The following is a 50,982-nucleotide window of genomic DNA, read 5'->3' as shown; positions in this document are numbered from 1 at the left end:
GAGCGGCAGGCGGGCGCCGGCCACGGCCTCGCCGGTCACGGTGACGGTCTGCGAGATCGGCTTGGTGACGGAGACGAGCACCTGCGGCTGGATGGCCTTGCCGGCGAGTTCGTTCTCGATGAGCGCCTGCACGTCCTGCGGCCGGCGGCCGGCGACGGCGATGCGGCCGGCATAGGGAACCGAGATGGAGCCGTCGCGCCCGACTGGCTGCTCGGGGATGAGGGCGGACTTCGAGCCGGCGGAGAAGCGGTCGGCGACGAGGGGCCCGGAGAACAGCCCGCCGGACCCGGCCTCCCAGACGGAGACGGCGACCATGTCGCCGATGCCGATGAGGGGTTCGGCGGAGGGGCGGTGATCGCCGAAGGAGGCGAGCAGGCTGTCGAGGGGCCGTCCGCGCAGGGCCTCGATGGTTGCGGGGTTGATGTCGATGATCTCGTAGCGGGCGAGCAGGCCGCCCCCGGACTCTGGCACCTCGGCGCCGGCCTGGATCGCCGTGGCCGTCGGCCCCGCCGCTGGCAGCAGCGTGCAGCCCGACATCGCCAGCGTGGCGAGCAGAAGGATCGGGGTTGTACGCATCCGGACGCTGTCCATGGGCCTGGCCGGTATCGTGCCTACCCCATGGGCAGCGGCGAGTCCGTAGCGGACCGGCCACACTGGCGCTCGCACGGCCCGGGCAGCCGTTTCATCCTCGCAACCCCCGGTATCCAGAGGGCATCGGAGGACGAGGCGCTCAGTTCGCCTGCCCGATGGTGCTGCCGATCTGCAGATAGACGCTGTCGAGCTTCGCTCCGTAGAGCTTGAGGGATCCGGCGATGACGGCGAAGATCAAGCCGCCGATCATCCCATACTCGATGGCCGTCGCCCCGCTCGCGTCGCGCAGGAAGCGGCCATAGAGGGAGGAGGGAATCGCCTGTCCTGTCCGCTCGCTCATCGTTCCGAAACCGTCAGCACCCCCGTCCTCCGGTCGATCGGGGACGGGGGGCGGACCTCAGAGATACCGGACGCGACTTGCCGCCGGCTTAACGTGATCGTCCACGCTCAGGCGTGGCCGGCCTTGTGCCGCAGGGAGTCGATGCGCTTCGAGGCCTCGGCCTTGTCGATGGAATCGTCGAACGCGTCCGGCTCCTTGGCCTCCTCCGAGAGGGTCTTGAGGTAAGACGCCTGCGCGCCGGTCATCGGCTCGCCGCCGGTGGTCCACTGGTCCGGATCCTTGATCTGGTTCGACACGTCCTTCGGATCGGTCTTCGGGTTCTCCGAGTGGGCGGTGTCCTTGGTGATCGACTTGGACATGTGATTTACCCGTTCATGAAATGTTCTGGCCAACGTCCCGACGGGGCCGGGGTTCCGTGCCGGGGCGGGGTGCGGCGGCGTTGTCCCCACCCTAGAATGGGCCTGCAGCGGGCGAGAGCGAGGGACGCATGGACGGTGGGCAGGTCCTCGTGGTGATGGGGGTGTCGGGCTCGGGCAAGAGCACCGTCGCGGCCCTCGTGGCGGAGCGGCTGGGCTGGATGTTCGTGGACGGCGACAGTTTCCACACGCCGGAGCACATCGCGAAGATGCATGCCGGCTTCGCCCTAGACGACGAGGACCGCGCGCCCTGGCTCGCGCGGATCGCCGTCTGGATCCGCCAGCGCCTGGAGGCGGGCGAATCTGGCGTCATCGTGTGCTCGGCCCTGCGCCGGGCCTACCGCGACGTCCTCGTGGGCGGCAGCCGCCGGGTGCGCATCGTCTATCTGGAGGGCGACAGGACGCTGATCGCGGCGCGCCTCGCGCAGCGCCACGGCCACTTCATGCCGCCGGGCCTCCTCGAAACCCAGTTCGCGGTGCTCGAACCCCCCGGCCCCGACGAGCACCCCCTCGTCGCGAGCATCGCCGAATCGCCCGGCGCCATCGCGGATGCCATCGTCGCCCGCCTTGCGGACGGGGCGTGACGACGGACCGGCGCAAACCTGTGGCAGGCCGAACACAGGGCCGGGCGGCCGGGCGATAAGGCGGGAGAGCACCCGGCCCGTCCCCCTTCCGCCGTCACTCCGCCGGCTCCGGGCCGTTTTCCGGCCTCATTTCCCGGTGACCTAGCTTGACCATAGAACAAGCAGCACCCGGGTCTCGGAATGCACCGCCTTTTCCTTGCTGCCGCCATCGCGGTCGCGCCAGCGGCCGCCATCGCACAGACGGCGCGCGACAACATCGACGCGCTGATCGAGCAGCAGGCAAAGGCCAACGGAGTGCCGGCGAGCTTCGTGCACGCCGTCGTCAAGCGCGAGAGCAACTACAATCCCAACGCCAGGGGCGGCAGCGCGCTCGGCCTCATGCAGATCAAGCACGTCACGGCGCGCTCCCTGGGCTACACGGGCGATCCGTCCGGCCTCTACGATCCCGAGACCAACCTCCGCTACGGCGTGGCCTATCTCGCGGGGGCCTACCGCACCGCGCAGGGCAACCTCCACCAAGCCTACCAGTATTATAACCGCGGCTATTATTACGCCGCCAAGCGCCAGGGCATCCCCACCGTCGTCGCCTCGACCGTGGCCCCCGTCGCCGCCTCGGCCAGCGCCCTGGCGAGCCTCTTCACCGGCCGGCCGCCCGCCGAGATGGCCCCAACCTCCGTCGCCCTGGCCTATGCCGCCGCCGAGCCGGCGCCGGTCCAGGCCGTGGAGGTGCCGCTGCCGCCGCGCCGGCCCGCCGCCCTCGCCGGCGACGCCTCCGTGCAATACGCCAGCCTGACCACCGAGGCGCCGCAGGCCGTGGCCGCCACGGTGGACGTGCCCTTGCCGCCCCGCCGCCCGGACGCGCTCGCCGGCACGGTGCAGGTCGCCGCCGCGACGCCCGCCGCCCTCACCGAGCTTCGCCTGTCGCCCACCGCCCCGGCCGAGGCCGCCCCCGCGACGGCGACCGTCGCGGAGGCCGTCGCCGTGCCGCTGCCGCCCCGCCGCCCGGCGCCGAAGCTCCTGGCGTTCGCCGCGCCGCGTCCGGCCGCCCCGGCGCCCGTGCAGCAGGAAGCGGCGGCCCTGCCATCGCAATAAGGATACGCACCGTTGCCCATACGGCATCGGTCGCGAGGCTTGACCATCGGGACGTTCCGCAACACATACGCAACACGCTGTGCTTGGCGCCGAACAGGTGCCCATGCGCCCATGAGAGGCGTCGGCGTCAATATCAGATTCATTGGGGTAGGGTACGCTGGTCTTCGCACGGATGCTCCGTGGCGGGCCTGCCCACCCCTGTCGGGAGGCTTGGCTGCCGCGGCTGTCCGGGCGGAACGGCGTCCCGTAACGGCAGGAAAGCGAACGGCGCCATGGCCGGCGTGATCGAACAGGAGACACTCTTTCTCGCGGATCTCGGCCGCCGGGTGCGCCATGCGCGCACGGTGCGGGGCCTCTCGCGAAAAGTGCTGTCCCAGCTCTCGGGCCTGTCCGAGCGGTACATCGCCCAGCTCGAGGGCGGGCAGGGCAACGTCTCCATCATCCTGCTGCGGCGGGTCGCCAACGCCATGGGCGTGCGCCTCGACGACCTGATCACCGGGGACGACAGCAGCCCCGACTGGCCCGTCATCCGCGATCTCCTCTCCCACGCGAATCCCAGCCAGATCGCGGCGGCCAAGGACATCCTGTCCGGCGGCAACCGCAACGAGGCCTCCGGGGCGGCGCGGGTGGCGCTGATCGGCCTGCGCGGCGCGGGCAAGTCGACCCTGGGCAAGCTCGTCGCCGACCGGCTCGGCTGGACCTTCGTCGAGCTGAACGCCGAGATCGAGCGCGAGAACGCCCTCTCGGTGCGGGAGATCTTCGCGATCTACGGCCAGGAGGGGTATCGCCGCCTGGAGCAGGCCGCCCTGCGGCGGCTCACCGAGCATCCCGGCCCGCTCATCCTCGCGACCAGCGGCGGCATCGTCGCCGAGCCGCTGACCTACGATCTGCTGTTGCAGGCGTTCTACACGGTCTGGCTGCGCGCCCGGCCGGAGGAGCACATGAACCGCGTGCGCGAGCAGGGGCACCTGCCGACCACCGGCGACCATGCCTCGGCGATGCAGGAGTTGCGGGCCGTGCTCGCGAGCCGCGAGCCGCTCTATGCGCGGGCCGCCGCCCAGGTCGACACCTCGGACATCCCCGTGCCGGTGATGCTCGACCGGCTGACGGCCGCCATCGAGACCCGGTTCGGCCTCGTCCGCGCCGGGTGACAGGCGCCCGGCGCGGACCAGACCTGACGCGGTCCCGGTCTTGATCGGGGCGGGGTGGGGCACCACGCTGTAGGCGGAGCGATAGGGCAGGGCGCTGCCCTGCACCCGCGAAAGGGCTCGCCCTTTCGAACCCCTGACCATCCAGCACGGGCGCGGAGCATGAGCGCAAGTCCAGCCTTCACCAAGACGGACCTCGCCGTCTGCGACCCCGTCTGGTCGCGGGTGCGGGACGAGGCCGAAGAGGTGCTGCGCACCGAGCCACAGCTCGCCTCCCTGATGGTGGCGACGATCCTCAACCATCCGACCCTGGAGGGAGCCGTCGCGCACCGCGTCGCCGCCCGGCTCGGGCATCCGTCCCTGCCGGCGGAGCTGATCGCCCACGCCTTCCACGAGGCGATCCAGGCGGATCCCTCCATCGGGTCGGCCTTCCGGGCGGATATCGGAGCGGTGATCGACCGCGACCCGGCGACCCTGCGGGCCCTGGAGCCGGTGCTGTACTTCAAGGGCTTCCACGCCCTGCAGGCCCACCGCCTCGCCCACCATGTGTGGACGCGGGGGCGGCGCGACCTCGCCCTCTACCTCCAGAGCCGGGTCTCGGAGGTGTTCCAGTGCGACATCCACCCCGCCGCGCGGATCGGCCGGGGCGTGTTCCTCGACCATGCCACCGGCCTCGTGGTCGGCTCCACGGCGGTGATCGAGGACGACGTGTCGATCCTGCACGCGGTGACGCTGGGCGGCACCGGCAAGCAGCGGGGCGACCGCCATCCGAAGATCCGCCGGGGCGTGATGATCGGGGCCGGCGCCAAGATCCTCGGCAACATCGAGGTCGGCGCCTGCGCCCGCGTGGCCGCCGGCTCCGTGGTGCTGCGGCCCGTGCCCGCGAACACGACCGTGGTGGGCGTGCCCGCCCGCGTCGTCGGCACGGCGGGCTGCGACGACCCGGCCCGGGCGATGGACCAGCTCGTCGCCCTCGACGCCTTCATCCACGTGGGCGAGGGCATCTAGGGCACGGGGGTCCGGTCACGCTTGCGGTGGGGCATCGGGCGTGGCAATCGCTGCGCCTTGCTCCACGCCGCCAGCGGAGAACAGACAGCGTGACCAAATCCGAGATCGCGAAGCTGCAAGCCTACATGCGCCGCACCTTCGCGAACACCAACATCCGCATCCAGGCCATGAAGACCGGCGACACGGCCGAAGTGTTCATCGGCGAGGAGTCGATCGGCGTGGTCGCGGACGACAAGGAGGACGGCGACGATTCCTTCGTGTTCCGCATGGCGATCCTCGACATCGACCTCGAGGACGTCTGAACGCCTGTGCAGCGGTTAACGCTAAGTAAACTCTCTGCTTAACGTTCGGTAAACGATCAGTCAGATTGCGCGGGCCATTCCGGGACCGCGCTCCATGACCCTCAGCCCCGCCGCCGTCGATTCCCTGCGCACCCTGTGCATCGGCCTCGCCTTGTCGGGGCTGCTCGCCAGCGCCTTCGAACTCTTCGCCGCGAAGCGGGCGAGCTTCAACCTGCTGGAGCGGGGCGGCCTCCTGGCGGTGGCGGCCCTGCCGCTCCTGGCCTTCTCGGCGCCCTTCATCATCCTGCGCAACACCGTGCGCGGACGCCGCATCGAGGGCCGCCCCTTCCCCTTCGTGATGCTGGCGACGATGATCGCCTGCGGCTGGGGCCTCGTCTCGGGCCGGGTCGCCCTCGATCTCGCGGCGATGATCGTCGGGGTCTGACCGTCCCTACGGCTCGGCGGTCGCGACCCGCGCGCCCTCCGCCCGTCCCCCGCCGGCATCCTCCTCCAGCGACACCCAGGCCGCGCTCTCCTGGCCCGCCCGCTTGATGAAGGCGTAGGGCACGCTCTTCCACGGGCGGATCTCGTCGGTCTTGTTGTCGAGGATGAAGTCGCCCCGGTCGGTGCGCACCGTCAGCACCGCGTGGCCCTCGTTGATCTCGTCGATCACCACCGTCATCAGCAGCGCCCGCCGGGGCAGGCCGCGCTCGGCGAGCATCCGCCGCTTGAGCAGCTGGTAATCCTCGCAATCGCCGAACCCGTCATCCGGGAAGTCCCAGCGGTCGGTGACGCCCCAATGGGCTTGGTCCGTCATCGGCTTGATGCGGGCGTTCACCCGCGCGTTGACACTGCGCAGCGTCCGCCAGACCGCGAGCGTCAGGGGAATCACCTTCGGCTGGGTCGGGTCGATGTGGCACTCGTCCGGCATCCGGCGGCAGAAATCCGCCCAGCCGGCGATGCTGCGGGTCGGCCCCCCGCCGGCCTCCGTCGCGCTGTCGGGAAGGTCCACGCCGCGATGGGCGTGGGTCGTCGCGCTGCCGAGGGTGAGGATCAGCCCGGTGATGGCGAGGCTCGCCCCCTGGCGGACCCGGCGGAGGAGGATGCCGACGCGCCATCGCCCGGCTGCCCAGTCGCCGAAGGGAAAGCCCGGAACTGCCGCTCCTTCGCCCATGCTCATCCCGCGTCGCGTGATGAGGGGAGGCTGGCACGCTGCAGTTGCACACACAACTGAAAAATTAAGGCATAATAACCCGCGAGGTCCTGCCGAGGTTCCGTCTGGAATCACGTTTTTGCGCGCAGGGCTGAGGCTCTACACATGCGCTCAGAGCATACCGGGCCTGCGAACGACCCGGTCACCGCCTCGGACTCTTGCTTTTCCCACCCTTTGCCGGCTTGAAAGGCGCCTTCCGCAACGGCCGGTTGCGGTGATCCATCGACCATCGTTGCAAGAATGCGGCCACGGAACGGCACCGTGACCCTTTGGGATCCGAGGACAACTCCATGCAGCCCGCCATCCAGCAGGTCATCCGCGCCCTCGCCGAGGATGGACGGGCCGGGGCCCTCGGCATCGCGGAGCACGCGGTGAACGCCTATCTCGACGGCTCCCCCACCGCCGGCGACCGCGCCCTGTCGCTCGACATCCTCTCGCGCGATCTCGCGTCCCTGCGGGGCATCGCGCCCCATCTCGCCGCCTTCATCGGCCGGGTCGAGACCTACGTCGCCGGGCTCGCCCGAACGGACCTGCCGCGCGCGGCCTGATCAGCGGTTGGCGGTGGTCGCCGGAGAGGTGGCACCGCCCAGCGACACCCACGCCACGGCGTCCTGGCTCTCGCGCTTGATGAACACGTAGCCGGTGCGGTGCCACGGCAGGACCGTGTCGGTCTTGTTGTCGAGCACCAGATCGCCCCGGTCGGTCAGCAGGGTCAGCACGGCGTGGCCCTCGCCCTTCTCGTCGATCACAACCGTCATCCGCATGGCCCGGCGCGGCAGCCCGGACAGGGCGAGCAGGTGGCGCTTCAGAAGCTGGTAATCCTCGCAATCGCCGTACCCGTCCTCCGCGAGGTCCCAGTGGTCGGCGACGTGCAGGTGCTCCATGTCGGTCATCGGCTCGACCGCCTTGTTGATGCGGCGGTTGATGGTGACGATGCTGGTCCAGACGGCCGGCGTCAGGGCGATCCGCGCCGGCTCGTTGCGGTCCACGGCGCACTCGTCCGCATAGGCCTCGCAGAACGTCACCCAGGCGGCGATCGGTTTGGCCTCGGCCTTCGGAACGAGGCCCGGCTCGGTCGGCAGGCTCGCCAGCACCTGCGCCTGGGCGGCCGTGGCCACCCCCGCGAGCGCCAGCGCGGCGACCACCACCCCCCGCACCGCCTTGAGAAATCCCGCGCGCATCGCGTGCAATCCCGTGTCTCTATAGACCTAGGATTGCAGCGAGCAGCCTCCTTCGCGCTGAAGCGAATGCCGACAATTTTACGCATCGGCCGCCCGGCCTCGGCCGGCACGGGGCAAGGTCGATGCGACCCTCGCCGGATCCGCTAAATGCTTCCGATGGCGGCAGGGGCCGGTTAACCGTGAGGGCGCCCCTCACCCGGCCGTCTGGTCGGGCTTCTTCTCGGCCTCGCCCTTTAATTCGGGGAAGTCGGCCTGCGTGAAGGCGGTGCCCCGGTACGGGTCGTCGGTGACGCCGTCGTGCTCCAGCCGGCGCAATTGCACCCGGCGGATCTTCCCGGAGATGGTCTTCGGCAACTCGTCCACGAATTCCAGGGCGCGCAGACGCTTGAAGCTCGCGAGCTTGGCATTGGTGAAGCGGAAGATGTCGAGCGCCGCCTCCGGCCCGGCCTTGGCCGAGGCGGTGAGGAGCACATAGGCCTTGGGGATCGTGTAGCGCAGCGGGTCGGGCACCGGCACCACCGCCGCCTCGGCGACGAGGGGGTGTTCGATCAGCACGCTCTCCAGTTCGAACGGGCTGATCCGGTAGCCGGAGGATTTGAACACGTCGTCCGCCCGGCCGACGAAGGTGTAGCAGCCCTGCGCGTCCACGAAGGCGACGTCGCCCGTGCGGTAGACCTCGCCCTCGGCCCCGGTCAGGCGCCCGCGCCCGTCGTCATAGCCCTGCATCAGCCCGGCGGGGCGGTGGGCGCCGAGTTCGAGGCAGACTTCGCCCTCGCTCGCCGGCTCGTCGTCGGCATCGAGCACCCGAACCCGGTAGCCGGGGAGCGGCCGCCCGAGGGCGCCGGGCACCACCGGCTGGCCGGGGGTGTTGGCCATCAGCGCCGTGGTCTCGGTCTGCCCGTAGCCGTCGCGGATGGTGAGGCCCCAGGCCGCCTTCACCCGCTCGATCACCTCCGGGTTCAGGGGCTCGCCCGCCGCGCAGACCTCGCGCAGGCGGAGGTCGCGGCCGTCGAGCGTCTCCTGGATCACCATGCGCCAGACGGTCGGCGGCGCACAGAGGGTGGTGGCCCCGGTCTTCTCCAACTGGTCCAGCAGGATGCGCGCGTTGAACGGCGCCTGGTTGATCACGAGGATCGTCGCCCCCGCGTTCCAGGGGGCGAAGAACGACGACCACGCGTGTTTGGCCCAGCCGGGGGAGGAGACGTTGCAATGCTGGTCGCCGGGCTGGAGCCCGAGCCAGTACATGGTCGACAGGGCGCCCACCGGATAGGAGCGGTGGCTGTGGCGCACCAGCTTCGGCTTCGCCGTGGTGCCGGAGGTGAAATAGAGGATCAGCGGATCGTCCGCCCCGGTCGGCCGGTCGGGCGCGAAGCGTTCGGATTCCGTGTACGCCGCGTCATAGGCGCGCCAGCCCTCCGTCGCCGGCCCGGTGACGATGCGGATGACGTTGCCCGTGTCGAGTGTGGCGAAGCGCGGCAATTGCTCCGGCCCGGCGACGATGGCCCTGGCCCGGCCGCGTTCCAGCCGGTCGGCCAGTTCCTCGGCGGTGAGCAGGGTGGTGGCGGGGATCACCACCACGCCGAGCTTCATCGCGGCGAGGAACGTCTCCCACAGGGCCGGCACGTTGCCGAGCAGCAGGAGCAGGTGGTCGCCCCGCTTCAGGCCGAGGCCGGCGAGATGGTTCGCCACCTGGTTCGAGCGGCGGCTCAACGCGGCGAAGGTGAGCGATTGCTCGGCCCCCGTCGCGGCCTCCACGATGCGCAAGCCCGGCCGGTCGGGATACTCGGCGGCGAGCCCGGCATCGAACCAGTCGAGCGCCCAGTTGAACGGCACCGCCTCGGGCCACGTGAACTGCGCGACGGCGGCAGCGTAATCCGTGCGATGGGCCAGCAGCAGGTCGCGGGCCTCCCGGAAGCTCGGCATGGTGTCTTCCCCTTGGGACGTCGTCTCCCCCTTGGCGGGGGTAGCGTGTTCTTAGCGGTGCGAAAACGTCGCCGGGCGCTTCTCCACGAAGGCGGCCATACCCTCCTTCTGGTCGTCCGTGGCGAACATGGCGTGGAACACCCGCCGCTCGAACCGCAGGCCCTCGGTGAGGGTGGTCTCGTAGGCGCGGTTCACCGCCTCCTTGGTCATCATCGCGCTGGGCTTCGACATGCCCGCGATGGTCTGCCCGGTCTTCACCGCCTCCTCCACGAGGTCGGCGGCGGGCACGATCCGCGAGACGAGGCCGCAGCGCTCGGCCTCGGCGGCGTCCATCATCCGGCCGGTGAGGCACATCTCCATCGCCTTGGCCTTGCCGACATAACGGGCGAGGCGCTGGCTGCCGCCCATGCCGGGCATCACGCCGAGCTTGATCTCCGGCTGGCCGAACTGGGCCGTGTCGGCGGCGAGGATGAAGTCGCACATCATCGCCAGCTCGCAGCCGCCGCCGAGCGCGTAGCCCGCCACCGCCGCGATGATCGGCGTGCGCACGGCGTTGAACCGGTCCCAGTCGGAGAAGCGGTCCTTCCCGTAGACCTCGGCGTAGGAGAGGTGCTGCATCTCCTTGATGTCGGCGCCGGCCGCGAAGGCGCGCTCGGAGCCGGTGAGGACGATGCAGCCGATCCCCTCGTCGGCATCGGCGGCGGAGGCGGCAGCGATCACCTCGGCGGTGAGCTGCGCGTTGATCGCGTTCAGCGCCTTCGGCCGGTTGAGGGTGATGAGGAGCACCCGCCCCCGGGTCTCGGTGAGAATCGTCTCGTAGTCCATCACGCCTCTCCTGCGTCCCCACGGAGCATACGGATGATGGCGGAAAAGTCCTCACCCCCGTGGCCGAGGCCGTCGAACAACCCGTAGATCTGTGCGGCCTCGGCGCCCAGCGGCGTCGCGGCGCCCGCCGCCAGGGCGGCGGCCTGGGCGAGGCGCAGGTCCTTCAGCATCAGGGCGGCGGCGAAGCCCGGCTTGTAGCCGTTGTTGGCGGGGGAGGCCGGCACGGGGCCCGGCACCGGGCAGTAGCTCGTCAGCGACCAGCACTGGCCGGAGGAGACCGAGGCGACGTCGTAGAGCGCCTCGTGCGACAGGCCAAGCTTCTCGCCCAGCGCAAAGGCCTCGCAGACGCCGATCATCGAGATGCCGAGGATCATGTTGTTGCAGATCTTGGCCGCCTGCCCGGCGCCGGCCTGCCCGCAATGGAACACGTTCTTGCCCATGGCCTTCAGCAGGGGCTCGGCTACGGCGAAGGCGGCGTCTGCGCCGCCGGCCATGAAGGTGAGCGTGCCGGCCTTGGCCCCGCCCGTGCCGCCGGAAACCGGCGCATCGACGGAGAGGCAACCCCGCGCTTGCGCCAGGGCATGCGCCTTGCGGGCACTCTCGACGTCGACGGTGGAGGAATCGATCAGCAGCGTGCTGGCGGGGACGGCGTCCGCGAGCTGCGTCCAGACCTCGACGACGTGCCGGCCGGCGGGGAGCATGGTGATCACCACCTCGGCCCCCTCGGCGGCCTCCAGCGCCGACCCGACCACCGCGACGCCGGCCTCGCGGGCGAGGTCGAGGGAGGCGGGCACGAGGTCGAAGCCGCGCACGGTATGCCCCGCCTTCACGAGGTTGGCCGCCATCGGCCCGCCCATGTTGCCGAGCCCGATGAAGCCGATCGTGCGTGCCATGGTGGTGTCCTCCCGTTTGTTATTCTTGGCCCTATACCGGCCCCGTGCGGTCCTTCGCGAAGACCGGCGCGGCCCGCGTCTCCAGCCATCGCGCGATCCGGGCGGGATCGACCTCATCGAGGCGCGGCGGGTTCCAGCGGGGCGACTTGTCCTTGTCGATCACCGCCGCGCGGATGCCCTCGCGGAAATCGCCCTCGTCCAGAAGCGCCAGCGAGGCGTGGAACTCCCGCTCCAGGCAGGCCTCGAGGTTCGGCGCCGCCCGGCCGAGCCGCAGCAGGCACAGCGTCAGCACGAGGCTCGACGGCGCCTTGGTGAGGAGCACCGCCTTCGTCTCGGCCGCGAAATCCGACCCGTCCGCGTCGAGGGCGGCAAAGATCTCGTCAACCCCATCGAAGGCGAAGCAACGGTCGATCAGGTCGCGGTGGGCGGCGAGCGGCGCCGGGCCGGGGTCTTTCGCGATGCGGGCGAGGATGGCGTCCACCGCCTCGCCCGAGCCAAGCGCCGCGATCAGCTCCGGCAGCGCGGTGGAAGGGACGAACGCATCGGCCATGCCGCAGAGGAGGGCGTCCGGGGCGCCGATCTGCGCGCCGGTCAGGCCGAGATAGGTGCCGAGTTCGCCGGGCGCGCGCGGCAGGAGCCATGTCCCGCCGACATCAGGCAGGTAGCCGATGCCCGTCTCCGGCATGGCGATGCGGGAGCGCTCGGTGACGATCCGGTGCGCGGCATGGCCCGACAGCCCGACACCGCCGCCCATGGTGATGCCGTCCATCACCGCGACGAACGGCTTCTCGTAGCGGCTGATGCGCGAATCGAGGCGGTACTCGTCCCGCCAGAACGGCTCGGCGGCGGCCGTCTCGTTCTCGTAGAGGGAGCGCAGGTCGCCCCCCGCGCAGAGGCCGCGCTCGCCCTCGCCGGTCAGCAGCACCGCATTCACGGCCTCGTCGGCGGCAAACCGGTCCAGCGCCCGGTCGATCAGCCCGACCATCTCGTGGTTCAGGGCGTTCAGGGCCTTCGGCCGGTTGAGGCGGAGGCGCCCCAGGCGGCCTGCGGTCTCGACGATCACCGCGTCCATCAGCGGCCCCCGATCAGGGCGCGGGCGACGATCACCCGCATGATCTCGTTCGTGCCTTCCAGGATCTGATGCACCCGCAGGTCGCGGACGATCTTCTCGACCCCGTATTCGGCGAGGTAGCCGTAGCCGCCGTGCAGTTGCAGCGCTTGGTTAGCCACCTCGAAGGCGGCGTCGGTGACGTGGCGCTTGGCCATGGCGCAGAGCTGCGTCGCCTCGGGGGATTTCGCGTCGAGCGCCCGCGCGGCGTGGTGCAGGAAGGTCCGCGAGACGGTCAGGGCCGTCTGCATGTCGGCGAGCCGGAATTGCAGCGCCTGGAAATCGGTGAGCTTCGCGCCGAAGGCCCGGCGGTCGCCCATATAGGCCAGCGCCTTGTCGAGCGCCGATTGCGCGCCGCCCAGCGAGCAGGCGGCGATGTTGATGCGGCCCCCGTCGAGCCCGCTCATGGCGATGCGAAATCCCTCGCCCTCGGCGCCGAGACGGTTGGCGACGGGCACGCGGCAGCCGTCGAAGCGCACGGCGCGGGTGGGCTGGGCGTTCCAGCCCATCTTGCGCTCGTTGGCGCCGAAGGAGAGACCGGGCGTGTCACCCTCGACCAGCACGGTGGAAATGCCCTTCGGCCCCGCCTCGCCGGTGCGGACCATGCAGACGTAGAGGTCGGCGGCGCCGGCGCCGGAGATGAACTGCTTCTCCCCGTGGAGCACGTAATGGTCGCCGTCCCGCTCGGCGCGGGTGCGCAAAGCCGCCGCGTCGGAGCCGGAGCCCGGCTCGGTGAGGCAGTAGCTCGCGATGGTGTCCATCGTCGTGAGGCCGGGGAGGAAGCGCGCCCGCTGCTCATCCGAGCCGTAGGCGTCCACCATCCAGGCGCACATGTTGTGGATCGACAGGAAGGCCGCCACCGTCGGGCAACCTATCGCCAGCGCCTCGAAGATCAGCGCCGCCTCGATCCGCCCCATCCCGGTGCCGCCGGATTCCTCGCGGACATAGATGCCCGCCATGCCGAGCCCGGCCGCCTCGCGCAGGGTCGCGACGGGGAAGGTTTTGGTCTCGTCCCATTCCAGGGCGTGGGGGGCGATGTGGTCGGCCGCGAAGGCGGCGGCCATGTCGCGGATCGCGGTCTGGTCCTCGTCGAGGCCGAATTGCATGGGTGATCCTCCCCGGTCTCGATACCCCTCCCCCGCGTGGCGGGGGAGGGCCATGCGATCTTACCGCATGGTCGGGATCGAGAACTCCGCGCCGCTCTTGATGCCGGAGGGCCAGCGCTGCGTCACGGTCTTGGTCTTCGTGTAGAAGCGGATCGAGTCCGGCCCGTGCTGGTTCAGGTCGCCGAAGCCGGAGCGCTTCCAGCCGCCGAAAGTGTGGTAGGCGATCGGAACCGGGATCGGCACGTTGACGCCGACCATGCCGGTGTTCACGCGGGTGGTGAAGTCGCGGGCGGCATCGCCGTCCTGGGTGAAGATCGCGACGCCGTTGCCGTACTGGTGCGTCGAGGGCAGCGCCAGCGCCTCCTCGTAATTCTTGGCCCGCACCACCGAGAGCACCGGCCCGAAGATCTCTTCCTTGTAGATCGTCATGTCCGGGGTCACGCGGTCGAACAGCGAGCCGCCGAGGTAGAAGCCGTTCTCGTAGCCCTGGAGCTTGAAGCCGCGCCCATCGACGGCGAGCTGCGCGCCCTCGCGCACCCCGGTCTCGATGTAGCCGCGCACCTTCTCCACCGCGTCGCGGGTGACGAGGGGGCCGTAATCCGCCGCCTCGTCGTGCGACGGGCCGATCTTCAGCGCCTCGACGCGGGGGATCAGCCGCTCCATCAGGCGGTCGGCGGTCTGCTCGCCCACCGGCACGGCCACTGAGATCGCCATGCAGCGCTCGCCCGCCGAGCCGTAGCCGGCCCCGATCAGGGCATCGACCGCTTGGTCCATGTTGGCGTCGGGCATGACGATCATGTGGTTCTTGGCGCCGCCGAAGCACTGGGCGCGCTTCCCCGTCTGCGCGGCGCGGACGTAGATGTATTCCGCGATGGAGGAGGAGCCGACGAAGCCCACCGCCGCGATGTCCTCGTCGTCGAGGATGGCGTCCACGGCCTCCTTGTCGCCGTTCACGACGTTCAGGATGCCCGGCGGGAGGCCGGCTTCCAGGAAGATCTCGGCGATGCGGAGCGGCACGCCGGGGTCGCGCTCGGACGGCTTGAGGATGAAGGCGTTGCCGCAGGCGATGGCCGGGGCACACTTCCACAGGGGGATCATCGCCGGGAAGTTGAACGGCGTGATGCCGGCGACCACGCCGAGCGGCTGGCGCAGGGAATAGACGTCGATGCCGGTGCCGGCCGATTCGGTGAACTCGCCCTTCAGCAGGTGCGGGATGCCGCAGGCGAACTCCACCACTTCGACGCCGCGCTGGATGTCGCCCTTGGCGTCCGGCACCGTCTTGCCGTGCTCGGAGGCCAGCAGCTCGGCGAGCTCCTGGTTGTAGCCGCGCATCAGTTCGAGGAAGCGCATCATCACGCGGGCGCGCTTCTGCGGGTTGGTCGCCGCCCAGGCCGGCTGGGCCGCCTTGGCGTTCTCCACCGCCGCGCGCATCTCCGCCTTGCTGGCGAGAGCGACCTTGGCCTGGACCTCGCCGGTCGAGGGGTGGAACACGTCCGCCGTGCGGCCGCTCTCGCCGTTCACGATCCGGCCGCCGATGAAATGTCCGACGTTGCGCATAACGCACCTCCCTCTGATTTCAGCCGAATCCGGCTTTTACCGGAACTGTAGCAGCCTCGACTGAACGATAAAGCTGGACTGGCTCGCAGCCATCGTGCATCGATGCACGGCGTTTGTCATGCGGCGGGTCGGGTCATGGTCGCGCGGAAGATCGCGGGAAGCTGGGACGACCTGCGCTTCTTCCTGGCCGTCGCGCGGACGGGCACGCTCAGCGCCGCCGCGCTCCAGACCGACACGGAGCACACCACGGTCGGCCGCCGCATCCGCGCCCTGGAGGGCGTGCTCGACGCGCGCCTGTTCCACCGCAGCAATCTCGGCTACGCGCTGACCGAGGCCGGCGAGAACCTGCTCGCCGCCGCCGAGGGCATGGAGAGCGCCTTCCTGTCGGCCAGCGCGGCGGCGGAGGCCGCGCACACCGTCTCCGGCACGGTGCGGATCGGCGCGCCGGACGGGTTCGGCAGCGTCTTCCTGGCACCCCGGATGCACCGGCTGACGGGCCGGCATCCGGGGCTGGAAGTCGAGATCATGGCCACCGCCCGGATCTTCAGCCTGTCGAAGCGCGAGGCCGACATCGTGGTGAGCCTGTCGCCGCCGCAGCAGGCCCGGCTGGTGGCGCGCCGCCTCACCGATTACCGGCTCTTCGTCTACGGCGCCGAGAGCTATCTGGCGCAACACCCGCCGATCCGCGCGGCCGGCGACCTCGAAGCCCATCCCTTCGTCGGCTACATCGAGGATATGCTGTTCACCCGCGAGCTGAACTATCTCGGCGTTCTCGGGCCTTCGGTCTCGGCGCGGCTGCGCTCCACGAACCTCCTCGCGCAGGTCCACGCGACGCTCGCCGGGGCGGGCCTGTGCATCCTGCCGGCCTTCATCGCCGCCGCCCATCCGGGGCTGAGAGCGGTGCTGCCGGAGGCCGTCTCGCTGACCCGCGCCTTCCACATGCACATCCACGAGGACCACCGGCAGGCGGCGCCGATCCGGGCGGTGGCCGCCTTCATCGCCAGCGAGGTCGAGGCGGCGCGGGAGCTGTTCGCGGGCGCGTAAGTCCGTCGCGCGCAAGTCACAGGCCGGTCAAATCGCCCCGCCAAGCTCGACATCGCCGCAGGGATGGGACATGAGGCAGGCTGAACGGGCTCGCGCCGGGTTGACTTGATTCCGTCCCGCGCCGTTCGCAGCTAAGACGCTGGATAGATCAGTCTTCGCGCCATGCGGCCCCGGATCGTCCGAATCGATCCCCTCGGCCGCCCTCCTGCCCCCGTGGCGGGCTAGGGGGCGCAGGTGGAAGTCTAAGGAAGCGAACATCATGGAAGCCGGCAGCGACAGCGAGAACCTCTTCACCGGTGGCTCCCTCGCCGGTCTCGGCCCGGAGATCGCCGGCCCCGCCCCGCGCCACCGCACGGTCGGCGTCACGGTGGGCGAGGGCGAGGGCGCCGTCACGGTGGGCGGCGGCGCGCCGATCGTCGTGCAGTCCATGACCAACACCGACACGGCCGACATCGACGGCACCGTGGCGCAGGTCTCGCAGCTCGCCCGGGCCGGCTCGGAGCTGGTGCGCATCACCGTCGACCGCGACGAGGCCGCCGCCGCCGTGCCGAAGATCCGCGAGCGCCTGGACCGGATCGGCGTCCACGTCCCGCTGGTCGGCGACTTCCACTATATCGGCCACAAGCTCCTGTCCGACCATCCGGCCTGCGCCGAGGCGCTGGCCAAGTACCGGATCAACCCGGGCAACGTCGGCTTCAAGGAGAAGAAGGACACCCAGTTCTCGACCATCATCGAGCAGGCGATCCGGTACGGGAAGACCGTGCGGATCGGCGCCAACTGGGGCTCGCTCGACGGCGAACTCCTCACCCACCTGATGGACGAGAACGCGAAGGCCGCCCGCCCGATCGACGCCCGCGCCGTCATGCGTGAGGCGATGGTCCGTTCGGCGCTGGGCTCCGCCAAGCGCGCCGAGGAACTCGGGCTGGCTAAAGACAAGATCATCCTGTCGGCCAAGGTCTCGGCGGTGCAGGACCTGATCGCAGTCTACCGCGAGGTCGCCCGCCGCTCGGATTACGCCATCCATCTCGGCCTCACCGAGGCGGGCATGGGCTCGAAGGGCATCGTCGCCGCCTCCGCCGCCATCGGCGTCCTGCTGCAGGAAGGCATCGGCGACACGATCCGCTACTCGCTGACCCCCGAGCCGGGCGGCGACCGCACGGTCGAGGTGAAGGTCGCGCAGGAACTGCTGCAGACCATGGGCTTCCGCACCTTCGTGCCGCTGGTCGCGGCCTGCCCCGGCTGCGGGCGCACCACCTCGACCACGTTCCAGGAGCTGGCCCGCGACATCCAGAACTGGATCACCACCTCCATGCCAGAGTGGAAGAAGACCTATCCGGGCGTCGAGGGGCTGAACGTGGCCGTGATGGGCTGCATCGTGAACGGGCCGGGCGAATCGAAGCACGCCGACATCGGCATCTCCCTGCCGGGCACGGGCGAGACCCCGACCGCCCCGGTCTTCATCGACGGCAAGAAGGCGATGACGCTCCGCGGTGCGACGCTCGCCAAGGATTTCGAGACCATCGTCATCGACTACATCGAGCGCCGCTTCGGCCAGGGTAACCGCAACGCCGCCGAGTGAGCCGCCGGATCCGCCCTCTTCCCGCCCGCGGGGGAGGGGCATCTCGCCCGGCTGCGTCGCGATCGCAACCGTACATGGTTCCCGCCCGCCCGAGGGCGTGATAGTCAGGCGCCACGAACCCGAATGCCGGCCAGCCCGGCGGTTGCTTCGCGCCCCGATGGCCCCATGATCCGGACCGCGAAGAGCCGCGATGCGAGCCGCCGGCCGAGCGGACACACCCGACATCCCACATGAGCCAGACCGTCGTATCGGGCGCTTCCGCCCAGCCTGACGCAGCGCCCACGGACACGGACGGTCCCGCGCCGTCCGGTGCCCTGGATGCTCCCGAACGGGCCGAGACCCGCCACGGCCATGCCGGGTTCTGGACGCTGCTCGTCGGCTCGATCGGCGTCGTCTACGGCGACATCGGCACGAGCCCGCTCTATGCCTTCCGCGAGGCCCTGGCCCCCGCCCGGGCCGACAGCATCCTGCTGCCGGAGGAGGTGCTGGGCACCGTCTCGCTGATTCTCTGGGCGTTGTTCCTGATCGTGACCGTGAAATACGTCGCGATCCTGCTGCGCATGGACAACAACGGCGAGGGTGGCATCCTTTCGCTCATGGCTTTGGCCCGCAAGGCACTCGGCGGCTCCCGGGTGGTGTTCATGCTCGGGCTGATGGGCGCGGCGCTGTTCTACGGCGACGCCGTGATCACGCCGGCCATCTCCGTCCTCTCGGCGGTGGAGGGGCTGAAGCTCGTCACGCCCGCCTTCGACGATTACGTCCTGCCGATCACGGTGGCGATCATCCTGGCCCTGTTCCTCGTGCAGAACCGGGGTACGGCCAAGGTCGCGTCCTTCTTCGGGCCGATGACCGTCGTCTGGTTCCTGGCCATGGCGGCGGCGGCGCTGCCGCACATCACCCTGCACCCGGAGGTGTTCCGGGCCGCCAACCCCTGGCACGCAGTGAACTATCTCCTCGGCCACGGCACCGGGGCGCTGGTGGCGCTCGGCGCCGTGTTCCTCGCCGTGACCGGGGCGGAGGCGCTGTTCGCCGATCTCGGCCATTTCGGGCGCAGGCCGATCCAGATCGCCTGGATCGGTCTCGTCTTCCCCTCGCTCGCCCTCAATTACCTCGGCCAGGCCGCCCTGGTGCTGGAGAAGCCCGACACCTCCGATCCGTTCTTCCAGATGCTGCCGGCCTGGGGCCTGCTCCCCATGGTGATCCTCGCTACCCTGGCCACGGTGGTGGCGAGCCAGGCGGTGATCACCGGCGCGTTCTCGCTGTCGCGGCAGGCGATCCAGCTCGGCCTGCTGCCGCGCCTGGAGATCCGCCACACCTCCGAATCGCATGCGGGGCAGATCTACCTGCCGCAGATCAACACGCTGCTGATGGTCGGCGTCGTGCTGCTGGCGATCCTGTTCAAGACCTCCTCGTCGCTGGCCTCGGCCTACGGCATCGCCGTGACGGGCACGATGCTGCTCACCGCCTCCATGACCTACCTCGTGATGTGGCGGATGTGGGGGTGGTCGCCCATCGCGGCGGCGGCGGCGATGCTGCCCTTCATCGTGGTGGAGTTCCTGTTCCTGCTCTCGAACCTCATCAAGGTGGTCGAGGGCGGCTACGTGCCCCTGCTGCTCGCCGGGGCCCTCGTCATCCTGATGTGGACCTGGGTGCGGGGCGTGACGATTCTGTTCAACAAGACCCGCAAGACCGACGTGCCGCTCACCGAGCTCGTGGCGATGCTGGAGAAGAGCCCGCCTCACCACGTGCGCGGCACCGCCGTGTTCCTGACGAGCGACCCCGAGATCGCCCCGGCGGCCCTCCTGCACAACCTGAAGCACAACAAGGTGCTGCACGAGAAGAACGTGGTGCTCACCGTCGAGACGGTGGACACGCCGCGCTCGAACGAGGCGGACAAGGTGCGCATCGACCCCGTGGGCCCGCATTTCTACCGGGTGGTGATGAAGTTCGGCTACATGGAGACGCCGAACATCCCGAAGACGCTGACGCTGCTGCGCCGCCAGGGCTTCAAGTTCGACATCATGGCGACGTCGTTCTTCCTGTCCCGCCGCTCGATCCGCCCGGCCGCCCATTCGGGCATGCCGCTGTGGCAGGACCGCATCTTCATCACGCTCGCCAAGAACGCCAACGACGCGACGGACTTCTTCCAGATCCCCACCGGACGGGTGGTCGAGGTGGGGACGCAGGTCACGGTGTAGGGAAGGCGCTGGTGTAGACCGTTGCAGCGGATTATCTACATCCTTGATCGAGGAAGTCCGCATGCCGATCAACGTCAACAACGCCGAGGCCGATGCCCTCACGCGCCGCTTCGCCGCGATGGCCCGGGTGGGCATCACAGAGGCGATCGTCATCGCCATGCGCGAGGCGATCGAGCGCCGGCAAAGTCAGGAAACGCCGCAGGAGACCGCCGCCCGGCTGCGTGCGCAGCATGGGATCCGGCTCAGCGAGACGGCCCGCCAGCCACTTCCCGCCGAAGTCTACGACGAGATGTGGGAAGGCCGCTGATGTTCGTCGACGCCTCTGCGATCGTCGCCCTCCTTGCGGACGAGCCGGAGGCCGGGCGGATCGCGGCGGCACTTGCATCTGCCAGCCGATGCATGACCTCACCCGTGGCGGTGCTGGAAGCGGTGCTGGCGCTCGCCCGACCCGATAAGTTCAATGTGACGGTTGAGGCCGCTCAGCCGATCGTCCTGGAATTCCTTGCCGCCCGCCGGATCGACATCCGCGACCTGCCGCCGGCCGAGGAGACGACGGCCCTGGCCCTCTCCGCCGCTCATCGTTTCCGCGCGGGCCGCCATGGGCTCAATCTCGGCGATTGCCTGCACTATGCCGCCGCGCGTTCGTTCGGCGTGCCGATCCTCGCCACGGCGGACGAGTTCCGCAGGACCGACCTCGACACGGTCCCCTAGGCGCACCGAATCTCACAGCTCCGCTTACGTGTGCCAGCGCACATGCACGGACGGTTCGGATTGCGAGTGAACCGCCGCCTCCTTACACCCATTCCAATTGAGTGCATTCGCTGCATTCCGCCTTTCGGACGGTGTGCCTCAGGCCGCCCTCCCTTGGACCGCTCCGGGTGCGGTCGACACGCGAGGACTTCTCATGATCAAGCTCACCGTGAACGGGGCTGCCCGCAGCTTCGACGGCGACCCCGATATGCCGCTCCTTTGGTACCTGCGCGACGAGGTCGGGCTCACCGGTTCGAAGTTCGGCTGCGGCGCGGCGCTCTGCGGCGCCTGCACCATCCACCTTGGCGGCACCGCCGTGCGCTCCTGCGTCACCCCGGTCTCGGAGGCCGAGGGCAAGGAGGTCGTCACGATCGAGGGCCTGTCGCCGGATGGCAACCACTCGGTCCAGGTGGCGTGGCGCGACCAGAACGTCGCCCAGTGCGGCTACTGCCAGGGCGGCCAGATCATGCAGGCCGCGTCCCTGCTGAAGGACACGCCCAAGCCCACCGACGCGCAGATCGACGACGCCATGAGCGGCAACCTCTGCCGCTGCGGCACCTATCCGCGCATCCGCGCCGCCATCCATCAGGCCGCGGGCCAGACTGCCGCCCCGAAGGGAGAGCGCCTGTGATCCACGAACTCAAGCTGATGGCCGAACAGGCTTCCCAAGAATCCGCGACCCAGCCTGCGACCCGTCCGGTGCTCGCCAATGTCAGCCGCCGGGGCATCCTCGGCGGCGCGGGCGCGCTGGTGCTCGCCCTGTCGCTGCGCTCCCCGGCCCAGGCCGACGAGACCCAGACCAAGGAGCAGAAGGAGCACAAGTACGGCGCCGACGGCATGCCGCATGGCTGGCGCGACGACCCGAAGGTCTTCATCGCGATCGCCCCGGACGGCACCGTGACGGTGACGAACCACCGCTCCGAGATGGGCCAGGGCGTGCGTACCTCCGTGGCGCTCACCGTCGCGGACGAGCTGGAGGCCGATTGGCCGAAGGTGAAGGTGGTCCAGGCCTGGGGTGACGAGCAGCGCTTCGGCAACCAGGACACGGACGGCTCGCGTTCGCTGCGCCACTTCTTCCAGCACTTCCGCCACGCCGGCGCGGCGATGCGCGCGATGCTGGTCGAGGCCGCCGCCAAGCAATGGGGCGTGCCGGCCTCCGAGGTCACGGCCAAGAACCACACGCTCACCCACGCCAAGTCCGGCAAGACCCTGGGCTACGGCGACGTGGCCGAGGCGGCGGGCAAGCTGCCCGTGCCGGCGACCGTCACGCTGAAGGACCCCAAGGACTTCCGCTACATCGGCACCGGCAAGATCGGGCTGATCGACAACTTCGACATCACCACGGGCAAGGCGGTCTACGGCGCCGACACCAAGCTCGACGGGATGCTCTACGCCACCATCGCCCGTCCGCCGGTCTATGGCGGCACGGTGAAGTCCTTCGACGATTCCGATGCCAAGAAGGTCGCCGGGGTCGTGAAGATCTTCAAGATCGACGGCGCCCCGATCCCCTCCGAGTTCATGCCGCTCGGCGGCGTCGCGGTGGTGGCCAAGAACACCTGGGCGGCCCTCAAGGCCCGCGAGGCCCTGAAGATCACCTGGGACGACGGCCCGAACGCCACCTACGACACCGACGTGTTCCGCAAGGAGCTGGAGGAGGCTGCGCGCAAGCCCGGCAAGGTCGTGCGCACGCAGGGTGACGTCGACGCCGCCATGGCCAAGGCCAAGACGAAGGTGGTCGCCGAGTACTTCGTGCCCCACCTCGTCCAGGCGCCGATGGAGCCCCCGGCCGCCATCGCGCGGGTGAAGGACGGCGTCTGCGAGGCCTGGGCCTCGACCCAGGGTCCGCAGGCGGCCAACGACCGGCTGATGAAGGCGCTCAACCTGCCTGACGACAAGGTCACGGTGAACGTGACGCTGCTCGGCGGCGGGTTCGGGCGCAAGTCGAAGCCCGATTACGTGGTCGAGGCGGCGCTCTGCAGCCGCGAGGTCGGCGGCGCCCCGGTCAAGCTGGCCTGGACCCGCGACGACGACATCCACCACGGCTTCTACCACACCATCTCGGCCGAGCGGATCGAGGCGGGGCTGGACGAGAAGGGCATGCCGGTGGCGTGGCTCCACCGCTCCTGCGCGCCGACCATCGGCTCGATCTTCGCGCCGGACCCGAAGCACGAGCTGCCCTTCGAGCTCGGCATGGGCCTCGTCAACACGCCGTTCTCGATCCCGAACATGCGGATGGAGAACCCGGAGGCGGCCGCCCATGTGCGGATCGGCTGGTTCCGCTCGGTCTCGAACATCCCCCACGCCTTCGCGATCCAGTCCTTCGTCTCGGAGCTGGCGCATGCGGCGGGGCGGGATCCGAAGGACTATCTGCTCGATCTCATCGGCCCGCCGAAGACGATCGACCCGACTGCCATCGGCGACGTGTGGAACTACGGCGAGGACCCGTCCCGCTATCCGATCGACACGGGCCGCCTGCGCGGGGTGATCGAGGCCGCCGCCAAGGGCGCCGGCTGGGGTCGCCAGATGCCGAAGGGCCGGGGCTTGGGCATCGCCGGGCACTACAGCTTCGTCACCTACACGGCGGTCGCGGCCGAGGTGGAGGTCGATGAGAAGGGCCAGGTGAAGGTGCAGGCCATCGACATCGCCGTCGATTGCGGCCCGCAGGTGAACCCGGAGCGTATCCGCTCACAGATGGAGGGCGCGGTGGTCATGGGGATGGGGCTCGCCCTCACCTCCGAGATCACCTTCAAGCAGGGCCGTGCCCAGCAGAACAACTTCGACGGCTACGAGATCATCCGGATCGACGCCGCCCCGAAGGTCGTTCGCGTCCACCTCGTGCCGACGGGCAAGTACGACGGGCCGCTCGGCGGCGTCGGCGAGCCGGGCGTCCCGCCCGTGGCGCCCGCCATCGCCAACGCGGTCTTCGCCGCCACCGGCCGCCGCGTCCGGCAATTGCCGATCCGCGATCAGGCCGCCGGCGCCTGAACCCGGCCGCGATCCGGTGCGTTGGGCGCAAGCCAGCGCTCTCCGCACCGGATCAGCGACCGAGGACAGATTCACGATGCTGCGTTCCGCCTCCGCCCTTGCCGTGCTCATCGCGGCCGGTGGTCTAGTTACCTTCACTCCATCCGTTCAGGCCTCTCCCTGCGCCCAGCAGATCGATGCCCTGTCGGGCAAGGTGACGGCCGAGACGCGCAACGCCATCTCCGCGAACACGAGCGGGCAGGGCACTGCCGCCAAGCGGAGCGGCGAGGGTGTCACCGGCACGGAGGGCGCGCGGGCGAACGAGGCGCCGCAGGCCCCGCCGGAGAAGTCCGCCGAGGCCGGCAAGGGGGCCGACGCCGCCCAGCAGGCGAAGGTCGCCCTGGACGAGGCCCGCGCCGCCGAGGCCAAGGGTGACACCAAGGCCTGCGAGGCCGCGATCGAGCGGGCGAAGTCGCAGCTCAGCAAGGCGCCGTAGCAGGGCGCTGCCCTTCACCCGCCAAAGGGCTCGCCCTTTGGGATCCCTGTCAGCCCGCCGCCAGCACCGCGAAGCGGGTGAGGAATCGGGTTTGCGCGTCCGCCGTCGGCCAGGGGTCGGCGAGGGTGAGCACAGCCTCTGGCAGGGTTGGGGCGGGGCCGAAATAGCGGGCGGCTTCGTCGGGGGAAAAGCCCGCGAGCCGCACCGCCTCGAGATGGGCCGCGATCCGGTCCGCCCGCTTCACCCGCCGCGTGAGTGCGGGGGAGGGGGCCGGAATCCCGAAGCGCTGGCGCACCGCCGCGAGCAGGCGCTTCTCCACGCCCCGGTAGGCATCGCCGATCGCCGCCTTGAGCGGTGAGATGATGTCCCCCACCACGTATTCCGGCGCGTCGTGCAGCAGGAATTCCAGGCCGTCCGCCGGGGTGCAGGCCAGGTCGAGATGGCGCCCGATCCCCTCCACCAGCAGGCTGTGCTGCGCCACCGAGAAGACGTGCGGCCCCGCCGTCTGCCCGTTCCAGCGGGCGACGCGGGCGAGCCCGTGGGCGATGTCCGCGATCTCGACGTCGAGGGGAGATGGATCGAGCAGGTCGAGGCGCCGCCCGGAGAGCATCCGCTGCCACGCCCTCGGCGGCTCCTTCGGCCGGGGCGCGCTCATGCCTCGCTGAGGGCGGCGCAGGCCGCGTGGCGGTGGCACCCGGTGAGGTGGTCGTTCACCATCCCCACCGCCTGCATGAAGGCATGGATGATCGTCGGCCCGCAGAAGGAGAAGCCTTCCGCCTTCAGGGCCTTGGCGATGCGCCGCGACACCTCCGTCTCGGTGGCGATGTCGGCGCGGCTGTGAGGGTTGGCCTGGATCGGCCGCCCGTCGCAAAAGTCCCAAAGGAAGCGCGAGAAGCCGGGGCCGCTCTCCTCGATGCGCAGCCACGCCCGCGCCCCCGCGATCGTGCCGACGATCTTGGCCCGGTTGCGGATGATGCCCGTGTCCGCCATCAACCGCGCGATGTCCGCGTCGGTGTAGCGGGCGATGATCTCCGGCGAGAACCCGTCGAAGGCCGCACGGAATCCTTCGCGGCGCTTCAGGATGGTGATCCACGACAGGCCCGCCTGGAACCCGTCGAGGATCAGCTTCTCGTAGAGGGCGCGGGATTCGTATTCCGGCACGCCCCATTCGGTGTCGTGATAGGCGACGTAGACCGGGTCCTGCCCGGCCCACCAGCAGCGGGGGCATCCGTCAGGGTGGAGGATCAGCCCCTCGGGCAGCGGCGCGTCCACGCTCAACCCGCCGCCTCGCCGCCCGCGTCCGGCATGGCGAAGGTCGCGTAGCCGGGCCGCCCCACGGCCAGGGGCTTTCCATCCGCCCGCAGGATCTCCCCGGCCGCGAGGGCGTCGCCCAGCCGGTCGAGGCGCACCAGGGCGAGGCCGTGCGATCCGGCGACGCTGCCCGTCCGCCCCAGCACCTTCTGCCCGGCCTGGATCTCGGAGCCCGGCGCGGGCGCACCTTCGGCGAACTCCGCCGCCAGGAGGCGGGTGCGGGCCGTGCCCCGGTGCTGCATCCGCGAGACGACCTCCTGGCCGACATAGCAGCCCTTTCGGAAATCGACCCCGCCGAGCTGGTCCATCAGCGCCTCGTGCGGGAAGGCGTCGCCATAGGCGTAGTCGCGCCCGCCCTCCGGCACGGCGAGGCCGATCCGGTGGGCGTGGTAATCGTCCTCCGACGCATCCGCCGAGAACGCTCCCTCGGACACATAGAGCCTCTGGCCCAGATCGGGATGCCGGCTGTCGGCGACCGTGGCGGTCTCGGCGGCGGTGGTCGCCCCCGCCCAGGCGGCGGCCACGGCCACGGTCGGATCGGCGGCGATCTCGACCTGCGCGCGCAGCTTGTAGAGGCCGAGACGCTTGGCGAGGTCGGCGGCCTTGTCGCTCGCCACGTCGAGGCGGAACCCGTCCGGCAGGCGCGAGATCAGGAAATCGAACAGGATCTTGCCCTGCGGGGTCAGCAGGGCGCCGAGGCGCGCCTCGCCCTCGCCCAATGTCTCGACATTGCAGGTCAGGACGCCCTGGAGGAGGCTCGTGGCATCCGGCCCGGTCACGGTGACGAGGGCGCGGTCCGGCAGCAGGGCGATGGGCATTCGGGTGGTCCTCACGCGGCGGATGACAGCCGGGAGGTAAGGGGGAAAGCGGCCCGCCTCAACCGGCGGGCCGGAATCGATCAGTGCTGGAGCGTCGTGGTGAAGGCGCCGCCCCGGATGCGGTCCGGGAAACCTTCGGCGTAGCGCGCGGTGGCTTCCTCACCGTAGGTCATGACGAGTTCCTGGAACGCGGCGAACAGGGCCGCCTGCGCCATGCAATCCCCATCGAGTCCGTCCAGGCAACCTTCGGCGAACGCCTCCGAGACATAGCTCAGGGCGGCACGCTTCTCCTCGACATCGGCCTCGATGGGGGCGCTTTGCGAGATGGTCTGCATGGTCCGACACTTCCATTGCGCCGGCCTGAGACAGCCCGGCGGACACAATGGATGATAGGCGGCTCATAGCGGGACGCCTAGCCGGTAATTGCGAATCGGTTAACGCGACCGTTCGAATGCGGACCTTTCTCGGGATCACCCGACCCTGTGGCAGACCTGCATCATCTCATCCACCGAACCGCCCGGCCAGGGCATGGGAGAGGCGTTCGCCCTCGGTGAGAAAGCGGGCGGCGGCCTCGTGCGCCGCCGCCGTGCAGACCCGGTAGGTGAGGGCGTAGCTCCGATACCCCCGGTTGTAGGCCCCGGCCAGCCTGTCCCGCCGGGCGGGGGTGATCCCCTCGGCCTCGATCAGCGCCTTCATCCGCGCCGGCCATTCCGCCGCGTCGGGGGTGGCGCAAAGGCCGCGCAGGAAGGCGAGGGAGCCGATCACCTCGGCCATCCGCATCAGGTCGCGGTCGTAGGGCGCCGGGACGTCCGCCGGGCTCGCAGGCTCCTTGGGCTGCTCCTTGGTCGCCTCCTTCGCGGGCGGTTTCGCCCGCTGCTGGGCCTGGACAGGCGGGGCGACGAGCGCCACGGCCAGGGCGAGGGCGGCGGCGCGATGCCACGGGACGGGCCGCATCAGGCGATTCCCCGGGCATCGAGCCGCGCGAAGGCCTCGCGCAGGGTGCCGATCAGCCCCGGCGTGGTCTCGAGGCCGGCGATCTCGTCGAGGGTGGCCCAGCGCACGCCCAGGGCCTCCGGCCCGGGACCGGGCTCGCCGCCGCACCACAGGGCGGCATGGGGATGGACGACGTAATGGTGCCGCGCCCGGCCCGCCTCGTCGCGGACGATGATCTCGGTGGGGGAGAGCACGCCGACCACCTCGGCGGTGATCCCGACCTCCTCGGTGAGTTCGCGCAAAGCCGCCTCGGCCAGGGTCTCGCCCGCCTCCACGAGGCCGCCGGGCAGGGTCCAGACGCCGCGCATCGGCTCGTTGGCGCGGGAGGCCAGCAGCACGCGCCCGTCCCGGATCACCGCGATAGAGGCGCCGACGAAGGGCCGGGCCGGGAAGGTGCGGGATTCGCCCTCGCTCACGGCGTCCCCCCGTCGAGGGCGACGGCCGCCACCCGCCCGTCGCCGAGCCCGACCACGAGGCGCGCGAGTGCGCCCTCGCCGAGGACAGCAACGCCTGTGCCGGCCGGGGCGGGGAGCGTCACGCGGGCGCGCTCGCTCAGGCCCTGGCGGGCCGAGACGATGGCGAGGGCCGGCACGCCCGCTACCGGAACGGCGAGATCCGCCCCGCCCTCGCGGGGAAGCGCATCGGCGAGGTCGGCCCCGCCATCGCCGAGGGTGTAGCCGGCGGCTTCGGGGCCGGGCTCGATCCTGTCGGGGGCAAGGCTCCAGAGCTTCAGCCGCCCGGTGGCATCGACGGTCGCGACGCCCAGGCCCTTGCCGGAAAAATCGCCGACCGCCGCGATGGCGGGGCGGGGGCCGGGCTCCGTGCGAGCGCCGAGCGTCCAGGTGGGGGAATTGGCGGCCGGCCGGGTGGCGAGGACGAGGCTCCCGGATTCCGCGCCCGTCAGGGTCGCGGCGAGCACGGCCGGGCGCCCGGCGAGGGAGACGATCCACGGCGCGCGCGGGGCGAACACCGCCCCGTCCCCGGCCGGGAGGGCGGCGGTGGCCACCGGCACGGGCTTCGGATCGGTGCTCACCGCCAGGGGCTGGCGCTCGCGCAGGGTGAGGGTCGTCGCGGCGGGGGCACCGTCGGGGCCGCGTGTGCGGCCGGTGAGGAAGGCGCTCAGCGGCCCGTCGAGGGCGCGGCGGATGCCGGGCAGGGCGCCGCGCGGGGTCTCGGAGGCGACGAGGTCTTCCACCGCCTCCCGGCCGACCGGCTTGGCGGCGATGCGGCCGTTCTCCACGGTGAGGATGGCGCCGCCCTCCTCCCCCCAGACGAGGATGAGGGGGACCGGCTCCTTGCCGGCGCGGGCGATGGGCAGGAGACCGGAGGTCGCCACCGCGACGGCGACCTCGCTGCGCGGCCCGCGCATCTCGCGGACCTTGAACGGGAGGTCGAGGATGCGCACGCTCGGCTCGGCGCGGGCCGGGCCGGCGGCGAGGAGGACGAGCAGGATCGCGAGGCGGGCGCGCCCCGGCGCGTCAGACATGCTGTCCGCCGTTGATGTGCAGCTCGGCGCCGTTCACGTAGGACGAGGCCTCGGTGCACAGGAAGTAGATCGCCTTGGCGACCTCGTCCGGGGTGCCGAGGCGGCGCTGCGGGATCTGCTCCACCATCTTCTCCGTCCCCGGCGAGAGGATGGAGGTGTCGATCTCGCCGGGCGAGATCGCGTTCACCCGGACACCGAGCGGGCCGAAATCGGCCGCCATCTCGCGGGTCAGGCCGGCGAGCGCCGCCTTCGACGTGCCGTAGGCCGACCCGGCGAAGGGGTGGACCCGCGAGCCGGCGATGGAGGTGACGTTGACCACCGAGCCTTTGGCCCGGGCCAGTTCGTCGCGCAGCCCCTGGGCCAGGAGGATCGTGGCGAAGAAGTTCACCTGGAACACCCGCTGCCAGTCGGGGAAGCCGGTGGAGAGGACGCCGAGGCGCTCTCCCTCCGGCCCCTTGGGCGAGATGCCGGCATTGTTGACCAGCGCGTGCAGCACCCCGCCCTCGGCGGCGAGGCGTCCGCGCACCTCCTCGACGGCGCGCACCGTGTCGGCCGCGTCGGAGAGATCGACCTGCAGGTGGTCTTCCGGCCCCATTTCCCACGGGCAATTCTCGGGGAACGGGTGGCGGGAACAGGTGATGACGCGCCATCCGGCGGCGGAGAACCGCTTCACGGTGGCGTGGCCGATGCCGCGGCTGGCGCCCGTGAGCAGCATGATGCGCCGACGTTCGTTGGGGGAGAGGGCCACTGTCGGAGCCTCACTGTCGCGCGGGGATCCCGGGGGGCCGGTCCCGCCGGTGCACTGCAACGTCTAGGCGGACGGGCGCGGGAAATCCAGGGCCGGCGATTCAACCGGGCCCGTGGGTCGACGCCGAACCGATCTGCGCATAACCACGCGCGTCTCCCCTGCGCGCATCGTGTCGCCAAGCCGCGCGGCGGTTGCTACAGAGCGGCCGCAAGAGGATGACCATGACGCGACCGGAGCCCGACACGGAAACGGCTGAGCCCGCACAGGCCCGGCTGATCGCCCATCTCGCGGCGGCCGGCTATGCGCCCGTGACGCCCCCGGTCCTTCAGCCGATCGAGCCGTTCCTCGAACTCTCCGGCGAGGACATCCGGCGGCGGATCTTCGTCACGCAGGATTCCGGCGGGGCCGAACTGTGCCTGCGGCCGGAATTCACGATCCCCGTCTGCCGCCTGCACCGCCAGCGGGCGGACGGGCAGGCGGCCGATTACAGCTATGCCGGGCCGGTCTTCCGCCTCACCGCCGGGGAGCCCGCCGAAATCGTCCAGGCCGGCATCGAATCGTTCGGCCGCACCGACACCCCGGCCGCCGACGCCGAGGTCCTGAGCCTCGCGCTCGAAGGGCTCGCCCTCCTCGGCCGGACGAGCCCGTCCGTCCGCCTCGGCGACATGGGGCTGACGGTGGCCCTCCTCGACGGCCTGGCCGTGCCGCCGGCCGCCAAGCGGCGCACGCTGCGGGCGCTGGCCGCCGGCCGCTCCCTCGACGCCGTGACCAATGGCGCGGAGGGCGCTCCCGGCGAGGACCGCCACGCTGGCCTGCTCGCGGCCATCCAGGGCCAGGACCCGCAGGGCGTGCGCGCCTTCGTGGAGGATGTGCTCGCCATCGCCGGCATCTCGGCGGTGGGCGGGCGCAGCGCGGGCGAGATCGCCGAGCGCTTCCTCGGCAAGGCGACGGCGCAGGCCAATGGGGGCGCCGGGCTCAACGCCGAAAACCGGGCGATCCTCGACCGCTACCGCGCGGTGACGGGCGATCCCGACGCAGCGGCCCGGGACCTGCGGGCGCTGGTCGCCGATGCGGGGGTGCGCCATGGGGCGCTCGACGCCGCCCTCGACCTGTTCGAGGAGCGCACCGGCTTCATCGCCGCGCGGGGGCTGCCGATCGAGAGCTTCCGCTTCCAGGGCGGCTTCGCCCGCAACCTCGACTATTACACCGGCTTCATCTTCGAGGTGTCCGAGGGGGACGGGCCGGTGCTGGTCGGCGGCGGGCGCTACGACGGCCTGCTCGCCCATCTCGGCAGCGCCGCGCCCTTGCCGGCGGTGGGCTGCACCTTCTGGATCGAACGGGCGACGGGAGCCGGGCGATGAGCGATGCCCTCGTGCTGGCGGTGCCCTCCAAGGGGCGCCTGCAGGAGAACGCCAACGCCTTCTTCGCCCGCGCCGGCCTCAAGCTGGCGCAGGGGGCGGGGGCGCGGGATTACCGCGGCAAGCTCGTCGGCGTGCCCGGCGTCGAGGTCCGCTACCTCTCGGCCTCCGAGATCGCGAGCCAGCTCGCCTCCGGCGCCGCCCATCTCGGCGTGACCGGCGAGGACCTGATCCGCGAGACCCTGCCCGACGTGCGCGGGCAGGTGGAATTGCTGACGCCGCTCGGCTTCGGCAACGCCACGGTGGTGGTGGCCGTGCCCCAGGCCTGGATCGACGTGCGGGTGATGGCCGACCTCGACGAGGTCGCCGCGACGATGCGCGTGCGCCACGGCCGCCGGCTCCGCGTCGCGACGAAATACGTGAACCTCACACGCCGGTTCTTCGCCGAGACCGGCGTGGCCGATTACCGGATCGTGGAAAGCCTCGGCGCCACCGAGGGCGCCCCGGCGGCGGGCTCGGCCGAGATCATCGTGGACATCACCACCACGGGGGCGACGCTCGCCGCCAACGCCCTGAAGATCCTCGACGACGGGATCATCCTGCGCTCGGAGGCGAACCTCGTCGCCTCCCTGAAGGCGAACTGGGGCGAGGCCCAGCGCGGGGCGCTACGTGCCGTGCTCGGCCGCATCAGTGCCGAGGAGCGAGCCCGCACCACCCGCGAGGTCCGCGCCGGCATGCCCGAGGCGGGCGCCATCGACCTCGCCACCCTGGCGGGCCTGCACGAGGCCGAATTGCCCTACGGCGCCCCGGAGGGTGCCGACGGCGAGATCGTCCTGCGCTGCCCCGAGGCCGGCGCCATCGACCTCGCCGAGGCCCTGGTCCAGGCCGGCGCGCGGGCGGTGAGCGTCCGCCGGATCGACTACGCCTTCGCGGCCGAGAACCCGCTGGCGGAGCGGCTGCTGGCGCGGCTGTGAGGTTGGACGGATCGCGGGATATCCCCTAAGATCATTCGGGATATCCCTCGAGGTGAGTCCGTGCCCCTCTACGTGAAGGATCCGCAGGTCGATGCTCTGGCCGACGAGCTGATGACGCTTAGGGGATCGACCAAGACCGAGGCCGTCCGGCAGGCCCTGCTCAACGAGATCGCGCGCGCCAAGGAGAGTGCGCGCACCCGTGGCGAGGCCGACCTCGTGGAGCGTACGCTCGCCTTCACGCGGCGCCTGTGGGCGCGCGCCGGCTCCGGCCAGCCCGCCGAGAAGGCCTTCATCGACAGCCTCTACGAGCGCGAATGATGTTCGTGGACGCGTCGGCGCTCACGGCGATCCTCACGGATGAGGAGGACGCCAGAAGGCTTGCGGCCGGGTTGATGCGCGCGGAACGACGGATCACGTCGCCGCTGGCGGTGTGGGAAGCGACGATCGCCGTCGCCCGCCGCCTGGGCCTTCCCCTCGGGGAGGTGCGGGAGGCCATCGCCGAGTATCTCGCCCTCGCCGGCATCGTGGTGATGGCCGTTCCCCCCGAGGTCGGGGACGGGGCGCTCGATGCGTTCGAACGCTACGGCAAGGGCCGGCACCGGGCCTCGCTGAATTTCGGCGATTGCTTCGCCTATGCCTGCGCCCACCATTATGGCGCGACGCTGCTCTTCAAGGGCAACGACTTCCCGCACACGGACATCGAGCCGGCCCTGGCGGAATAGGGGGCCCGTTGGGCTTCCCGCTCTACTGCGGCCCCTGCTTGGCGAATTCCGACAGCACCCCGCGCAGCACCTTGAGGCGCGCGTCGTAGGCGTTGCGCAGGCACTCCACGTCGGCGGCGCAGGTGCGGCGCTCGGTGAGCCAGGTTTCCTGGTCCTCGCGCAGCTTCGACTGGCCGCCCATCGGCAGCACCGCCTTCAGGATCTCGAACCGGGTCGCCATCTCGACGTCCCGGTCGTTGAGGGGAAGATGGGCGCAGATCGCCTTCTCGTCCGGGGCCTCGGCCTTGTCGCAGGCAAAGCTCGCCGCTTCGGCGGAGCCGCCGGCGAGGACGAGGAGGAAGGCGAGGGCGGAGGTCGTGCGGCGCATGGCCGATAACGGACGAGCCTGCCGGAGGCTCCCGGTCAGAAGCCCGGCTTCACCGTCGCCAGCACCACGATGACGATCATCAGCAGCGTCGGCACCTCGTTGATCACCCGGTAGAACTTGTGCCCCCGGGTGTTCCGGTCGGCGGCGAAGTCCTTGACCATCCGGGCGAGCCAGCCGTGGATGCCCGACATCGCCACCACCAGGGCGAACTTCGCCTGGAGCCAATGGGCGGCGTAGTAGCCGCTCATCCAGGCCAGCGTCAGCCCGAACACCCAGGTCGCGATCATGGCGGGCGTCATGATCGCCTTGAGCAGCCGCCGCTCCATGATCTTGAAGGTCGCCGATTGCGCCTCCGAGCCCGGCGGCAGGCTCGCGTGATAGACGAACAGCCGGGGCAGGTAGAGCATCGCCGCCATCCAGGCGATGAGGCTCACGATGTGCCCGGCCTTGATCCAGTCGTAGAGCACGCCCCTAGCCCCGCAGCCGGGCGAGCATCCGCTCGACATGGGCCACCGGCGTCTGCGGCGTGATCCCGTGGCCAAGGTTGAAGACGTGGGGCAAGCCCTGCACGGCCTCGCGGATGCCGTCCACGGCCGCGTCCAGGGCCGCGCCACCCTCGATCAGCGTTTCGGGGTGCAGGTTCCCCTGCGTGACCGTCGAGGCCGGTACGCGGCCCCGCAGGGCCTTCAGATCCACGCCCCAATCGACACCCACCGCGTCGGCGCCGGTCTCGGGCACCACGCGGGCATGGCCATCGAGGCCCGAGCCCCGGGCGAAGACGATAATCTTGGCGTCCGGCACTCGAGCGCGGACACCCGCGATCATCCGGGCGATGGGTCGGAGCGACCAGCGGGTGAGGGCGTCCGCCGTCGCCCCGCCCGGCAGGGCGCTCTCGGTGACGTCGCCCACCGGCTCGACCACGTCGGCAGAGACGGGGACCGCCCTCGGCAGGGTGCCGGCATGGGATTCGAAGATCTGCACGGCGTCGGCGCCGGCCTCGAGCTGGCGCACGAGGTAGTCGGTCTGCACCGTGACGAGGCGGTCGATCAGTTCGTCCACCAGCGCCGTGTCGCCCTCGGCGAGCGCCCGGGCGGGGGCGAGGTCCGGGGTGCCCCGGCCGCCGATCATGTAGCTCGCCACGGTCCACGGCGCGCCGCAGAAGCCGAGCAGCGTCGTCTCCGCCGGCAGTTCGGCCCGCAGCCGCGTCACCGTCTCGAAGACGGGGGCGAGGTGGGTCATCACCGCCCCGTCACCCGCCTCGCGCAGGCGCTCGAAGGCGGCGCGGTCGCTCAGGGGATCGAGGCGTGGGCCCTCGCCCTCCACGAAGCGCACGTCCTGGCCGAGGGCGTGGGGCACGACGAGGATGTCGGAGAACAGGATCGCCGCATCGAAGCCGAAGCGGCGGATCGGCTGGAGCGTCACCTCCACGGCGAAGTCGGGCGTGTAGCACAGGTCGAGGAAGGAGCCCGCCGTCGCCCGGGTGGCGCGATACTCCGGCAGATAGCGTCCCGCCTGGCGCATCATCCAGGCCGGAGGCGGCCAGACCGCCTCGCCCGAGAGCACCTTCAGCATCGTCCTGTCCGGTTGAACCGTCATGCGCTCCCGTACCCGTTTCTTCGCCAACCGGCCCGGTCGCGACGATCCCCAGGGGACCTCTCATAAAGAGAGAGAGAGAATCTTAGACTCTGTTTTTTCTCTTGGAGGCTGATGAGCGGGAGCGCAACCGTATCCACACCCGATCCCCGGTTCGGCGCCGTTAACGGAGCTTTAAAGGATTTGCGCGAAGATGATGGAAGAGGGTTCCTGCTCAAGGCCTTGCGCCGGGCGGTGAGCCGGTCCGGACCCTGCGTGTCCGGCTTTTCCCGAACCGGGTGCGGAATCCGCCCCGATTTGACGGCCTGTGTATGCAGGAGTCGATAGCCGGACGGGGTTCTGCTCTGGACCGGCCGACCGGGCCTGCCTATCCACACTTATCGACTCCCCGGCGGTCGCCGTTGGATAACCGAACCGGCCGGAGACGCCGCGTATGGGCCGCAGCTACTTCCACCTTCATCTCGTGTCGGATTCCACCGGCGAGACCCTCATCAATGTCGGGCGCGCGGCGGCGGCGCAGTACGAGGGCGTCTCGGCCATCGAGCACGTCTATCCCCTCGTCCGCTCCGCCTCGCAGCTGGAACGGGTGATCTCGGAGATCCGTGCCGCACCCGGCCTCGTGCTTTACACCCTGGTGGGGGGCGACCTCGGCCAGCGGCTGGAGATGGCGGCGCGGGAGTCGGGCTCGCCCTGCCTGTCGGTGCTGCAGCCGGTCCACGACCTGCTGCAATCCTACCTCGGCACGCAGAAGGCGGCGCGCCCCGGCGCCCAGCACATGCTGAACGCCGAGTACTTCAAGCGCATCGACGCGATGAACTTCACCCTCGCCCACGACGACGGCAACCTGCCGGAGGATCTGGAGGAGGCGGATGTCATCCTGCTCGGCGTCAGCCGAACCTCGAAGACGCCGACCTCGATCTACCTCGCCAACCGCGGCCTGAAGACTACGAACCTGCCCCTCGTGCCGGGCATGCCGATGCCGCCGGCCATCGAGGCGGCGCGCAAGCCCCTGATCGTCGGGCTGTTCGCCTCGCCGGAGCGGATCATCCAGATCCGCCAGAACCGGCTGTCGAGCCTGAACGCCGACGAGAGTTCGATGTATGTCGACCGCGAGGCGGTGGCCGACGAGATCACCGCCTCCCGGCGGCTGTTCATCAAGAACCGCTGGCCGACCATCGACGTGACGCGCCGGTCGATTGAGGAGACGGCCGCCGCCATCCTCGACCTGCATCGCGACCACCGGATGAAGTTCATCGCGGAATGATCCAGGGGCCTTGCCCCTGGACCCCACCAAAGGGCTTGCCCTTTGGGATCCCCGTCATGATCCGCTGAGCACCGTCCGCACCAGGGCCATGCCGGCGATCAGGCCAAGGAGACCACCCGCGACCGAGGCCAGGACGTAGCCCGCGGAGAGGGCCGTCTCGCCCCGCTCGTACAGGGCGATGGCATCGAGGGAGAAGGTCGAGAAGGTGGTGAAGCCGCCGAGCACGCCCGTCGTCAGGAGCAGACGGGCGGGGTGGCCCGCTGCGCCGTGCAGGGCGAAGCCTTCGGCCAGCACGCCCATCAGGAACGAGCCCAGCACGTTGATAAGGAGCGTCGCCAGGGGAAAGCCCAGGCCCGGCAGCGTCCGCGACACCGCCACGTTGAATCCATGGCGAAACCCGCCGCCGATCCCGGCGCCGAGGAAAACGATGAGGGTGTTGATCATGCCTGTCCCGTCCCGGTTGGACGGGCGGCCCGGCCGCGATGCGGGCACGCCCCCACCGCAGGCGGAAGCCGCCCTTGCGGTAGGAGCCATCAGCCCTGGCCGGTCATCCGGCAAGGCGGTTGTCGGGGAGCTCCATCCCCATCCCGTCGAGAGTTAACGCACGGACGGGACGAGGGAAAGGGCCCGCCCCTACGCCGCGACGGCGAAGTGGCTGCGCTGCTCGATCTGCGCGACGTAGAAATCCTCGATCACGTCCCGGACCACCTCCGCGAGGTCGGCGCCGCGATGCTCGTCGAGATGGATGTCGCTGCCGATCACCCGGCCGATATGCGCGCTGGCGCTCGAACCCGGCACGAGGCGCTCGTTGTAGCGCTGATGCAGGCCGGAAATAGAAATATAGTTCTTGCCGCCGAGTTCGGGGCCGTACTTGATCTTGATCTTCTGCTCGCTGTCGACCCCGCGCAGCTTGGCGCAGAGGGTGACGAAGTTGTCGGTGTCGATCAGCAACTCCGTCCCGGTGATGCAGCCATGGGCGTTGTGCTCCTCGTTCAGCACCTCGGCCATCAGGTTCAGCACCTCGATCACCGGCTGGAGGGCGCGGCTACCGTCATCCAGAAGCTTCTGCCGGAAGCCGTTGCTGCGGGCATCGGCGGCGGCGAGACGGGTGCGGAAACGGTCCTTGACTTCGGTGGTATGCGGCATCGGTTTAGTCCTCCGGGCGACAGCGAAAACGCGGACTCTTCGTCCGTTGGTGTTCGGTCTACGGAGCGAATGCAGTTGACGCAAGATAGTGCAAAATATTGATGCTTGCCCAAAACATGCTCAGGACTTGAGCGTTTGCTCAAAACCACGGCCTGCCTGAAAAAAAGGCAACATCATGCAGGTCCGTCGAGGGGCTTCAGCACGGGGGCGGGGCCGAAAGCCCGGCCGGGCTCGCTCTTCGTCAGGGCGCGGGCCAGGGCGACGAGGTCCGGCGTTGCGCCCCCGGTCGGGCCGTAGACGGCGCGGTCGAGGGCGGCCAGCGCCGCGCGGGTCTCGGGCCGCTCCCGCCAGCGGCGGGCGAGGGCGGGCATCGCGGCCTCGCCCGCCGCCACGGCGGCGCGGACGGCGTTGGCGTCGCCGGCCCGGGCGGCCCGGCGCAGGTCGCGGGCGATGGAGGGGGGTAGGCGCAGCGTCCCCCGTTCCCGGCGGAAGCCGAGGAGGGCGAGGCCGAGCCCGAAGGCCAGCACGCCCGCCGCCACGGCGATCAGCGCGGAGGCGGCGGCGCCCTTGGCCCCGTCGGTCTCCCGGTCGGGCAGGCCGCCGCCGATCTGGCGGGCGGGGATCTCGGCCTCGCGCATGGTGCGCGAGACCGTGTCGAACCACGGGATGGCGATGGCGTCGAGGGGGATCACCTCCGGCACGCCGGGCTTCACGTCCCAGACATAGGTGGCGCGGGCGACGGGGCCGGCGGGGGTGATGATGGTCTCGCGGACGACCGGCCCGGCGAAGGTGATGATGCCGCGCGTGCGCAGGACCGGCCGGGGCGGCAGGCCCTCGGCGAGCATCCCCTGCGCCTCCAGCACCACCGTCCGCCGCACGGTCTCGTAGATCTTCACCGTCTCCGGATCGCGGCTCCACGAATCGGTGATGCTCACGTCGCGGGCGGGGAGCCACCAGGGCTCCTTCGCGTCGGGGCCGCCGGTCGGGGCGGTCCAGGCTGCGACGGTGAAGGGGATCGGCTGCGAGCGCACGTCCACCACCTTGCGCTCGCCGACGTCGTTGACGGTCAGCCGGTGGACGAAGGGCTCGATGGTGAACGCGCCCGCATGGTGCGGGAAGATCGCCACCGTCCGGTCGAAGGCGATGGCGGTCTGGCCGTCGGGGAGGCGGGTCTTGCTCCAATGGTCGCGGCCGAGCTGCGTCCAGGTGAAGTTGGCGAGCGGCGGCTGGATCACCTCCTCCAGCAGGATCGGCTGCCGGTAGACCCCGTGGATCTTCAGGAGCACCATCTCGCGGGTGTAGGGCGCCGCCCCGCCGTTCAGTTCGGGCGTGACGGTGAGGGTGAGATCTCCGGGCTCCACCTCGGCGAGGGCGGGCAGCGACATCCCGGCCAGCAGCAACCCGGCGAGAAGCCCAACCCTCCCTCGCCGCCACCCGCGACTCCAGTCCCAAAAGATCACCATGGGTTGCTCCCGGCGGGCATGGCGGTGCCGGCCTCGACGCGGCGGGCCTGCTCGGCCTTGAGGCGGAGCTTGAGGTAGCGGCCGGGATCGTCGGGCAGGGTCTGGAGCCACAGGCGGTCGGGGCGGATCTCGTGCGCCTCGAAGCTCTTCGTCACCCGGCGGGCCTCGCGCTCGGGGGCCTCGGCGACCATGGCGGGGCCGGTGCCGGAGCGGCCGCGCCCGGCGGCGTCGCCCACCGAGCCGCGCGCCTTGCCGCCGGCCGAGTCGATGGCGGCCTGCTCGGAGCGCCCCCGCCGGGCGACGGCGCTGTTGCCGGGCAGCGAGGCGCTGCTGCTCGCTTCGCGGTTGCCGGCGAGGCCCTCGCCGCTGGACGAGGCGTTGACGTCGTCGTTCGGGTCCTGGTGGGCGGATTTGTTGTAGCGGGCGCCGTACTGCGCCGTGCCGTTGGCGATGCCGCCGCCGGGGCCGCGGTCGATCGCCTCTTCCAGCATCCGGGCGATCAGCGAGCGGTTGGCCTGGGCATCGGCGTCGCGGGGGTTGAAGCGCAGGGCCTCGTCGTAGGCGGCGATGGCACCCTGCAGGTCGCCGGAGCGGGCGAGCGCGTTGCCGAGGTTGTAGCTCGCCCGGCGCCCGCCGTTGCGGAACAGGGCGATGGCCTCGTCCAGCCGGCCCGCCTCGTAGAGGGCGGCGGCCCGCCATGCGGGGTCCTCGAACACCCGCGCGGCGAGGCCGGGCAGGTGGACGCTCATCAGCAGGCGCCCGACACCGGTTCGCGGCTGCGACAGGGCGACGAGGGTCACGATCCCCAGGCCGACGAGGACGAGCCCGCCGATCCGCGCACTCCTCCGCCACGCCGGCGGCAGGCCGAGAGTCCGGGGTGACACGAGGGCGGCCGGCATCAGGCGCTCCGTCGGAACAGCAGGAGGGCGGGCAGGGCCGCCAGGGCGAGCAGCCAACGCCCGAGGTCGGCGAAGGCGACGACGCCGTAGCCGCCGGCCGCGAGGTGCTGGGCGGTGGGCGCGGCCACGGCATCGAGCACGGGGGTCGCGGCGCGGATCTCGGCGCTGGTGCCGCCGCCCGCCGCCGCGAGGCGCTGGAGCGGGCCGGGATCCGGCTTCGGCACGCCCGGCGGCAGGGCCTTGGTGGCGGGGACGAACAGGGTGTCGAGGCGCCAGCCCCGGGCGCGGATCGCCCCGGCCTCGCGCAGGGCGGCCTCGCCGATGCCGTCGCCGTCGCTGATCAGCACCACGTCGGCGGCGATCACGTTGGCCTCGGCAAGGGTCCGGCTGGCGAGGGCGAGGCCGCGCTCCGGGTGGCTGCCCCGGTCGGGCACCGTGTCGGCGTCGAGGGAGAAGAGCGTGGTGCCGAGGCTGTCCCGGTCGGTGGTGGGCGAGGCGGCGAGGTAGGCGTCGCCGGCATAGATCACCAGGGCGACGGGGCGGGTGCCGGCGGCCTGCGCGACGGAGGCGGCGGCCTCGCGCACGCCCTGCAGGTTGCCGCCCTCGGCGACCGAGCGCGACAGGTCGACGACGAGGATCGTCTCGTCGAGGTTGCGGAACGTGCCGGTGTCCCGGCGCTCCACCGCCGGGCCGGCGAGGCCGAGGACGAGCCCCGCCGCGCAGAGCCCCGCCGCGAGGTTGGCGCCGCGCTTGCCGCCGAGCACCGATCCGGTGCGCGAGAGGTAGGCCATCAGGGCGGGATCGACCTCCCGGCCCCAATCGCCGAGCGGCGCCGCCCGGCGCACGGCATAGAGCGCTAGGGCGACGACGACGGGGAGCGCCACGAGCCACCACGGCCGCAGGAGGGTGAGGCCGGCGAGCGTCATGCGCTCCTCCGCACGGCGAGCAGCCCCACGGCGAAGGCCAGCGCCAGGGCGCCCGGCCACACCCACAGATCCTTGCGCAGGGGCAGCGGCGGGGGCGGGGTGCGTCCGCCCTCCAGGGTGTCGATGGCCTGCGCCACGGTGACGAGGTCGTCCGTGGTCTTCACCCGGAAGAAGTGCCCGCCGCTCGTCTCGGCCATGGCCTTCAGGGTCTCGCTGTCGACCACGTCCTGCTCGCCGTCGGCGTTGGCGAGGTCGCGGGGGCCGAGCGCGATGGTGTAGACGCGCACGCCGATCTCCTTGGCGAGGTCGGCCACGTCCTTCGGCGCGGTCTGGCCGGCGTTGTTGGCGCCGTCCGAGAGCAGCACCACCGCCTTGGTCGCGGCGGGGCGCCCCTCGGGAATGTTCGCGTCGCGCGGGTCGAGGCGGCGCAGCGCGAGGCCGAGCCCGTCGCCGATGCCGGTGGAGCGGCCGGAAATGCCGATCGTCGCCTCCTCCAGGGCGCGGGCGACGGAGGCGGTGTCGAAGGTCAGCCCGGCGGCGACGTAGGCCTGGTCCGCGAACAGGACGAGGCCGATCCGGTCCCCCGCCCGGCGGCGGATGAAGTCGGCGCCGACGCGCTTCACCGCCGCCAGCCGGCTCACGGTCTCGCCGTCGAGGGAGAAGTCGCGCCGCTCCATGGAGCCGGAGAGATCCATGGCGATCATGATCTCGCGCCCCGAAGCCGGGAGCGCGGCCGAGGGCATCACCACCCGCGGCCCGCTGAGGGCGGCGACGAGGCAGATCCACAGGCCCCAGACCAGGGCGGCCCGGCGGCGGCCGCGACCGGCGCCCTCGTGGCCGGTGCCCGTGCTCGCGGCGAGCGTGCCGGGCACGCGCAGGGCGCCGCCTTCCACCTGCTCGCGGGGCAGGAGCCGCGCGGCGAGGAGCGGCAGCGGCAGGGCGAGGAGCAGCCAGGGGGCCGCGAGGTCGAAGCCGGAGACGAAGGCGGCGAGCCAACCGGGCATCATGCCTTGAGCCTCCCGATCAGCCGGGTCAGCTCCGCGTCGAGGAGCGCGGGGTCGGGCACTTCGCGCCGGTAGAGCCCGTCCACCAGCACGCGCCCGGCGCCGGCGGTGAAGAAGTCGGTGCGCAGACGCGCGTCGAGGCGCGCGGCCCAAGGCGCGCCGTGGGCGGAGGCGGCCTCGTCGCCGTCGAGGGTGCGCACGAGGCGGCGCAGCAACCGCGCCTGGGCGAGGATCCTTTCCGCCGGGGGCAGCACGCGGCTTCCGGCGAGGTCGGCGAGCGCCGCCCGGCGGACGCTGGCCCGGACCCGGCTCACCACGACACGCAGCAGGCCGACGAGGAGGGCGGCGCCGAAGCCGAGGATCAGCGCCAGCAGGATCTCCCCGGGCACGGGGCCGCTCGCGCCGCCCGGCAGGTGCAGGCCGCGCAACTGGTCGAGGGTCGCGGGGGCGTCGGCGGGGGTCACGGGCGGCCCCGCGCGGTCTCAGAGCACGGCATCGAGCCGCTCCATCAGCGGCGCGTAGGCCTCCGGTCCCGCCTCCACGTCGAGGCGCAGGCCGGCCATGCCGCGCGCGGCGTAGTCCGCGAGGCGGGCATCGAGCATCCGCTCGCCCGTGCCGTCGGCCCGGAGCGAACCCCGCCGCCCGTCCGAGAGGGCGAAGGGGAAGAAGCCCGGCCGCCGGGCGCGTTCGAAGGCGTCGCTCACCAGCAGGAGGCGCACCGAGACCCGCTCGGCGACGAGGCCGAGCAGGCGCTCAAAATCGGGGCCGGGGGCGTCGAGGGCGCTGGCGATCACGAGATGCCCGCCCGACGGCAGGAGGCTCGCGGCGATGCCGAGCAGGGGTTCGAGGGGCGGGTCCTCCGCCCGCGCCGCCTCCAGGGCCTGGGCGTGGGCCACCGCGAGGGCGCCGGTCACGGAGGCCATGGCGCGCTCGCCCCCCGCCGGGCGCAGGACGGTGGGCTCACCCGAGGCGGTCGCCACGGCGAGGCCGACGCGCCCGCCATCGGCGACGATCCGCCAGCCGAGGAGGGCCAGCGCCTCGGCGGCCGCGACCGAGCGGAGCGTCCGCTTCGTGCCGAACAGCATGGAGGGCCGGAAATCCGCGAGCAGGATCACCGCCCGGTCGCGCTCGTCGTGGTGGGTGCGCACGTGCAACTGCCCGGTGCGGGCGGTGGCGTTGCGGTCGATGTGGCGGCGGTCGTCGCCCTCGGCCCAGAGGCGCACGTCCTCCGGCTCGGAGCCCCGGCCCCGCCGCTTGGTGACGATGCCCCCCGGCAGGCCGGCGAGGGTGCGGGTCACGGGCGCCGCGCCCCGCCGGGCGAGGTGGCGTAAGCCCATCAGCGCCTCGCCCGAGAGGTGGATCACAGGATCCCGGGTGGGATCTCGGGACGGTGCCACTGTCCCTCGGCTCAAAGGGCCTTCACCCGCCGCACGAGGTCGTCGATCAGCCCCCGGGCGGTCTTGCCCTCGGCGGAGGCCCGCCAGGTCAGGCCGATCCGGTGGGACAGGGCGTCCCGCGCCAGCTCGGTGATGTCCTCGGGGATGACGTGGTCGCGCCCGCGCAGCCACGCCCGCGCCTTGCCGGCCATCATCAGGGCGAGCGTCCCGCGCGGCGAGGCCGGGTGTTCGATGGCGCCGCGCAGGTCCGGCGCGGCCTCGTCGGTGCGGGTCGCCGCCACGAGGCGCACGAGATAGTCCTTCAGCGCCGGGGAGACGTAGGTGGCGAGTGCCGCCTCGCGGGCCGCGCGCACGTCCTCCATCGACAGGCGGATCGGCATCGGCGCGATGCGGTGGGTGATCTCGCCCTCCACGAGGTCGAGGATCGCCCGCTCGGAAGCCGCGTCGGGCATGTCCACCACGACGTGGAGCAGGAAGCGGTCGAGCTGCGCCTCGGGCAGGGGGAAGGTGCCCGCGTGCTCGATCGGGTTCTGGGTGGCCACCACCATGAACGGGTCGTGCAGGCGGTGGGTCTCGCCGGAGACCGTCACCTGCCCCTCGGCCATGGATTCGAGCAGCGCCGACTGCACCTTGGGGGGGGCTCGGTTCACCTCGTCCACCAGCACCAGGGCGTGGAAGAGCGGGCCGGGCAGGAATTCGAAATGCCCGCTGTCCTGGCGCCACACGGTGGTGCCGGTGAGGTCGGCGGGCATCAGGTCCGGGGTGCACTGGATGCGGGCGAAGGAGCCGTCGAGCCCCTCGGCGAGGCGCTTCACCGCGCGGGTCTTGGCGAGGCCGGGCGCGCCCTCGATCAGCAGGTGGCCCCCGGTGAGGAGGCCGATGAGCAGCCGTTCCACGAGGCCGGAGGCGCCGATCAGGCCGGTCTCCAGCCCGTCGCGCAGGGCGAGCACCCGCCCGTGCAGGCCGGAGGGATCGGTTCCCGGCGAGGGGCGGTCGGCGAGGGCCGCGCCGCTCATGAGTGGATTGGTCCCGACAGGTCGGCGCAATCCGGCATCCTGCACGTCTCCTCGCGGCCGGGTCCCGTGTCGCGCACGGGCTCTCTCGAGCCGTCTCGGGTGTGCCCGCCGGGCGTGGGCCCGTCAATCCTGCGTGGGCCGGGCCGTTTGCGGGCATCGTGTCACGGTTTCTTCACAGGCGCGGAGGATGAGCGGGCCGCCATGCATGCCGCCTTCGCCTACGCCGACCTCCCCGAGCCGGTGAAATCCGCCCTCGGCCTCTTCGTGGCCTTCTGCCTCGGCACCTTCATCGGTGCCGAGCGACAGTACCGCCAGCGCACGGCGGGCCTGCGCACGGCGGTGCTCGTGGCGGTGGGCGCCTCGGCCTTCGTCGATCTCGGGATGCGCCTCACCGGCGGCGAGGGCGGCACCCGCACCGTGGCCTACGTGATCTCCGGCATCGGCTTCCTCGGCGCCGGCGTGATCATGAAGGAGGGGATGAACGTGCGCGGCCTCAACACGGCCGCGACGCTCTGGTGCTCGGCGGCGGTGGGCGCCTTCGCCGGGGCGGACATGCCCCTGGAGGCGACCTTCGTCACGGCGACGGTGCTCGCCTGCAACACGGCCCTGCGGCCCCTCGTGAAGCTCATCGACCGCCTGCCGATCCGCGAATCGGAGACGGAGGCGACCTACGAGGTTCAGGTGACGACGGCGCCGGGCGCCACCGGGCCGGCGCAGGACCTGCTGATCGAGCGGCTGGAGGCGGCGAACTACCCCGTCAGCGCCATCGAGATCGAGGAGCGGGGCGAGGACGCGGTCGACGTCATCGCCACCCTAACGGCCAGCGCCGTCGAGGCGTCGGAGCTCGACGCGGTCACGGCCGAGTTGGAGAAGGCCCCCGGCATCCGCCACGCCACCTGGACCAGCCAGACGACGGCCGACTGAACCGGCTCAGCGGGGCGGCGTCAGCGGGCGGATGCGGCGCTCGACCACCACCGTCGGCCGGACGCGGCGCTCGACGATGACGGTGCGGGGCGCGCGGCTCGGGCTCGCGTGGCTGAGGATACGCTCGGGCGCCCGCTCCGGCTTGGCGCGCTTGGCGGCCAGCACATGCGGGCGGACCTCGTCGGCGGGAAGGCCGATCAGCCCGGCGGCGATCTCCACCTGCTGCTCGACATCGTCGGCCAAGTCCTGGGCGGCGGCCACCGCCTCGACGATCGTCGGCGGCTCGCGGCGCACCCGGATCGGCGGAAGGTCGGCGAAGCTCTTCTGTGTCTTCTTCACGGGACGACTCGCGGTCTTCATGCCTCAAGCATAGCGCGCCCGAGGCTGGTTGTGCAGTGCATCAAACGATGGTGATCGGATGGGTCGCCCGCGCTGGGAACGGCCCGTGGCATGGACGGATGGCCCCCGACGGGGCATCCCGGCGCGACGGCATGCCGCATGAATGGCGGGCCGCGCCCGCGGGGCTCCGATCCATCGAGCCGGCGGGTGGCGCCCGCGTTTCGCGTTAACCCGGCAGGGCCTATCCTACGCCCATGACCCTGCCGTTCGATCCGCGCCTCACGCCCGCCCGGCCGCATCTGGCGGATGCCGCCCTGCGTGGGCAGGTCGAGGCCGCACGCTTCGTCACGGGGCAGGCGCGGCGCGTCGTCGTCCCCTCCGCCCCCCTGCGGCGGACGCCCTCGGACGCCTCCGGCACCGAGACCGAGGCCGTGCTGGGCGACGCCGTCACCTTCTACGCAGAGGAGGACGGGCACGCCTTCGTCCAGCTCACGCGCGACGGCTATGTCGGCTACCTGCCCGTCGGCAGCCTCGGCCCGGCCGATCCGGAGCCGACCCATGTGGTCACGGCTCTGCGCAGCTTCCTCTACCCGGCGCCGGACCTGAAGCGGCCGCCGCGCGGCCATCTCGGCCTCGGCGCCCGCCTCACCGCGACCGGACGGGAGGGCGACTATCTCGCGACGCCGGGCGGCTTCGTCTTCGCCGCCCATTGCCGGGAAGCGGGTTTCACCGCCCCCGACTTCGTCGGCACCGCCGAGCGGCTCGTCGGCACGCCCTATCTCTGGGGCGGGCGCACGAGCCTCGGGCTCGACTGCTCCGGGCTGGTGCAGCTCTGCCTGCACCTCGCGGGCCGCGACTGCCCCCGCGACGCCGACATGCAGGAGCGCGGCCTCGGCACCGACCTGCCCAACGATCCCGCCGGGCTGCGACGCGGGGATCTGGTGTTCTGGCGCGGCCATGTCGGGATGATGCGCGACGCCACCACCCTCCTCCACGCCAACGGCCACCACATGGCGGTGGCGGTGGAGCCCCTGGCGGAGGCGCGGGCGCGCATCCTGGCCAACAGCTACGGCCCCGTGACATCCTTCCGCCGGCTGGCGCCAGGAACCGCCGCCCCGGCGGACCCGTTCCAATGTCAAGTTCGCAAACCCGGAGACCCGGAATGACTGGCACTCGACTCGGCCTCGCCCTCGGCGGCGCCCTCCTCGTCCTTCTGCCCGGCGCGGCCCTCGCGCGCGGCGGCGGTGGCGGCGGCGATGCGGGCAGCGGCCTCTCGCCCTACGCGGCGCTCAGCGGCAACGACCGCTCGGCCGGCGTCAACAACGGCAATTACCGCGATCCGGGCTACGACTCCTACCTGCAGACCTATGCGCCGGATGCGGCCTCCCGTTACGTGGTGCCCCCCGGCCCGCAGCCCGAGCCGGCCGGCCGCCTGCGGATGCGGCCCTATTACGGCTACCCGTACTGAGATCGGCGACGGCGCGGGCGGCTCACCGGGGCCGCCCGCCCTTCACTCCTCCGCCTTGTCCAGGCCCTTCCCCGGCTCCCTGGCGGGCGGGGCGGCCTTGTGCATCGCCTGCAAAGTCCATTCGCCGCCGGAGGGCTTGCAGCCCGTGCCGCGCACGAAGCGGCTCTTCTCCGAGCCGATGACCGAGGCGAGGAAGTTCCGGCAGATCCGGTCGTCCGCCACGTAGGGCAGGCCGGTCGGGTTCACCGAGCCGTGCATCCCGGAATCGGGGTTGTCCCACTTCACCGGGCGGCCGTTGCCCTGCGGATCGAGGGCGACCGTCAGCGCGGCCTGCGCCCGCCGCCAATCCTCGCCGTTGAGGTCCGGCCCGAAGGTCTTGGGCGGCGCGATGCTGCCCGTCGTCAGGGGCTCCTCGACGGCGGCGGACGCCGTCGGCTCCGGCGTGCCCCGGAACAGCAGCAGCGGCTGGCTGCACCCCCCGAGGACGACGCCCAGGCACAATGCAGCCCCCGCCGGAACGAGGGTCCGGAGACCTTTACAGTGACGCGAGACCATCAGACCATCACACCTGACTCAACGGCGGTCTTTTGCGTTCGACGGACGCGCCGTTGCCCCCTCAGGCCCCGGACGTGGCAGGCAGGAGTCTTCCCTTGAACGAGTTAACGATCGGTGGCCCGGCTCCCGTCATCCCGGAAGATTTCACCCGCGCCGAGAACCCGGTCACCCTGTTCGCGGCCTGGATGAAGGAGGCCGAGGCCACGGAGCCGAACGATCCGAACGCCATGGCCCTGGCCACGGCCGGCAGCGACGGCCTGCCCGACGTGCGGGTGGTGCTGCTGAAGGCGTTCGATGAGCGCGGCTTCGTGTTCTACACCAACACGCAATCGACCAAGGGCGAGGAACTGGCCGCGAACCCGCAGGCCGCCCTGGTCCTGCACTGGAAAAGCCTGGGGCGGCAGATCCGTGCGCGGGGCCCCGTCGAGCGCGTGACCGACGCGGAGGCCGACGCCTATTTCGCGAGCCGCCACCGGGAAAGCCGCATCGGCGCCATCGCGAGCCAGCAATCGCGGCCCGTCGCGGACCGGACGGCGCTGATGGACGCCGTCGCCGCCGTGACGGAGCGGGTCGGCGACGGGCCAGTGCCGCGCCCGCCGCACTGGACGGGCTTCCGCATCCTGCCGAGCAGCATCGAGTTCTGGCGGAACGGCGAGTTCCGCCTGCACGACCGGGTGCGGTTCGTGCGCGACGGCGCGGGCTGGCGGGGCACGCGCCTCTACCCGTGAGGCATGAAAAAAGCCCCAGCCGGGCGGCCGGGGCTTTCTCGTCTGTGGGATGTCCGGAGGATCAGTCCTCGGACTCGGCCTTCTTCTCGGCCTCGTCCTCGGCGGCTTCGGCCTCAGCCTCGGCCTTCTCCTCGGCGGCCTCGGCGGACTGCGCCTCGGCGATCGCGGCCTCCTCGGCCTCGACCTCGGCGCCCAGCACCGTCGGCGGGACGATGTTGGCGACCGGATCGGTCGACTCGCCGGTGTAGGCGCCGGCCGGGATCTTGATGTCGGAGACGTGGATCACGTCGCCGATCTGGCGGCCGGTCAGGTCGACCTCGATGGCGTCCGGGATCTGGTCCGGGGCGACGTCGAGCTCGAGGGTGTGGTGCGAGATGTTGAGGGTGCCGCCGCCCTGCTTGATGCCCGGGGCCGCGTCCTCGTTGACGAAGTGCACCGGCACGGCGACCGTCACGGTCTGGCCCGAGACGACCCGCAGGAAGTCGACGTGCATCGGCACGCCGGAGACCGGATCGAGCTGGAAGTCGCGCGGGATGGCGCGCAGCTTGCGGCCGCCCACGGCGATCTCGAACACGGTGGTCTTGAACCCGCCGGCATAGATCAGTGTGCGGGCCCGGATGAGGTCGATGGCGATGGAGACCGGCGGCTGGCCCGCGCCGTAGATGACGGCGGGAATCTGGCCCTGGCGACGAACGGCCCGGGCGGCCCCCTTGCCGACCCGGTCGCGTGCCACGGCCTCAAGCGACTTGATGGCGCTCATAGGCGTGATCCTTCAGATAGCTGGAGCCAGAACGCGAAAAAGCCGCCCGAAGCGGACGGCTCAAGCCTTCCCGGCGCGCCCCTGCCTCCAAGGGTGTCTCGGGGGCGCGCCGTGGCGATACACAAATGAGCGCCGGAAGGCAATCGGCGGTGGCCTAGCGCATCCCGTGCCGGGCCAACTCTTCCGGCACCAGCTCTGCCGCCTGCAGGCGCAGGAGGATCGCGTCGAGATCGACCGGCCGCGCGTCGCAGGCGTCGATGCCCACGTCGCAGGAGCGGCTGGTGTCGGGGAGCCAGCCGTGGCTGTGGCCGAAGAGGTGGAGCGTCTCGCGCCACAGTCCGGGCCAGGCACGGTGCGCGTAATGCGACAGGAACAGGCGCCGGTCGCGGCCGGTCCCGTCCGTCACGGTGAGGCGCATGCTCTCCACGGGGGGCGCGGCCCAGGGCAGGTCGAGGATGCGGTTCGAATCGTGGTTGCCGCGCACGAGGTGCTTCACCCCATGCAACCGCGAGAACACGTCCGCGCAGCGTTCCCGGCTCGCCTCCACGGCGAAGTCGCCAAGGTGCCAGACCGTATCCTCCGGCCCGACGACCGCGTTCCAGGCGGCGATCAGCGCCTCGTCATGGGCCTCCACCGTGCCGAAACGCGCGCGGGCGTGCCTCAGGACATGCGGATCGCCGAAATGGGTGTCGGCGGTGAAGTAGGTCGCCATCGGCTCCGGCTGTTCGCTCCGTCCCGGACGAGGTGGAGCCCGGGGCGCGGCCCGCAAGGCGAAAAAAAGACAGCGGCTTAAAGTCTCGCGCAGTCCCGCCGCCGCAGACGAAGCGGCACGGCAGAAAATCCTAACGAAAACGAATCACGTCGGGGCGATCTGTCAAGAACTGTCCCGCTTGTGACACGCGCGCTACAATGGCCAAGCTTGGTCCGCGGCGTCGCGGTCCGGTCCAGGCGTTCGTTGAAGCCACAAGGGGAAGCGAAGACCCATGCAGAACTTCACCGTAACCGACCGAGAACGCGACACCGTCCTCGCCGCTTTGCGCTACTACCAATTCTACCGGATGCAGGGTCACCCCTTCGACCCGCGCCAGGACCACCTGATCGACACCATCGCCGGCCAGACCGGCGACGCCCTGGATCTCACCGAGATCGACGACCTCTGCGCCGGCCTCGCCGGCAATCCGCACGCGCTCGCCGTCAACGCGGCCTGACCGGACGCCTGTCGGGGCTCGGCCCCGACACCCTCCGCCCTCGATCGGACACGATCGCATCGCACGGGCGGACGATGCCGACTCTGCACGTCTGCCCGCTCTCGCGCCTGCCCGACACCGTCCTCGCGACGGGCGCGCGCCATCTCCTCACCCTCGTCACCGTCGGGATGCCCGTCGAGCGCCCGGCCGCGATTCCGCCTGAGAACCACGCGCGGATCGGCGTGAGCGATATCGCCGCACCGCAGGCGGGCCATGTCCTGCCCGGCGAGGAGCATGTGGCGGCGCTCCTCGCCTTCATCCGCGTGTGGCCGCGGGAGACGCCGCTGGTGATCCACTGCTACGCCGGCATCAGCCGCTCGCCGGCCGCCGCCTACATCGCCGCCTGCGCCCTGGCGCCGGAGCGGGACGAGGGCGCCATCGCCGATGCCTTGCGCGCCGCCTCGCCTTCGGCCACCCCCAACCGGCTGTTCGTGGAGATCGCGGACCGGCTGCTCGGGCGCGACGGCAGGATGGTCGCCGCCATCGCGCGAATCGGGCGCGGCGCCGACGCCTTCGAGGGCACGCCCTTCGTCCTCGCCCTGGACTGACACGGCCCGGAGCGGGTGTGGCGCAAACGCGCCCGTTCCGGGCAAAAGCGGCGGATGGCGGGCCCGGCTTCGGCCGGGCCGGGTTGTCCCCGCTTCGCAAGCCGCCTTAGAACCGGACAAAGGATGAGTCAGGGATGACCGCAGAGACACCAGCGACCGACCCGTCGATCGAGGCCCTGCCGTTCGAGAAGGCCCTGGAGCATCTCGAAGAGATTGTGCGCAAGCTCGAGCGCGGCGACGTGCCGCTCGACGAATCGGTGGCGATCTACGAACGCGGCGAGGCACTGAAGCGGCGCTGTGAGGCCCTGCTCAAGCAGGCCGAGGCGCGGATCCAGCGGATCACTCTCACCGCCGATGGGCGGGCGGAGGGTGTGGCGCCCCTCGATGTGTCGTGAAGTCTCGGGTCGGTCCCGTGGGAAATGAGGTTGTGACCGTGGCGATCACCCCTGAGCAATCAGCGTTGCTGGATCGTGTGAACGAGCCGTCGGATCTGCGGACGGTGCCGGAAGGCGAGCTGCAGGCCGTGGCCGATGCCGTGCGCGCCGAGATGATCGACGCCGTGTCCATCACCGGCGGCCATCTCGGCTCGGGGCTGGGCGTCGTCGAACTCACCGTCGCCCTGCACCATGTG

Annotated in this window: 63 protein-coding genes and 1 riboswitch; of the genes, 28 read left to right on the top strand and 35 right to left on the bottom strand. The window is 71.3% G+C overall.

The window, feature by feature from the left end; translation table 11 throughout:
- From MKK52_RS20935 to MKK52_RS20925, 3 genes are all read right to left on the bottom strand, one after another.
- The coding region (locus MKK52_RS20935) for a polysaccharide biosynthesis/export family protein (protein WP_243957239.1) at nt 1–576 on the bottom strand (576 nt) is incomplete at its 3' end.
- A 154-nt stretch (nt 577–730) separates the two neighbouring features.
- Nucleotides 731–931: a Flp family type IVb pilin gene (locus MKK52_RS20930; protein WP_243957236.1), complete on the bottom strand. Its 201-nt coding sequence runs from the start codon at nt 929–931 to the stop codon at nt 731–733.
- A gap of 107 nt (nt 932–1,038) precedes the next feature.
- Entirely contained in the window at nt 1,039–1,290 is a 252-nt protein-coding gene (locus MKK52_RS20925; RefSeq protein WP_243957234.1) for a DUF3072 domain-containing protein, read from the bottom strand.
- A 128-nt stretch (nt 1,291–1,418) separates the two neighbouring features.
- Between MKK52_RS20925 and MKK52_RS20920 the strand changes: the two genes are divergently transcribed.
- The 6 genes from MKK52_RS20920 (at nt 1,419) to MKK52_RS20895 (ending at nt 5,905) form a co-directional block, all read left to right on the top strand.
- A complete protein-coding gene (locus tag MKK52_RS20920; protein WP_243957232.1) occupies nt 1,419–1,931 on the top strand; it encodes a gluconokinase in 513 nt (170 codons plus the stop codon).
- Between the two features lie 180 nt (nt 1,932–2,111).
- Nucleotides 2,112–3,023, top strand: coding sequence for a lytic transglycosylase domain-containing protein (locus tag MKK52_RS20915; protein WP_243957230.1), 912 nt, complete (start codon nt 2,112–2,114; stop codon nt 3,021–3,023).
- A gap of 272 nt (nt 3,024–3,295) precedes the next feature.
- Nucleotides 3,296–4,174, top strand: a complete 879-nt coding sequence (locus MKK52_RS20910) for a helix-turn-helix transcriptional regulator (RefSeq protein WP_243957221.1) — start codon at nt 3,296–3,298, stop codon at nt 4,172–4,174.
- Nucleotides 4,175–4,333: 159 nt separating this feature from the next.
- Nucleotides 4,334–5,179 carry a serine O-acetyltransferase gene (cysE, locus tag MKK52_RS20905; RefSeq protein WP_243957219.1) on the top strand — a complete coding sequence of 282 codons (846 nt, stop codon included), beginning with the start codon at nt 4,334–4,336 and terminating at the stop codon, nt 5,177–5,179.
- 89 nt (nt 5,180–5,268) lie between these two features.
- Entirely contained in the window at nt 5,269–5,481 is a 213-nt protein-coding gene (locus MKK52_RS20900) for a DUF3126 family protein (protein ID WP_243957216.1), read from the top strand.
- 94 nt (nt 5,482–5,575) lie between these two features.
- Nucleotides 5,576–5,905, top strand: coding sequence for a DUF6949 family protein (locus MKK52_RS20895; protein WP_243957214.1), 330 nt, complete (start codon nt 5,576–5,578; stop codon nt 5,903–5,905).
- Nucleotides 5,906–5,911: 6 nt separating this feature from the next.
- On the opposite strand, the gene MKK52_RS20890 is transcribed toward MKK52_RS20895, so the two are convergent.
- On the bottom strand, nt 5,912–6,634 hold the full coding sequence (locus MKK52_RS20890) for a transglutaminase-like cysteine peptidase (protein ID WP_243957213.1): 723 nt from the start codon (nt 6,632–6,634) through the stop codon (nt 5,912–5,914).
- Between the two features lie 329 nt (nt 6,635–6,963).
- Between MKK52_RS20890 and MKK52_RS20885 the strand changes: the two genes are divergently transcribed.
- Nucleotides 6,964–7,221 carry a hypothetical protein gene (locus MKK52_RS20885; RefSeq protein ID WP_243957203.1) on the top strand — a complete coding sequence of 86 codons (258 nt, stop codon included), beginning with the start codon at nt 6,964–6,966 and terminating at the stop codon, nt 7,219–7,221.
- On the opposite strand, the gene MKK52_RS20880 is transcribed toward MKK52_RS20885, so the two are convergent.
- The 7 genes from MKK52_RS20880 to MKK52_RS20850 all read right to left on the bottom strand — a co-directional run bounded on the left by MKK52_RS20880 (nt 7,222) and on the right by MKK52_RS20850 (nt 15,266).
- Nucleotides 7,222–7,854 carry a transglutaminase-like cysteine peptidase gene (locus MKK52_RS20880; RefSeq protein ID WP_243957201.1) on the bottom strand — a complete coding sequence of 211 codons (633 nt, stop codon included), beginning with the start codon at nt 7,852–7,854 and terminating at the stop codon, nt 7,222–7,224. It abuts the gene before it with no gap.
- A 192-nt stretch (nt 7,855–8,046) separates the two neighbouring features.
- Nucleotides 8,047–9,777 (bottom strand): AMP-binding protein, encoded by a 1,731-nt coding sequence (locus MKK52_RS20875; RefSeq protein ID WP_243957200.1) that lies wholly within the window; start codon nt 9,775–9,777, stop codon nt 8,047–8,049.
- Nucleotides 9,778–9,828: 51 nt separating this feature from the next.
- The gene (locus MKK52_RS20870; protein WP_243957198.1) at nt 9,829–10,602 is read right to left on the bottom strand and encodes an enoyl-CoA hydratase; all 774 of its coding nucleotides are present in this window, start codon (nt 10,600–10,602) and stop codon (nt 9,829–9,831) included.
- Nucleotides 10,602–11,495: a 3-hydroxyisobutyrate dehydrogenase gene (mmsB, locus tag MKK52_RS20865; RefSeq protein ID WP_243957196.1), complete on the bottom strand. Its 894-nt coding sequence runs from the start codon at nt 11,493–11,495 to the stop codon at nt 10,602–10,604. The genes MKK52_RS20870 and mmsB overlap by 1 nt, the downstream gene beginning before the upstream one ends.
- A gap of 31 nt (nt 11,496–11,526) precedes the next feature.
- Complete coding sequence (locus MKK52_RS20860; protein WP_243957194.1) at nt 11,527–12,567, bottom strand: enoyl-CoA hydratase/isomerase family protein; 1,041 nt, start codon at nt 12,565–12,567, stop codon at nt 11,527–11,529.
- Nucleotides 12,567–13,709, bottom strand: a complete 1,143-nt coding sequence (locus MKK52_RS20855) for an acyl-CoA dehydrogenase family protein (RefSeq protein ID WP_243957192.1) — start codon at nt 13,707–13,709, stop codon at nt 12,567–12,569. The genes MKK52_RS20860 and MKK52_RS20855 overlap by 1 nt, the downstream gene beginning before the upstream one ends.
- Before the next feature lie 60 nt (nt 13,710–13,769).
- Nucleotides 13,770–15,266: a CoA-acylating methylmalonate-semialdehyde dehydrogenase gene (locus MKK52_RS20850; protein WP_243957190.1), complete on the bottom strand. Its 1,497-nt coding sequence runs from the start codon at nt 15,264–15,266 to the stop codon at nt 13,770–13,772.
- 135 nt (nt 15,267–15,401) lie between these two features.
- Here MKK52_RS20850 and MKK52_RS20845 point away from each other — a divergent pair, with 135 nt between their 5' ends.
- From MKK52_RS20845 to MKK52_RS20810, 8 genes are all read left to right on the top strand, one after another.
- Nucleotides 15,402–16,310 (top strand): LysR family transcriptional regulator, encoded by a 909-nt coding sequence (locus MKK52_RS20845; protein WP_243957188.1) that lies wholly within the window; start codon nt 15,402–15,404, stop codon nt 16,308–16,310.
- Nucleotides 16,311–16,569: 259 nt separating this feature from the next.
- Nucleotides 16,570–17,889, top strand: a complete 1,320-nt coding sequence (ispG, locus tag MKK52_RS20840) for a flavodoxin-dependent (E)-4-hydroxy-3-methylbut-2-enyl-diphosphate synthase (protein ID WP_243957186.1) — start codon at nt 16,570–16,572, stop codon at nt 17,887–17,889.
- 230 nt (nt 17,890–18,119) lie between these two features.
- Complete coding sequence (locus tag MKK52_RS20835) at nt 18,120–20,087, top strand: potassium transporter Kup (RefSeq protein WP_243957184.1); 1,968 nt, start codon at nt 18,120–18,122, stop codon at nt 20,085–20,087.
- 61 nt (nt 20,088–20,148) lie between these two features.
- Nucleotides 20,149–20,394: a type II toxin-antitoxin system VapB family antitoxin gene (locus tag MKK52_RS20830; RefSeq protein WP_243957182.1), complete on the top strand. Its 246-nt coding sequence runs from the start codon at nt 20,149–20,151 to the stop codon at nt 20,392–20,394.
- Complete coding sequence (locus MKK52_RS20825; protein WP_243957180.1) at nt 20,394–20,798, top strand: type II toxin-antitoxin system VapC family toxin; 405 nt, start codon at nt 20,394–20,396, stop codon at nt 20,796–20,798. The genes MKK52_RS20830 and MKK52_RS20825 overlap by 1 nt, the downstream gene beginning before the upstream one ends.
- Nucleotides 20,799–20,991: 193 nt before the next feature.
- The gene (locus MKK52_RS20820) at nt 20,992–21,468 is read left to right on the top strand and encodes a (2Fe-2S)-binding protein (RefSeq protein ID WP_243957178.1); all 477 of its coding nucleotides are present in this window, start codon (nt 20,992–20,994) and stop codon (nt 21,466–21,468) included.
- The gene (locus tag MKK52_RS20815; protein WP_243957176.1) at nt 21,465–23,822 is read left to right on the top strand and encodes a xanthine dehydrogenase family protein molybdopterin-binding subunit; all 2,358 of its coding nucleotides are present in this window, start codon (nt 21,465–21,467) and stop codon (nt 23,820–23,822) included. Before MKK52_RS20820 ends, MKK52_RS20815 begins: the two co-directional genes overlap by 4 nt.
- Before the next feature lie 76 nt (nt 23,823–23,898).
- Complete coding sequence (locus tag MKK52_RS20810; protein WP_243957174.1) at nt 23,899–24,297, top strand: hypothetical protein; 399 nt, start codon at nt 23,899–23,901, stop codon at nt 24,295–24,297.
- A gap of 49 nt (nt 24,298–24,346) precedes the next feature.
- On the opposite strand, the gene MKK52_RS20805 is transcribed toward MKK52_RS20810, so the two are convergent.
- From MKK52_RS20805 to MKK52_RS20770, 8 genes are all read right to left on the bottom strand, one after another.
- Complete coding sequence (locus tag MKK52_RS20805) at nt 24,347–24,952, bottom strand: HD family hydrolase (protein ID WP_243957172.1); 606 nt, start codon at nt 24,950–24,952, stop codon at nt 24,347–24,349.
- Nucleotides 24,949–25,575 (bottom strand): DNA-3-methyladenine glycosylase I, encoded by a 627-nt coding sequence (locus MKK52_RS20800; RefSeq protein ID WP_409564706.1) that lies wholly within the window; start codon nt 25,573–25,575, stop codon nt 24,949–24,951. Before MKK52_RS20800 ends, MKK52_RS20805 begins: the two co-directional genes overlap by 4 nt.
- Nucleotides 25,572–26,426, bottom strand: a complete 855-nt coding sequence (locus MKK52_RS20795) for a YgfZ/GcvT domain-containing protein (protein ID WP_243957170.1) — start codon at nt 26,424–26,426, stop codon at nt 25,572–25,574. Before MKK52_RS20795 ends, MKK52_RS20800 begins: the two co-directional genes overlap by 4 nt.
- Nucleotides 26,427–26,506: 80 nt before the next feature.
- On the bottom strand, nt 26,507–26,761 hold the full coding sequence (locus MKK52_RS20790) for a hypothetical protein (protein WP_243926089.1): 255 nt from the start codon (nt 26,759–26,761) through the stop codon (nt 26,507–26,509).
- Between the two features lie 166 nt (nt 26,762–26,927).
- Nucleotides 26,928–27,380 (bottom strand): TIGR02301 family protein, encoded by a 453-nt coding sequence (locus tag MKK52_RS20785; protein WP_243957168.1) that lies wholly within the window; start codon nt 27,378–27,380, stop codon nt 26,928–26,930.
- The gene (locus MKK52_RS20780) at nt 27,380–27,835 is read right to left on the bottom strand and encodes an NUDIX hydrolase (protein WP_243957166.1); all 456 of its coding nucleotides are present in this window, start codon (nt 27,833–27,835) and stop codon (nt 27,380–27,382) included. Before MKK52_RS20780 ends, MKK52_RS20785 begins: the two co-directional genes overlap by 1 nt.
- Nucleotides 27,832–28,905, bottom strand: coding sequence for a hypothetical protein (locus MKK52_RS20775; protein ID WP_243957164.1), 1,074 nt, complete (start codon nt 28,903–28,905; stop codon nt 27,832–27,834). Before MKK52_RS20775 ends, MKK52_RS20780 begins: the two co-directional genes overlap by 4 nt.
- Nucleotides 28,898–29,620: an SDR family NAD(P)-dependent oxidoreductase gene (locus tag MKK52_RS20770; RefSeq protein ID WP_243957162.1), complete on the bottom strand. Its 723-nt coding sequence runs from the start codon at nt 29,618–29,620 to the stop codon at nt 28,898–28,900. The genes MKK52_RS20775 and MKK52_RS20770 overlap by 8 nt, the downstream gene beginning before the upstream one ends.
- Nucleotides 29,621–29,874: 254 nt before the next feature.
- On the opposite strand from MKK52_RS20770, the gene MKK52_RS20765 reads away from it, so the two are divergent.
- From MKK52_RS20765 to MKK52_RS20750, 4 genes are read left to right on the top strand one after another with little or no spacing between them, the layout of a single operon-like run.
- Nucleotides 29,875–31,014, top strand: coding sequence for an ATP phosphoribosyltransferase regulatory subunit (locus tag MKK52_RS20765; RefSeq protein WP_243957160.1), 1,140 nt, complete (start codon nt 29,875–29,877; stop codon nt 31,012–31,014).
- The gene (gene hisG, locus MKK52_RS20760; RefSeq protein WP_243957158.1) at nt 31,011–31,985 is read left to right on the top strand and encodes an ATP phosphoribosyltransferase; all 975 of its coding nucleotides are present in this window, start codon (nt 31,011–31,013) and stop codon (nt 31,983–31,985) included. Before MKK52_RS20765 ends, hisG begins: the two co-directional genes overlap by 4 nt.
- 60 nt (nt 31,986–32,045) lie before the next feature.
- A complete protein-coding gene (locus MKK52_RS20755; protein ID WP_243957156.1) occupies nt 32,046–32,303 on the top strand; it encodes a type II toxin-antitoxin system VapB family antitoxin in 258 nt (85 codons plus the stop codon).
- The gene (locus MKK52_RS20750) at nt 32,303–32,707 is read left to right on the top strand and encodes a type II toxin-antitoxin system VapC family toxin (protein WP_243957247.1); all 405 of its coding nucleotides are present in this window, start codon (nt 32,303–32,305) and stop codon (nt 32,705–32,707) included. The genes MKK52_RS20755 and MKK52_RS20750 overlap by 1 nt, the downstream gene beginning before the upstream one ends.
- Nucleotides 32,708–32,729: 22 nt before the next feature.
- Here MKK52_RS20750 and MKK52_RS20745 read toward each other — a convergent pair whose 3' ends face one another.
- The 3 genes from MKK52_RS20745 to MKK52_RS20735 are packed head-to-tail and all read right to left on the bottom strand — an operon-like array spanning nt 32,730 to nt 34,670.
- Complete coding sequence (locus MKK52_RS20745; RefSeq protein WP_243957154.1) at nt 32,730–33,074, bottom strand: lysozyme inhibitor LprI family protein; 345 nt, start codon at nt 33,072–33,074, stop codon at nt 32,730–32,732.
- A 35-nt stretch (nt 33,075–33,109) separates the two neighbouring features.
- Complete coding sequence (gene hemJ / locus MKK52_RS20740) at nt 33,110–33,541, bottom strand: protoporphyrinogen oxidase HemJ (protein ID WP_243957152.1); 432 nt, start codon at nt 33,539–33,541, stop codon at nt 33,110–33,112.
- A gap of 4 nt (nt 33,542–33,545) precedes the next feature.
- Nucleotides 33,546–34,670 carry a uroporphyrinogen decarboxylase gene (locus tag MKK52_RS20735; protein WP_243957150.1) on the bottom strand — a complete coding sequence of 375 codons (1,125 nt, stop codon included), beginning with the start codon at nt 34,668–34,670 and terminating at the stop codon, nt 33,546–33,548.
- A gap of 430 nt (nt 34,671–35,100) precedes the next feature.
- Between MKK52_RS20735 and MKK52_RS20730 the strand changes: the two genes are divergently transcribed.
- Nucleotides 35,101–35,931 (top strand): pyruvate, water dikinase regulatory protein, encoded by an 831-nt coding sequence (locus tag MKK52_RS20730; protein ID WP_243957148.1) that lies wholly within the window; start codon nt 35,101–35,103, stop codon nt 35,929–35,931.
- A gap of 54 nt (nt 35,932–35,985) precedes the next feature.
- On the opposite strand, the gene crcB is transcribed toward MKK52_RS20730, so the two are convergent.
- The 9 genes from crcB to MKK52_RS20685 all read right to left on the bottom strand — a co-directional run bounded on the left by crcB (nt 35,986) and on the right by MKK52_RS20685 (nt 43,782).
- Nucleotides 35,986–36,375: a fluoride efflux transporter CrcB gene (crcB, locus tag MKK52_RS20725; protein WP_243957146.1), complete on the bottom strand. Its 390-nt coding sequence runs from the start codon at nt 36,373–36,375 to the stop codon at nt 35,986–35,988.
- A 73-nt stretch (nt 36,376–36,448) separates the two neighbouring features.
- A riboswitch (Fluoride riboswitch) is annotated at nt 36,449–36,524 on the bottom strand.
- Nucleotides 36,525–36,564: 40 nt separating this feature from the next.
- On the bottom strand, nt 36,565–37,077 hold the full coding sequence (locus MKK52_RS20720) for a hypothetical protein (RefSeq protein ID WP_243957145.1): 513 nt from the start codon (nt 37,075–37,077) through the stop codon (nt 36,565–36,567).
- A 173-nt stretch (nt 37,078–37,250) separates the two neighbouring features.
- On the bottom strand, nt 37,251–38,540 hold the full coding sequence (locus tag MKK52_RS20715; protein ID WP_243957142.1) for a hypothetical protein: 1,290 nt from the start codon (nt 38,538–38,540) through the stop codon (nt 37,251–37,253).
- Nucleotides 38,534–39,439, bottom strand: coding sequence for a tetratricopeptide repeat protein (locus tag MKK52_RS20710; protein ID WP_243957140.1), 906 nt, complete (start codon nt 39,437–39,439; stop codon nt 38,534–38,536). The genes MKK52_RS20715 and MKK52_RS20710 overlap by 7 nt, the downstream gene beginning before the upstream one ends.
- The gene (locus tag MKK52_RS20705; RefSeq protein WP_243957138.1) at nt 39,439–40,365 is read right to left on the bottom strand and encodes a vWA domain-containing protein; all 927 of its coding nucleotides are present in this window, start codon (nt 40,363–40,365) and stop codon (nt 39,439–39,441) included. Before MKK52_RS20705 ends, MKK52_RS20710 begins: the two co-directional genes overlap by 1 nt.
- Nucleotides 40,362–41,369, bottom strand: coding sequence for a VWA domain-containing protein (locus tag MKK52_RS20700; protein WP_243957245.1), 1,008 nt, complete (start codon nt 41,367–41,369; stop codon nt 40,362–40,364). The genes MKK52_RS20705 and MKK52_RS20700 overlap by 4 nt, the downstream gene beginning before the upstream one ends.
- Nucleotides 41,369–41,833: a DUF4381 family protein gene (locus MKK52_RS20695; protein ID WP_243957135.1), complete on the bottom strand. Its 465-nt coding sequence runs from the start codon at nt 41,831–41,833 to the stop codon at nt 41,369–41,371. The genes MKK52_RS20700 and MKK52_RS20695 overlap by 1 nt, the downstream gene beginning before the upstream one ends.
- An 18-nt stretch (nt 41,834–41,851) precedes the next feature.
- Nucleotides 41,852–42,706: a DUF58 domain-containing protein gene (locus MKK52_RS20690; RefSeq protein WP_243957243.1), complete on the bottom strand. Its 855-nt coding sequence runs from the start codon at nt 42,704–42,706 to the stop codon at nt 41,852–41,854.
- A gap of 71 nt (nt 42,707–42,777) precedes the next feature.
- Nucleotides 42,778–43,782, bottom strand: a complete 1,005-nt coding sequence (locus MKK52_RS20685; RefSeq protein ID WP_243957133.1) for an AAA family ATPase — start codon at nt 43,780–43,782, stop codon at nt 42,778–42,780.
- Between the two features lie 201 nt (nt 43,783–43,983).
- Here MKK52_RS20685 and MKK52_RS20680 point away from each other — a divergent pair, with 201 nt between their 5' ends.
- A complete protein-coding gene (locus MKK52_RS20680) occupies nt 43,984–44,706 on the top strand; it encodes an MgtC/SapB family protein (RefSeq protein ID WP_243957131.1) in 723 nt (240 codons plus the stop codon).
- 6 nt (nt 44,707–44,712) lie between these two features.
- On the opposite strand, the gene MKK52_RS20675 is transcribed toward MKK52_RS20680, so the two are convergent.
- Complete coding sequence (locus tag MKK52_RS20675) at nt 44,713–45,045, bottom strand: hypothetical protein (RefSeq protein WP_243957129.1); 333 nt, start codon at nt 45,043–45,045, stop codon at nt 44,713–44,715.
- Nucleotides 45,046–45,299: 254 nt separating this feature from the next.
- On the opposite strand from MKK52_RS20675, the gene MKK52_RS20670 reads away from it, so the two are divergent.
- Both MKK52_RS20670 and MKK52_RS20665 read left to right on the top strand, forming a co-directional pair.
- On the top strand, nt 45,300–46,211 hold the full coding sequence (locus MKK52_RS20670) for an NlpC/P60 family protein (RefSeq protein ID WP_243957127.1): 912 nt from the start codon (nt 45,300–45,302) through the stop codon (nt 46,209–46,211).
- Nucleotides 46,208–46,513 (top strand): hypothetical protein, encoded by a 306-nt coding sequence (locus MKK52_RS20665; RefSeq protein ID WP_243957126.1) that lies wholly within the window; start codon nt 46,208–46,210, stop codon nt 46,511–46,513. Before MKK52_RS20670 ends, MKK52_RS20665 begins: the two co-directional genes overlap by 4 nt.
- Before the next feature lie 42 nt (nt 46,514–46,555).
- Here the strand turns inward: MKK52_RS20665 and MKK52_RS20660 are convergent, their stop codons facing one another.
- Nucleotides 46,556–47,068 carry an RT0821/Lpp0805 family surface protein gene (locus MKK52_RS20660; RefSeq protein ID WP_243957124.1) on the bottom strand — a complete coding sequence of 171 codons (513 nt, stop codon included), beginning with the start codon at nt 47,066–47,068 and terminating at the stop codon, nt 46,556–46,558.
- Between the two features lie 95 nt (nt 47,069–47,163).
- Here MKK52_RS20660 and pdxH point away from each other — a divergent pair, with 95 nt between their 5' ends.
- On the top strand, nt 47,164–47,796 hold the full coding sequence (gene pdxH / locus MKK52_RS20655) for a pyridoxamine 5'-phosphate oxidase (RefSeq protein ID WP_279597953.1): 633 nt from the start codon (nt 47,164–47,166) through the stop codon (nt 47,794–47,796).
- Between the two features lie 61 nt (nt 47,797–47,857).
- Here the strand turns inward: pdxH and MKK52_RS20650 are convergent, their stop codons facing one another.
- Both MKK52_RS20650 and MKK52_RS20645 read right to left on the bottom strand, forming a co-directional pair.
- Nucleotides 47,858–48,556: a 50S ribosomal protein L25/general stress protein Ctc gene (locus MKK52_RS20650; protein ID WP_243957122.1), complete on the bottom strand. Its 699-nt coding sequence runs from the start codon at nt 48,554–48,556 to the stop codon at nt 47,858–47,860.
- 154 nt (nt 48,557–48,710) lie between these two features.
- On the bottom strand, nt 48,711–49,268 hold the full coding sequence (locus tag MKK52_RS20645) for a metallophosphoesterase (RefSeq protein WP_243957120.1): 558 nt from the start codon (nt 49,266–49,268) through the stop codon (nt 48,711–48,713).
- 271 nt (nt 49,269–49,539) lie between these two features.
- Here MKK52_RS20645 and MKK52_RS20640 point away from each other — a divergent pair, with 271 nt between their 5' ends.
- The 4 genes from MKK52_RS20640 to MKK52_RS20625 all read left to right on the top strand — a co-directional run.
- The gene (locus MKK52_RS20640) at nt 49,540–49,764 is read left to right on the top strand and encodes a hypothetical protein (protein WP_243957119.1); all 225 of its coding nucleotides are present in this window, start codon (nt 49,540–49,542) and stop codon (nt 49,762–49,764) included.
- Between the two features lie 74 nt (nt 49,765–49,838).
- On the top strand, nt 49,839–50,351 hold the full coding sequence (locus MKK52_RS20635) for a tyrosine phosphatase family protein (protein ID WP_243957117.1): 513 nt from the start codon (nt 49,839–49,841) through the stop codon (nt 50,349–50,351).
- A gap of 134 nt (nt 50,352–50,485) precedes the next feature.
- Nucleotides 50,486–50,746, top strand: coding sequence for an exodeoxyribonuclease VII small subunit (locus MKK52_RS20630; RefSeq protein WP_243957115.1), 261 nt, complete (start codon nt 50,486–50,488; stop codon nt 50,744–50,746).
- Nucleotides 50,747–50,784: 38 nt separating this feature from the next.
- A partial coding sequence (locus MKK52_RS20625) for a 1-deoxy-D-xylulose-5-phosphate synthase N-terminal domain-containing protein (protein ID WP_279597966.1) occupies nt 50,785–50,982 on the top strand: 198 nt, incomplete at its 3' end.

The sequence above is a fragment of the Methylobacterium sp. J-067 genome (assembly GCF_022829465.1).
GTDB classification, from domain to species: domain Bacteria; phylum Pseudomonadota; class Alphaproteobacteria; order Rhizobiales; family Beijerinckiaceae; genus Methylobacterium; species Methylobacterium litchii.
The sequence above is the reverse complement of the archived record's forward strand: the minus strand, read 5'-3'. Positions and strand labels throughout refer to the sequence as shown.

Coding starts and splice junctions, on each gene's coding strand:
- MKK52_RS20690 (WP_243957243.1), bottom strand. CDS start 42,706: ATGGGCTTACGCCACCTCGCCCGGCGGGGCGCGGCGCCCGTGACCCGC.
- MKK52_RS20775 (WP_243957164.1), bottom strand. CDS start 28,905: ATGTCTGACGCGCCGGGGCGCGCCCGCCTCGCGATCCTGCTCGTCCTC.
- MKK52_RS20635 (WP_243957117.1), top strand. CDS start 49,839: ATGCCGACTCTGCACGTCTGCCCGCTCTCGCGCCTGCCCGACACCGTC.
- MKK52_RS20920 (WP_243957232.1), top strand. CDS start 1,419: ATGGACGGTGGGCAGGTCCTCGTGGTGATGGGGGTGTCGGGCTCGGGC.
- MKK52_RS20710 (WP_243957140.1), bottom strand. CDS start 39,439: ATGCCGGCCGCCCTCGTGTCACCCCGGACTCTCGGCCTGCCGCCGGCG.
- MKK52_RS20785 (WP_243957168.1), bottom strand. CDS start 27,380: ATGCGGCCCGTCCCGTGGCATCGCGCCGCCGCCCTCGCCCTGGCCGTG.
- MKK52_RS20890 (WP_243957213.1), bottom strand. CDS start 6,634: ATGGGCGAAGGAGCGGCAGTTCCGGGCTTTCCCTTCGGCGACTGGGCA.
- MKK52_RS20875 (WP_243957200.1), bottom strand. CDS start 9,777: ATGCCGAGCTTCCGGGAGGCCCGCGACCTGCTGCTGGCCCATCGCACG.
- MKK52_RS20745 (WP_243957154.1), bottom strand. CDS start 33,074: ATGCGCCGCACGACCTCCGCCCTCGCCTTCCTCCTCGTCCTCGCCGGC.
- MKK52_RS20830 (WP_243957182.1), top strand. CDS start 20,149: ATGCCGATCAACGTCAACAACGCCGAGGCCGATGCCCTCACGCGCCGC.
- MKK52_RS20790 (WP_243926089.1), bottom strand. CDS start 26,761: ATGCAGACCATCTCGCAAAGCGCCCCCATCGAGGCCGATGTCGAGGAG.
- MKK52_RS20835 (WP_243957184.1), top strand. CDS start 18,120: ATGAGCCAGACCGTCGTATCGGGCGCTTCCGCCCAGCCTGACGCAGCG.
- MKK52_RS20810 (WP_243957174.1), top strand. CDS start 23,899: ATGCTGCGTTCCGCCTCCGCCCTTGCCGTGCTCATCGCGGCCGGTGGT.
- MKK52_RS20885 (WP_243957203.1), top strand. CDS start 6,964: ATGCAGCCCGCCATCCAGCAGGTCATCCGCGCCCTCGCCGAGGATGGA.
- MKK52_RS20915 (WP_243957230.1), top strand. CDS start 2,112: ATGCACCGCCTTTTCCTTGCTGCCGCCATCGCGGTCGCGCCAGCGGCC.
- hisG (WP_243957158.1), top strand. CDS start 31,011: ATGAGCGATGCCCTCGTGCTGGCGGTGCCCTCCAAGGGGCGCCTGCAG.
- MKK52_RS20640 (WP_243957119.1), top strand. CDS start 49,540: ATGCAGAACTTCACCGTAACCGACCGAGAACGCGACACCGTCCTCGCC.
- MKK52_RS20825 (WP_243957180.1), top strand. CDS start 20,394: ATGTTCGTCGACGCCTCTGCGATCGTCGCCCTCCTTGCGGACGAGCCG.
- MKK52_RS20735 (WP_243957150.1), bottom strand. CDS start 34,670: ATGACGGTTCAACCGGACAGGACGATGCTGAAGGTGCTCTCGGGCGAG.
- MKK52_RS20910 (WP_243957221.1), top strand. CDS start 3,296: ATGGCCGGCGTGATCGAACAGGAGACACTCTTTCTCGCGGATCTCGGC.
- ispG (WP_243957186.1), top strand. CDS start 16,570: ATGGAAGCCGGCAGCGACAGCGAGAACCTCTTCACCGGTGGCTCCCTC.
- MKK52_RS20895 (WP_243957214.1), top strand. CDS start 5,576: ATGACCCTCAGCCCCGCCGCCGTCGATTCCCTGCGCACCCTGTGCATC.
- MKK52_RS20925 (WP_243957234.1), bottom strand. CDS start 1,290: ATGTCCAAGTCGATCACCAAGGACACCGCCCACTCGGAGAACCCGAAG.
- MKK52_RS20630 (WP_243957115.1), top strand. CDS start 50,486: ATGACCGCAGAGACACCAGCGACCGACCCGTCGATCGAGGCCCTGCCG.
- MKK52_RS20680 (WP_243957131.1), top strand. CDS start 43,984: ATGCATGCCGCCTTCGCCTACGCCGACCTCCCCGAGCCGGTGAAATCC.
- MKK52_RS20645 (WP_243957120.1), bottom strand. CDS start 49,268: ATGGCGACCTACTTCACCGCCGACACCCATTTCGGCGATCCGCATGTC.
- MKK52_RS20705 (WP_243957138.1), bottom strand. CDS start 40,365: ATGACGCTCGCCGGCCTCACCCTCCTGCGGCCGTGGTGGCTCGTGGCG.
- crcB (WP_243957146.1), bottom strand. CDS start 36,375: ATGATCAACACCCTCATCGTTTTCCTCGGCGCCGGGATCGGCGGCGGG.
- MKK52_RS20850 (WP_243957190.1), bottom strand. CDS start 15,266: ATGCGCAACGTCGGACATTTCATCGGCGGCCGGATCGTGAACGGCGAG.
- mmsB (WP_243957196.1), bottom strand. CDS start 11,495: ATGGCACGCACGATCGGCTTCATCGGGCTCGGCAACATGGGCGGGCCG.
- MKK52_RS20845 (WP_243957188.1), top strand. CDS start 15,402: ATGGTCGCGCGGAAGATCGCGGGAAGCTGGGACGACCTGCGCTTCTTC.
- MKK52_RS20730 (WP_243957148.1), top strand. CDS start 35,101: ATGGGCCGCAGCTACTTCCACCTTCATCTCGTGTCGGATTCCACCGGC.
- MKK52_RS20930 (WP_243957236.1), bottom strand. CDS start 931: ATGAGCGAGCGGACAGGACAGGCGATTCCCTCCTCCCTCTATGGCCGC.
- MKK52_RS20860 (WP_243957194.1), bottom strand. CDS start 12,567: ATGGACGCGGTGATCGTCGAGACCGCAGGCCGCCTGGGGCGCCTCCGC.
- MKK52_RS20770 (WP_243957162.1), bottom strand. CDS start 29,620: ATGCTGCTCACGGGCGCCAGCCGCGGCATCGGCCACGCCACCGTGAAG.
- MKK52_RS20665 (WP_243957126.1), top strand. CDS start 46,208: ATGACTGGCACTCGACTCGGCCTCGCCCTCGGCGGCGCCCTCCTCGTC.
- MKK52_RS20870 (WP_243957198.1), bottom strand. CDS start 10,602: ATGGACTACGAGACGATTCTCACCGAGACCCGGGGGCGGGTGCTCCTC.
- MKK52_RS20720 (WP_243957145.1), bottom strand. CDS start 37,077: ATGCCGCATACCACCGAAGTCAAGGACCGTTTCCGCACCCGTCTCGCC.
- MKK52_RS20750 (WP_243957247.1), top strand. CDS start 32,303: ATGTTCGTGGACGCGTCGGCGCTCACGGCGATCCTCACGGATGAGGAG.
- MKK52_RS20805 (WP_243957172.1), bottom strand. CDS start 24,952: ATGAGCGCGCCCCGGCCGAAGGAGCCGCCGAGGGCGTGGCAGCGGATG.
- cysE (WP_243957219.1), top strand. CDS start 4,334: ATGAGCGCAAGTCCAGCCTTCACCAAGACGGACCTCGCCGTCTGCGAC.
- MKK52_RS20855 (WP_243957192.1), bottom strand. CDS start 13,709: ATGCAATTCGGCCTCGACGAGGACCAGACCGCGATCCGCGACATGGCC.
- MKK52_RS20650 (WP_243957122.1), bottom strand. CDS start 48,556: ATGAGCGCCATCAAGTCGCTTGAGGCCGTGGCACGCGACCGGGTCGGC.
- MKK52_RS20765 (WP_243957160.1), top strand. CDS start 29,875: ATGACGCGACCGGAGCCCGACACGGAAACGGCTGAGCCCGCACAGGCC.
- MKK52_RS20715 (WP_243957142.1), bottom strand. CDS start 38,540: ATGGTGATCTTTTGGGACTGGAGTCGCGGGTGGCGGCGAGGGAGGGTT.
- MKK52_RS20670 (WP_243957127.1), top strand. CDS start 45,300: ATGACCCTGCCGTTCGATCCGCGCCTCACGCCCGCCCGGCCGCATCTG.
- MKK52_RS20880 (WP_243957201.1), bottom strand. CDS start 7,854: ATGCGCGCGGGATTTCTCAAGGCGGTGCGGGGGGTGGTGGTCGCCGCG.
- MKK52_RS20660 (WP_243957124.1), bottom strand. CDS start 47,068: ATGGTCTCGCGTCACTGTAAAGGTCTCCGGACCCTCGTTCCGGCGGGG.
- MKK52_RS20700 (WP_243957245.1), bottom strand. CDS start 41,369: ATGCCCGGTTGGCTCGCCGCCTTCGTCTCCGGCTTCGACCTCGCGGCC.
- MKK52_RS20685 (WP_243957133.1), bottom strand. CDS start 43,782: ATGAGCGGCGCGGCCCTCGCCGACCGCCCCTCGCCGGGAACCGATCCC.
- MKK52_RS20795 (WP_243957170.1), bottom strand. CDS start 26,426: ATGCCCATCGCCCTGCTGCCGGACCGCGCCCTCGTCACCGTGACCGGG.
- MKK52_RS20820 (WP_243957178.1), top strand. CDS start 20,992: ATGATCAAGCTCACCGTGAACGGGGCTGCCCGCAGCTTCGACGGCGAC.